Annotated in this window: 57 protein-coding genes, 2 tRNA genes, 1 pseudogene and 3 riboswitches (1 of these 63 running past the window's edge); of the genes and pseudogenes, 22 read left to right on the top strand and 38 right to left on the bottom strand. The window is 35.6% G+C overall.

Translation table 11 applies throughout. The annotated features are described in order from the left end of the window. Together abc-f and ILT06_RS29945 are read right to left on the bottom strand one after the other, a co-directional pair. Window positions 1–1,477, bottom strand: the 5' portion of a protein-coding gene (gene abc-f / locus ILT06_RS29950) for a ribosomal protection-like ABC-F family protein (RefSeq protein ID WP_149173327.1). The gene continues 404 nt to the left of window position 1, outside the view; only the first 1,477 of its 1,881 coding nucleotides appear in the window; its start codon is at window positions 1,475–1,477; the stop codon falls past the left edge of the window. A gap of 124 nt (window positions 1,478–1,601) precedes the next feature. Further along, complete coding sequence (locus ILT06_RS29945) at window positions 1,602–1,736, bottom strand: RAxF-45 family protein (protein WP_046956655.1); 135 nt, start codon at window positions 1,734–1,736, stop codon at window positions 1,602–1,604. A gap of 420 nt (window positions 1,737–2,156) precedes the next feature. Between ILT06_RS29945 and ILT06_RS29940 the strand changes: the two genes are divergently transcribed. Together ILT06_RS29940 and ILT06_RS29935 are read left to right on the top strand one after the other, a co-directional pair. Then, window positions 2,157–2,285, top strand: a complete 129-nt coding sequence (locus ILT06_RS29940; protein ID WP_064474385.1) for a hypothetical protein — start codon at window positions 2,157–2,159, stop codon at window positions 2,283–2,285. Window positions 2,286–2,419: 134 nt separating this feature from the next. Further along, the gene (locus tag ILT06_RS29935; RefSeq protein ID WP_064474386.1) at window positions 2,420–3,214 is read left to right on the top strand and encodes a DUF4931 domain-containing protein; all 795 of its coding nucleotides are present in this window, start codon (window positions 2,420–2,422) and stop codon (window positions 3,212–3,214) included. Window positions 3,215–3,225: 11 nt separating this feature from the next. Here ILT06_RS29935 and ILT06_RS29930 read toward each other — a convergent pair whose 3' ends face one another. Beyond that, complete coding sequence (locus tag ILT06_RS29930) at window positions 3,226–3,759, bottom strand: transglycosylase SLT domain-containing protein (RefSeq protein ID WP_064474425.1); 534 nt, start codon at window positions 3,757–3,759, stop codon at window positions 3,226–3,228. Window positions 3,760–4,009: 250 nt separating this feature from the next. On the opposite strand from ILT06_RS29930, the gene ILT06_RS29925 reads away from it, so the two are divergent. Further along, complete coding sequence (locus ILT06_RS29925) at window positions 4,010–5,659, top strand: DUF2334 domain-containing protein (protein WP_088048230.1); 1,650 nt, start codon at window positions 4,010–4,012, stop codon at window positions 5,657–5,659. Between the two features lie 191 nt (window positions 5,660–5,850). Here ILT06_RS29925 and ILT06_RS29920 read toward each other — a convergent pair whose 3' ends face one another. The 5 genes from ILT06_RS29920 to ILT06_RS29900 all read right to left on the bottom strand — a co-directional run bounded on the left by ILT06_RS29920 (window position 5,851) and on the right by ILT06_RS29900 (window position 10,333). Continuing rightward, on the bottom strand, window positions 5,851–6,684 hold the full coding sequence (locus ILT06_RS29920) for a TatD family hydrolase (protein WP_064474426.1): 834 nt from the start codon (window positions 6,682–6,684) through the stop codon (window positions 5,851–5,853). A 745-nt stretch (window positions 6,685–7,429) separates the two neighbouring features. Continuing rightward, on the bottom strand, window positions 7,430–7,786 hold the full coding sequence (locus ILT06_RS29915) for a YxeA family protein (protein WP_048563001.1): 357 nt from the start codon (window positions 7,784–7,786) through the stop codon (window positions 7,430–7,432). 138 nt (window positions 7,787–7,924) lie between these two features. Then, on the bottom strand, window positions 7,925–8,761 hold the full coding sequence (locus ILT06_RS29910; protein WP_064474388.1) for a YitT family protein: 837 nt from the start codon (window positions 8,759–8,761) through the stop codon (window positions 7,925–7,927). 117 nt (window positions 8,762–8,878) lie between these two features. Next, complete coding sequence (locus ILT06_RS29905) at window positions 8,879–9,208, bottom strand: PH domain-containing protein (RefSeq protein WP_064474389.1); 330 nt, start codon at window positions 9,206–9,208, stop codon at window positions 8,879–8,881. 147 nt (window positions 9,209–9,355) lie between these two features. Beyond that, entirely contained in the window at window positions 9,356–10,333 is a 978-nt protein-coding gene (locus ILT06_RS29900; RefSeq protein WP_064474390.1) for a LacI family DNA-binding transcriptional regulator, read from the bottom strand. 305 nt (window positions 10,334–10,638) lie between these two features. Between ILT06_RS29900 and ILT06_RS29895 the strand changes: the two genes are divergently transcribed. Continuing rightward, complete coding sequence (locus ILT06_RS29895) at window positions 10,639–10,734, top strand: DUF3948 family protein (RefSeq protein ID WP_001060010.1); 96 nt, start codon at window positions 10,639–10,641, stop codon at window positions 10,732–10,734. A gap of 73 nt (window positions 10,735–10,807) precedes the next feature. Here the strand turns inward: ILT06_RS29895 and ILT06_RS29890 are convergent, their stop codons facing one another. Continuing rightward, window positions 10,808–11,413: a lysophospholipid acyltransferase family protein gene (locus tag ILT06_RS29890; protein ID WP_000277789.1), complete on the bottom strand. Its 606-nt coding sequence runs from the start codon at window positions 11,411–11,413 to the stop codon at window positions 10,808–10,810. Window positions 11,414–11,749: 336 nt separating this feature from the next. On the opposite strand from ILT06_RS29890, the gene ILT06_RS29885 reads away from it, so the two are divergent. Further along, window positions 11,750–11,845, top strand: coding sequence for a DUF3948 family protein (locus ILT06_RS29885; protein WP_001060007.1), 96 nt, complete (start codon window positions 11,750–11,752; stop codon window positions 11,843–11,845). A gap of 60 nt (window positions 11,846–11,905) precedes the next feature. Here the strand turns inward: ILT06_RS29885 and ILT06_RS29880 are convergent, their stop codons facing one another. Together ILT06_RS29880 and ILT06_RS29875 are read right to left on the bottom strand one after the other, a co-directional pair. Continuing rightward, the gene (locus ILT06_RS29880; protein ID WP_000894064.1) at window positions 11,906–12,046 is read right to left on the bottom strand and encodes a YrzO family protein; all 141 of its coding nucleotides are present in this window, start codon (window positions 12,044–12,046) and stop codon (window positions 11,906–11,908) included. Window positions 12,047–12,067: 21 nt separating this feature from the next. Then, window positions 12,068–13,036, bottom strand: a complete 969-nt coding sequence (locus ILT06_RS29875; RefSeq protein ID WP_064474391.1) for a DMT family transporter — start codon at window positions 13,034–13,036, stop codon at window positions 12,068–12,070. Between the two features lie 128 nt (window positions 13,037–13,164). On the opposite strand from ILT06_RS29875, the gene ILT06_RS29870 reads away from it, so the two are divergent. Further along, window positions 13,165–14,031, top strand: a complete 867-nt coding sequence (locus tag ILT06_RS29870; RefSeq protein ID WP_064474392.1) for a LysR family transcriptional regulator — start codon at window positions 13,165–13,167, stop codon at window positions 14,029–14,031. A gap of 255 nt (window positions 14,032–14,286) precedes the next feature. Next, entirely contained in the window at window positions 14,287–14,388 is a 102-nt protein-coding gene (locus ILT06_RS29865; RefSeq protein ID WP_001060020.1) for a DUF3948 family protein, read from the top strand. A gap of 65 nt (window positions 14,389–14,453) precedes the next feature. Here the strand turns inward: ILT06_RS29865 and ILT06_RS29860 are convergent, their stop codons facing one another. Then, window positions 14,454–15,401, bottom strand: a complete 948-nt coding sequence (locus tag ILT06_RS29860; protein WP_098110820.1) for a helix-turn-helix transcriptional regulator — start codon at window positions 15,399–15,401, stop codon at window positions 14,454–14,456. A gap of 133 nt (window positions 15,402–15,534) precedes the next feature. Here ILT06_RS29860 and modA point away from each other — a divergent pair, with 133 nt between their 5' ends. The 7 genes from modA to ILT06_RS29825 all read left to right on the top strand — a co-directional run bounded on the left by modA (window position 15,535) and on the right by ILT06_RS29825 (window position 24,107). Further along, window positions 15,535–16,341 (top strand): molybdate ABC transporter substrate-binding protein, encoded by an 807-nt coding sequence (gene modA, locus ILT06_RS29855; RefSeq protein ID WP_098101576.1) that lies wholly within the window; start codon window positions 15,535–15,537, stop codon window positions 16,339–16,341. 5 nt (window positions 16,342–16,346) lie between these two features. After that, complete coding sequence (gene modB / locus ILT06_RS29850) at window positions 16,347–17,021, top strand: molybdate ABC transporter permease subunit (protein WP_046956647.1); 675 nt, start codon at window positions 16,347–16,349, stop codon at window positions 17,019–17,021. Window positions 17,022–17,321: 300 nt separating this feature from the next. Then, window positions 17,322–18,173, top strand: coding sequence for a GRP family sugar transporter (locus ILT06_RS29845; protein ID WP_000353549.1), 852 nt, complete (start codon window positions 17,322–17,324; stop codon window positions 18,171–18,173). A 212-nt stretch (window positions 18,174–18,385) separates the two neighbouring features. Further along, window positions 18,386–19,189 (top strand): pyrroline-5-carboxylate reductase, encoded by an 804-nt coding sequence (gene proC / locus ILT06_RS29840; protein ID WP_222655843.1) that lies wholly within the window; start codon window positions 18,386–18,388, stop codon window positions 19,187–19,189. 1 nt (window position 19,190) lies between these two features. Continuing rightward, the gene (locus tag ILT06_RS29835; RefSeq protein WP_064474396.1) at window positions 19,191–20,024 is read left to right on the top strand and encodes an aldo/keto reductase; all 834 of its coding nucleotides are present in this window, start codon (window positions 19,191–19,193) and stop codon (window positions 20,022–20,024) included. A 153-nt stretch (window positions 20,025–20,177) separates the two neighbouring features. Then, window positions 20,178–20,282: riboswitch (SAM riboswitch) on the top strand. Window positions 20,283–20,414: 132 nt separating this feature from the next. Then, window positions 20,415–22,055, top strand: a complete 1,641-nt coding sequence (locus ILT06_RS29830) for a peptide ABC transporter substrate-binding protein (RefSeq protein ID WP_064474397.1) — start codon at window positions 20,415–20,417, stop codon at window positions 22,053–22,055. 408 nt (window positions 22,056–22,463) lie between these two features. Further along, window positions 22,464–24,107, top strand: a complete 1,644-nt coding sequence (locus ILT06_RS29825) for a peptide ABC transporter substrate-binding protein (RefSeq protein WP_222655842.1) — start codon at window positions 22,464–22,466, stop codon at window positions 24,105–24,107. Between the two features lie 39 nt (window positions 24,108–24,146). Here the strand turns inward: ILT06_RS29825 and ILT06_RS29820 are convergent, their stop codons facing one another. Genes ILT06_RS29820 through ILT06_RS29810 form a run of 3 tightly spaced genes read right to left on the bottom strand, consistent with a single transcriptional unit; the run spans window position 24,147 to window position 25,593 of the window. Continuing rightward, the gene (locus tag ILT06_RS29820; RefSeq protein WP_064474399.1) at window positions 24,147–24,455 is read right to left on the bottom strand and encodes an ABC-2 transporter permease; all 309 of its coding nucleotides are present in this window, start codon (window positions 24,453–24,455) and stop codon (window positions 24,147–24,149) included. Window positions 24,456–24,490: 35 nt separating this feature from the next. Further along, window positions 24,491–24,682 carry a hypothetical protein gene (locus ILT06_RS29815; RefSeq protein WP_064474400.1) on the bottom strand — a complete coding sequence of 64 codons (192 nt, stop codon included), beginning with the start codon at window positions 24,680–24,682 and terminating at the stop codon, window positions 24,491–24,493. Window positions 24,683–24,693: 11 nt separating this feature from the next. After that, on the bottom strand, window positions 24,694–25,593 hold the full coding sequence (locus tag ILT06_RS29810) for a helix-turn-helix transcriptional regulator (protein WP_222655841.1): 900 nt from the start codon (window positions 25,591–25,593) through the stop codon (window positions 24,694–24,696). Between the two features lie 172 nt (window positions 25,594–25,765). Between ILT06_RS29810 and ILT06_RS29805 the strand changes: the two genes are divergently transcribed. Further along, a complete protein-coding gene (locus ILT06_RS29805; RefSeq protein ID WP_064474402.1) occupies window positions 25,766–26,233 on the top strand; it encodes a YusW family protein in 468 nt (155 codons plus the stop codon). Window positions 26,234–26,262: 29 nt separating this feature from the next. Here the strand turns inward: ILT06_RS29805 and ILT06_RS29800 are convergent, their stop codons facing one another. Genes ILT06_RS29800 through ILT06_RS29780 form a run of 5 tightly spaced genes read right to left on the bottom strand, consistent with a single transcriptional unit; the run spans window position 26,263 to window position 31,541 of the window. Next, window positions 26,263–27,852 (bottom strand): peptide ABC transporter substrate-binding protein, encoded by a 1,590-nt coding sequence (locus tag ILT06_RS29800; RefSeq protein WP_088048220.1) that lies wholly within the window; start codon window positions 27,850–27,852, stop codon window positions 26,263–26,265. A 13-nt stretch (window positions 27,853–27,865) separates the two neighbouring features. Next, window positions 27,866–28,639: an ABC transporter ATP-binding protein gene (locus tag ILT06_RS29795; RefSeq protein ID WP_064474404.1), complete on the bottom strand. Its 774-nt coding sequence runs from the start codon at window positions 28,637–28,639 to the stop codon at window positions 27,866–27,868. Next, window positions 28,636–29,646: an ABC transporter ATP-binding protein gene (locus tag ILT06_RS29790; protein WP_064474405.1), complete on the bottom strand. Its 1,011-nt coding sequence runs from the start codon at window positions 29,644–29,646 to the stop codon at window positions 28,636–28,638. Before ILT06_RS29790 ends, ILT06_RS29795 begins: the two co-directional genes overlap by 4 nt. Continuing rightward, window positions 29,603–30,607 (bottom strand): ABC transporter permease, encoded by a 1,005-nt coding sequence (locus tag ILT06_RS29785; RefSeq protein ID WP_064474406.1) that lies wholly within the window; start codon window positions 30,605–30,607, stop codon window positions 29,603–29,605. The genes ILT06_RS29790 and ILT06_RS29785 overlap by 44 nt, the downstream gene beginning before the upstream one ends. A 16-nt stretch (window positions 30,608–30,623) precedes the next feature. After that, window positions 30,624–31,541 (bottom strand): ABC transporter permease, encoded by a 918-nt coding sequence (locus ILT06_RS29780; RefSeq protein WP_222655840.1) that lies wholly within the window; start codon window positions 31,539–31,541, stop codon window positions 30,624–30,626. Between the two features lie 128 nt (window positions 31,542–31,669). After that, window positions 31,670–31,775: riboswitch (SAM riboswitch) on the bottom strand. 171 nt (window positions 31,776–31,946) lie between these two features. Between ILT06_RS29780 and ILT06_RS29775 the strand changes: the two are divergent. Next, a pseudogene (locus tag ILT06_RS29775) lies at window positions 31,947–32,156 on the top strand (DUF3951 domain-containing protein); the annotation flags it as partial. Window positions 32,157–32,178: 22 nt separating this feature from the next. Here the strand turns inward: ILT06_RS29775 and ILT06_RS29770 are convergent. From ILT06_RS29770 to ILT06_RS29745, 6 genes are all read right to left on the bottom strand, one after another. Beyond that, window positions 32,179–32,682, bottom strand: coding sequence for a hypothetical protein (locus ILT06_RS29770; RefSeq protein WP_222655839.1), 504 nt, complete (start codon window positions 32,680–32,682; stop codon window positions 32,179–32,181). Window positions 32,683–32,931: 249 nt separating this feature from the next. Beyond that, the gene (locus tag ILT06_RS29765; protein WP_088048217.1) at window positions 32,932–34,182 is read right to left on the bottom strand and encodes a multidrug effflux MFS transporter; all 1,251 of its coding nucleotides are present in this window, start codon (window positions 34,180–34,182) and stop codon (window positions 32,932–32,934) included. A gap of 127 nt (window positions 34,183–34,309) precedes the next feature. Continuing rightward, a complete protein-coding gene (locus ILT06_RS29760) occupies window positions 34,310–36,028 on the bottom strand; it encodes a DUF3981 domain-containing protein (RefSeq protein WP_088048216.1) in 1,719 nt (572 codons plus the stop codon). A 78-nt stretch (window positions 36,029–36,106) separates the two neighbouring features. Then, window positions 36,107–36,640, bottom strand: a complete 534-nt coding sequence (locus ILT06_RS29755; RefSeq protein WP_000222364.1) for an MFS transporter — start codon at window positions 36,638–36,640, stop codon at window positions 36,107–36,109. Further along, window positions 36,637–38,073 (bottom strand): FAD-binding oxidoreductase, encoded by a 1,437-nt coding sequence (locus ILT06_RS29750; protein WP_222655838.1) that lies wholly within the window; start codon window positions 38,071–38,073, stop codon window positions 36,637–36,639. Before ILT06_RS29750 ends, ILT06_RS29755 begins: the two co-directional genes overlap by 4 nt. A 112-nt stretch (window positions 38,074–38,185) precedes the next feature. Further along, complete coding sequence (locus ILT06_RS29745) at window positions 38,186–38,950, bottom strand: hypothetical protein (protein ID WP_088048214.1); 765 nt, start codon at window positions 38,948–38,950, stop codon at window positions 38,186–38,188. 145 nt (window positions 38,951–39,095) lie between these two features. Here ILT06_RS29745 and ILT06_RS29740 point away from each other — a divergent pair, with 145 nt between their 5' ends. From ILT06_RS29740 to ILT06_RS29725, 4 genes are all read left to right on the top strand, one after another. Beyond that, window positions 39,096–40,004, top strand: coding sequence for an NAD(P)-dependent alcohol dehydrogenase (locus tag ILT06_RS29740; RefSeq protein WP_222655837.1), 909 nt, complete (start codon window positions 39,096–39,098; stop codon window positions 40,002–40,004). A gap of 80 nt (window positions 40,005–40,084) precedes the next feature. Then, a riboswitch (SAM riboswitch) is annotated at window positions 40,085–40,199 on the top strand. Between the two features lie 85 nt (window positions 40,200–40,284). Then, window positions 40,285–41,097 carry a MetQ/NlpA family ABC transporter substrate-binding protein gene (locus tag ILT06_RS29735; RefSeq protein ID WP_222655836.1) on the top strand — a complete coding sequence of 271 codons (813 nt, stop codon included), beginning with the start codon at window positions 40,285–40,287 and terminating at the stop codon, window positions 41,095–41,097. A gap of 12 nt (window positions 41,098–41,109) precedes the next feature. Then, window positions 41,110–42,150 carry a methionine ABC transporter ATP-binding protein gene (locus tag ILT06_RS29730; RefSeq protein WP_222655835.1) on the top strand — a complete coding sequence of 347 codons (1,041 nt, stop codon included), beginning with the start codon at window positions 41,110–41,112 and terminating at the stop codon, window positions 42,148–42,150. Then, window positions 42,125–42,793, top strand: a complete 669-nt coding sequence (locus ILT06_RS29725) for a methionine ABC transporter permease (protein WP_000527133.1) — start codon at window positions 42,125–42,127, stop codon at window positions 42,791–42,793. Before ILT06_RS29730 ends, ILT06_RS29725 begins: the two co-directional genes overlap by 26 nt. A 37-nt stretch (window positions 42,794–42,830) precedes the next feature. Here ILT06_RS29725 and ILT06_RS29720 read toward each other — a convergent pair whose 3' ends face one another. Beyond that, window positions 42,831–43,607 carry an SDR family oxidoreductase gene (locus ILT06_RS29720; RefSeq protein ID WP_142289416.1) on the bottom strand — a complete coding sequence of 259 codons (777 nt, stop codon included), beginning with the start codon at window positions 43,605–43,607 and terminating at the stop codon, window positions 42,831–42,833. Window positions 43,608–44,040: 433 nt separating this feature from the next. On the opposite strand from ILT06_RS29720, the gene ILT06_RS29715 reads away from it, so the two are divergent. Both ILT06_RS29715 and ILT06_RS29710 read left to right on the top strand, forming a co-directional pair. Then, a complete protein-coding gene (locus ILT06_RS29715) occupies window positions 44,041–45,327 on the top strand; it encodes a DUF5068 domain-containing protein (RefSeq protein WP_088048209.1) in 1,287 nt (428 codons plus the stop codon). 157 nt (window positions 45,328–45,484) lie between these two features. Beyond that, window positions 45,485–45,991: a DoxX family membrane protein gene (locus ILT06_RS29710; protein WP_088048208.1), complete on the top strand. Its 507-nt coding sequence runs from the start codon at window positions 45,485–45,487 to the stop codon at window positions 45,989–45,991. 72 nt (window positions 45,992–46,063) lie between these two features. Here ILT06_RS29710 and ILT06_RS29705 read toward each other — a convergent pair whose 3' ends face one another. From ILT06_RS29705 to ILT06_RS29655, 11 genes are all read right to left on the bottom strand, one after another. Continuing rightward, window positions 46,064–46,630, bottom strand: a complete 567-nt coding sequence (locus ILT06_RS29705; protein ID WP_088048207.1) for a DUF4256 domain-containing protein — start codon at window positions 46,628–46,630, stop codon at window positions 46,064–46,066. Between the two features lie 118 nt (window positions 46,631–46,748). Beyond that, window positions 46,749–48,713: a S9 family peptidase gene (locus ILT06_RS29700; RefSeq protein ID WP_222655834.1), complete on the bottom strand. Its 1,965-nt coding sequence runs from the start codon at window positions 48,711–48,713 to the stop codon at window positions 46,749–46,751. A gap of 254 nt (window positions 48,714–48,967) precedes the next feature. Continuing rightward, a complete protein-coding gene (glmS, locus tag ILT06_RS29695) occupies window positions 48,968–50,770 on the bottom strand; it encodes a glutamine--fructose-6-phosphate transaminase (isomerizing) (protein ID WP_064474420.1) in 1,803 nt (600 codons plus the stop codon). A gap of 12 nt (window positions 50,771–50,782) precedes the next feature. After that, window positions 50,783–50,968 (bottom strand): hypothetical protein, encoded by a 186-nt coding sequence (locus ILT06_RS29690; protein WP_064474421.1) that lies wholly within the window; start codon window positions 50,966–50,968, stop codon window positions 50,783–50,785. A gap of 286 nt (window positions 50,969–51,254) precedes the next feature. After that, window positions 51,255–52,601 carry a phosphoglucosamine mutase gene (gene glmM, locus ILT06_RS29685; protein WP_000521485.1) on the bottom strand — a complete coding sequence of 449 codons (1,347 nt, stop codon included), beginning with the start codon at window positions 52,599–52,601 and terminating at the stop codon, window positions 51,255–51,257. After that, window positions 52,594–54,081: a CdaR family protein gene (locus ILT06_RS29680; protein WP_088048205.1), complete on the bottom strand. Its 1,488-nt coding sequence runs from the start codon at window positions 54,079–54,081 to the stop codon at window positions 52,594–52,596. The genes glmM and ILT06_RS29680 overlap by 8 nt, the downstream gene beginning before the upstream one ends. Continuing rightward, window positions 54,074–54,895: a diadenylate cyclase CdaA gene (gene cdaA, locus ILT06_RS29675; protein ID WP_064474423.1), complete on the bottom strand. Its 822-nt coding sequence runs from the start codon at window positions 54,893–54,895 to the stop codon at window positions 54,074–54,076. Before cdaA ends, ILT06_RS29680 begins: the two co-directional genes overlap by 8 nt. Before the next feature lie 249 nt (window positions 54,896–55,144). Next, window positions 55,145–56,038: an arginase gene (gene rocF, locus ILT06_RS29670; protein ID WP_000711562.1), complete on the bottom strand. Its 894-nt coding sequence runs from the start codon at window positions 56,036–56,038 to the stop codon at window positions 55,145–55,147. Between the two features lie 209 nt (window positions 56,039–56,247). Continuing rightward, on the bottom strand, window positions 56,248–57,393 hold the full coding sequence (locus tag ILT06_RS29665) for a glycerate kinase (protein ID WP_064474424.1): 1,146 nt from the start codon (window positions 57,391–57,393) through the stop codon (window positions 56,248–56,250). A gap of 116 nt (window positions 57,394–57,509) precedes the next feature. Continuing rightward, window positions 57,510–57,582: transfer RNA gene (locus ILT06_RS29660), tRNA-Ala, on the bottom strand. Between the two features lie 10 nt (window positions 57,583–57,592). Continuing rightward, window positions 57,593–57,664 (bottom strand) — tRNA-Gly (locus ILT06_RS29655). Between the last annotated feature and the right edge of the window lie 7 nt (window positions 57,665–57,671).

Here is a 57,671-nt window from a genome sequence, read left to right as displayed (position 1 = left end):
CAAGAGCTTCCTCTAAAACTTCCCTTGATTCAATGTCGAGATGGTTTGTCGGCTCATCTAAAATTAAAAAATTGATATCTTGATACATAAGTTGCGCAAGTCTTAACCTCATTTTTTCTCCACCGCTCAGTTGCGTTACTTTCTTAAACACCGCTGGACCATAAAATAAAAACTTAGCTAATATATGTCTCGCTTCTCCCTCTGTTACAGCTACATATTCCCTGAAAGCCTCTAATACACTACTCTTCATATTTCCGTACGCATGTTGTGATAAATAACCGATTTTCACACTACTACCAATTCGGATTTCTCCAACGTCTGGCTCTATTTCTTCTAATAATAACTTTAGTAGCGTTGTCTTTCCTGTACCATTACGACCAACGATCGCCGCACGCTCTTGAAAACGAACATGTAAATTCGCTTCGTTAAATAAAGGGTGGTCAGCAAACCCTTTACTCACTTCTTTCATTACAACAACATCTTTCCCACTTCTCTCTTGCCCTTCAAACTGAAGTCCCATTTGTTTTCGTTCTAAAATAGGTTTCTTTAGTTTCTCTATACGTTCCAGTGCACGTTCCATACTTCTCGCTCTCTTATGCAATCCTTCATTCGGAGGATTCGCCTGATTTGCCCATTCACGTAGTCGCTTAATTGCTTCTTTCATTTTCTTTATTTTCTTTTGCTGTTCTTGATAAGCCTGAAACTCCTGAAGCAACCGTTCTTCCTTTTCCTCAACAAACTGAGAATAGTTCGTATGATACACGTGAATCTCTCCATCTTCTAAATCAAAAATCTTCGTTACAACTTCATCAAGAAAATAGCGATCATGTGAAATGACCATAACCGTTCCATTGTATTCTTTTAAAAATTGCTCTAGCCATTCTACGGCGAATAAATCTAAATGATTAGTTGGTTCATCTAATAGAAGTAAATCTGGTTTCTGCAATAGCATGTACGCAAGGCTTACTTTTGTTTGTTCCCCACCACTTAACTCCAGAAATGATCGAGGAAATAGTTCTATCACCTGTAGACCATTTGCTACCTTCATCATATTCGCTTCTATTTCATAACCACCGAGAAACGCAAATTTTTCTTGGATTACTCCGTATCTCTCCATTAATTTTTGTAAAGCAAACGTTTCCTGTTCTTCCGCCATATTTTTTTCTAAAGTACGCATTTCTCTTTCTAATTCCTTTTCAGCTTTAAAAGCCGAACTCAATACATCATATACAGTCATACCCTCATCAAATTTCGGAATTTGTGCCACATGACCAATACGTGTACCTTTCTTCATATGAATGGCTCCTGCATCTAAACTTTCCATTCCAGTTAGAAGCTGAAAGATTGTTGTCTTCCCACTACCGTTACGACCAACTAATCCAACACGTTCACCATTCTTTATTTCAAGCGATATATTTTCAAATATGATGTTTCCACCAAAAGATTTCGTTACATTATTTACACTACAAATTGTCATTTTCCGTACTCCTTTCAATATAAAAAACCATGGGAAAGAAACATTCCCCATGGTTTTCGACATAGAAAAAGGAAGCCAAATAGCTCCCTTTTCACACGTTTATTAAAAATGGGTGAAGAGATTTCTATCGTTCAATAGCTACTATGCAGTTGTTAAAAAAGGACAGACGTATCCCGTTAACAACTACATCATGAAAAATCGCACGACAAAAATAGATATAATCTAAAAATTTGGCACGTGCAGCTAAAGAACGTTTCATCTCATTCACCTCTTTCGTACGGAATTTAATACTTACTTCTTTATTATACTTTCCCATTTCATGTTTGAATAGTCATTTTTCTGAAAATAATGAAGATAGACTAAACATTTCAATAAGTGACATCAAATCTTACAAAACTGTTATGTTCACGTAATGGAAAGCGATAGTACGGAAAGATGCCTCCCTATACAATAAAGATGTAAACAAGAGAGACAACAAAAGGAGGAAACAATCATGATGAAAGAAATTGTGAAAGCAATCTTTGAAGTATTAGTGAACGGACAAGCAGTTGTAAAAGAACTAAACGAACTATAAAAAGGAGTGAAGGAATATGATGAACATGGTAAAAATGATTTTACACGCTCTAGTTGATGCAAAAGCAGTTAGCCAAGAATTAAACCAACAATAAAAAAGGGGTAAATGAATATGAAGAAAGCCATTATTGTAATCGCAAGTTCAGCAATTGCCTTATACACAATAAAAAATAGAAAAAAGAAGCACAATAAAAATGATCTATATTATCCATACACATTATTAAAGAAAAAATAAAAGACAAGGTACCCTATCTTAATGAGGATATCTTGTCTTTTATTTTTCCCATTCCTTTTAAAGGATTTCCTTCTCCTTTTCCCGAATGTATTAAGCGGGATTTTTACACATATTTTAAAGGGGCATATATACAAATGGATACACAACAACTATACTTTTTAAACGATATCGGCAAACAAAAACCAGAAAGCATCCGGAATAGAAGCGCGGCATGTCCTTTTTGTGACAGAGAAAATTTAACGGATATTTTAGCAACTGAAGGATCAATTATTTGGCTAAAAAACAAATTTCCTACATTAAAAGATACATTTCAAACGGTGCTAATCGAAACAGATAATTGTGAAGAACATATTGCGACATATACAGAAGAACATATGAAATCGCTAATTCGTTTTTCCATTAAACATTGGTTAGATTTGCAGAAGAATGAAGAATTCACATCTGTGATTTTATATAAAAATCATGGTCCATTCTCCGGCGGAAGTTTGCATCATGCACACATGCAGATTATCGGAATGAAATATGTAGACTATCTCGGTAACGTAGAACAGGAAAACTTCCGAGGAGTCATTGTACAAAAAAACGAACGCATTGAACTCAATATTTCAGATCGCCCTATTATCGGTTTTACTGAATTTAATATCATCATTGAAGATGTTGAATGCATAGATGAACTGGCAAATTATATTCAGCAAACTGTACGTTACATACTGACAGATTTCCATAAAGGATGTAGTAGTTATAACTTATTCTTCTATCACACAAACGGAAAAATCATTTGTAAAGTTGTTCCTAGATTTGTCGTTTCACCGTTATATGTAGGATATAAAATACCACAAGTTTCCACAAAACTAGAAGAAGTGAAAATACAACTAGCGGAGTATTTCACAAAACAAAACGACGCGATTATCCACAAAAAAATAGAGTAGGTCTCAAAAACCTACTCTTTAATTACACCTTTATTTCGATAGTACACATCTTCTAACCCGACGTTATACTTCATATTATTATCCGTCCACTCCGGCCCTAAATTCCCTGGCCATCCAGATGTATTTGCTACATATTTTAGTAATGCAAAATCAGTCAAACCTTTTTGCACCCCACGCTTATATCCTTTCATTAAATGCGGCATTGCAATTTGCGCATTTATGCGCGGATCTTTCAACTCTTCATCAGTTAAATGATCTGGTGCAAGGCCACCGCCACGGTGCAATTGAAACAATCCGAATGAAGTTCCGTTATCTCCAACACTTCTTGGATTTAACCGGCTTTCATGTTCGGCAATTGTAAGAGGTATCCATTCTGGAAGATTGACTTTCTTTGCTTCCTCTATAATAATTTGTTTCATCTGTTTTGCTTCTTCTGAGTCAACATAGCTTGTCTCATTCACTAACTTGCCCATTCCTTCAGACTTTCCTTGGAAATATAAATACACCCCAAGAACAACTAAAAATCCTACAAAGAATTTCTTCACTACCACTACCTCTTTCTCCGCTGAAATTTGTCCCCTTTCAGCCTTCTTCCCTTTACAATTACCCACATTCTATCATTCTCTTACTCTTTTATCATAGCAAATAACTATATATATTATCATCATGCTTTAGACCGATTTTGTGAAAAAACAGCTGGTAAATACGTACAAAAATGTAACTTTCATAGACTACAACGTATTTTTTGTATATAATTGTAAATTGAACTCTACATATAGAATAGGAGCAGACCAAATGAAAAAGTGCATAATACTCTTGTTCAGCGTTTTACTACTTATCCCTATCCACACCTCTGCACAAACACCGTCAAAACCAAAAGTACTTGTTTTATACAGTACACAAGACGATAAAATTACAAATAATATTCAAATCCTTAATACCCAATTAGGACATTTTACAAACGATATAACTACGAAAAGTTTAAAAAGGGTTAATGAAATTACTAATTCATCTTCTTATACACATATTGTTTATATCGGTGAACAAAAAGAGGAGTTTCCTATTGAAACAAAGCAACTTCTAGAAAATTTCTCAGGTCCAGTATTAGTTTTAGGACAAAATGTTGAACAATTATCTAATCGCTTTTCTTTCATTACCCTAAAGGCTGATGATATACGAGTTAATAAAATCGAATATCCAAGTAATAAACTAAAAAACACTTTAGAAGAGGAACGATTGGTTCAATCTTTTGATACAAACGGAACTGTTCTTGCTAACGCTTTAAGCTCAAATAGCAAAAGCCCACTAATCGTTCGGCACGAAACATCTTATTACGTTGCAACGTCAAATCTCTTTAACTGGATGTCTCATTATGTCGGCGAAATGTTATTTTCTTACTTTGGTCAAAAGCCAACGACAAATAAAGTAGAGACTTATTTACGCCTTGAGGATGTTCATCCAGCCGCAGATACAAATCAATTAAAAGAAATTGCTGAATTACTAAAAGAGAAAAAGATTCCCTACATGATTACTGTTATTCCTGTATATACAGATCCAAATACAGGTAAAACACTGCATTTAAAAGATAAACCCGAACTAGTCGATCTTTTACGCTCTATGCAAGATGATGGTGCAGCAATTATTATGCATGGTTATACGCACCAATTTTATGACAGTGAAACTGGGGAAGGTTTTGAATTTTGGGACGTAAAAACAGATCAACCAATTCGTCAACCGAAGCATGAAAAACCAAAAACAAAAGATGACTTTCCTAATATCGAAGCATATAATGCATATGTAAAAAAAGGGGAAGAGTTTGAAGAAAAATATACGACTGAGCATATTGAAAAAGGCATTCAAGAACTTGTAGATGCCAAACTGTATCCTGTCGCTTTTGAAGCACCCCATTACACGATGTCTCAAAAAGGATATGAAATATTATCAAAGTACTTTTCAACTTATGTAGGACAACTACAGTTAAGTGATACAACTTGGAAATCCATGCACTCTCCAGCATACAGAAGCACACCATCCTTCTTACATGGAATGAAATTAATGCCTGAAACAGTTGGCTTTATTGAAGAAGATAAGCCACAAGCTATTGCAAAGATGAAAGCTAATGCTGTATCTGTTGCTAAATTATCCGATGGAGTTATTGGTGCATTCTATCATCCTTACTTAGGTGTGAAACCATTAAAAGAAGTATTAAAGGATCTAGAAAGCATTCCAAATATAGAATGGATTGATTTACAAAAAGAAGCAAATGAAGTGAAAATGCAAGATATTCATATTACTACTAATAAAGACGGCATTCACGTTGAAAAACCAACAAGCGTAAGTGACGTAATGGATTATGTAAAACAATATGGGTTCTTCCTTATACTTGGTTTCTTCATCATTGTCTTTCTTTTATTATTAAGACGTGCAAAAAAATTAGAATCCTAATATAAAACCAAAACGTGGCATGTTATTAATAACCCATTGATTATTTTCATAAATTATAGAAAATATTAGAAAAATTATTCATAATAAAAAGGACAAGAGTAACGCTCCTATCCTTTCAAATAAAGTGAAACTTTAATCAGTGGTGGTTTTGTCCATCCCCCACTGATTATCAGCCCTCACCAATCGGGTTTTTACGGGCAGTTGATTTCCCACCTAACTCCTCCGCATTCGTCGAATTTTGAGGTGGGAGTCTTACTGCCCGTTAATGCGGGGTAAAATTGAATCGTATTTTCATATATCGTTTTCGCAACCTTATCAACAGATATGTTTTTTATAACACTAATTTCCTTTAATACCTCTCGAATCATTATCGGATGCGTCATAACATCCTCTTGAAATTTCCACGGTCCATCTGTTTCTACCATCATATATTCAAGTGGATAATACGAAACAATTTTTCTAATTTTCTCCTTATGTAAAACATCTGGCGTAATAGAAATATAATAACCGTTCCTCATCATCCGTTTCATTGTTGTTTCACTTCCTTTAAACCAATGAAAGTGTGCACGTGAAACTTTATATTTCTCCAGTAAATCACATACAATATCAGCATCTTCATACACTGCATGCAATATAATGGGTAAATCATATTTACTAGCTAGTTCAACAAATCGTTGTAACACTGGTATATATGAATCGATAGTAATGCGCTCATCTTCTTTTCTTAAATAATACGGTAAGCCTACTTCACCAATCGCAACTATGTCTTCTACATGCTCTTCAATTAATTTATAAATTTGCTCACATTCTTCTTTATGAATCGGTTGCTCCGGATGAAAACCTATTGCTGGATGTACAAAAGGATATCGCTTTGCTAAAGATAAAGTTTCTTTACATGATTGATAATTCATAGATACCGCAATAAGCCCCTTTATCTCTTCACTATTTTCCACATCTTTAAGTAACCTGCTTTTTTCTTCATCCTTATATTGATCAACATGTATATGACTATCAATCCATTTCATCTTTATTCCCCCATAAAAAAAAACAAGAAAGGATCCCCCTTCTTGTTTTATCATCTATATTATTTAACAATTAAGTTTGTTATGATATCAAATAATCCAATACATACTACGGCAACAGTAAAGTAGCTACTGAAATCTTTAATTGGAAACTTCACTACTTCTTCTTTACGCATCCCAATTTTCTCCCTTCTTACTATATCCCTAATTATTTTATCTATTTGTATCTATTATGCAAAAAATATGACAAATTTACTATCGAATTAACTTACGTAAACCTTACAATGTTGTAAGGTTTATAAAAAGAGCCTCATCCAAATAAAGATGAGGGCTATTAAAAAGTAGTTGGTTTTTCATTCTTCATTAATATTACAAACAGAAAGTAATACAGTGAGACTTTCTAATTACACTATATGAAATTCACTATCTTTTAACCATCGAATTACATTACAGAAGACTTACATGTTTGTAAGCTATGTGTAATGTAATTCGATAGTTTCTCTTACCTATATCTCGTACAATAAAGTTAGAAAGCAAGCCAAATAAGAAGAACACTCACATAACCAAATTACATTGCTAGTAGCTACTCTTCTTATACCTTTCACTCATGCTACTACAATGTACCCCCTTCCCCTTTATATAATAAAAAGAGCCTTAGTCCATACGGACTAAGGCTTTTTCATGAACTCTAAAATACCCCTACCTAGTATTTTTATTTTCGACAAAAAATAGGCGGGGGTATAACCCGCTATCTCATCGTTAAAAGTTTACTCTTCGCATTAATAGGAATATTTACAGCTTCAATTTCTTCAATCGCCTCTCCGTAGCGTCCTTTTGCATACACCTTTAACGCTTCATCTCTCTTTAACATATGCTTAACAGTCTTCTTTATTTTTTGTTCTCTTCCACGTTCGTCAAATGCAATAAATTCATATTCATACCACTCATCACCAATATGCTGACCAATTGTATTCACGACCGTATAGTATTCTTTCGTCTTATAAAGTGGATTATATTTATCGATAACTGGTCCAAGTTTCGTAGGCAGTAACATTACTACTATCACTATCATCGCTATTATAGTAGTGATCATTTTTTTCTTCATAATCAATCTTCCTCCTCTGCAGGATATATATACATCCATTTTAAAAAGAAGGAATAAAATCTACTATTGAATCTCATTACATTACACTTACATTTTTGTAAGAATTAAAAAAGGTGAACGAATTTACTCGTTCACCTTTTAGCTCGCTTTAAAGCCACCGCCAAGTACATCACGTACATCATGAATAACAACGAAAGCATCTTCATCTACTCGACTAATAACTTGCTTTAACTTAACAAGCTCTTGTTTATTTATAACAACATATAACACTTCTTTATTTTTACCAGTATATCCGCCGCGTCCTTCTAATACAGTGACACCGCGTGTCATGTTTTTCGTAATAGTTTCACGTATTAAATCTGGTTGATTTGAGATGATTGTAACAGCTGTTTTTGTATCCATTCCTTCTACAATGAAATCAATCACTTTCGCTCCGATAAATACTGCAACAAGTGTGTACATTGCTTTTTCTTGTCCTATGATAAATACTGAACCAGCAATTACAACAATATCAATAATAAGTACGCCTTTACCAACGCTCCACCCTAAATATTGATTTGCTAACTGAGCTAAAATTGCTGATCCTCCTGATGTACCTCCAGCTTTGAACATACAGCCTAATCCGACACCGACAAATAAGCCAGCGAATAGAGCCGCTAATAACGTATCACTATTTACATGATACTCAATATGTTCCGTAACATATAAAAACAAGGATGTTTCTACAATCCCTAAAATTGTATAAACCATCGTTTTTTTATCAAAAAATTTATAACCAATAACTAGTAAAATTGCATTTATAGCAAAGTTCACAATCCCCGGCGACCAATCAAATAAATAGTACGTAACAACCGTTACACCAATAATTCCACCCTCTGATAAACGGTTTGGAATTGCAAAGTAATTAATACCAATTGCGAATAATAATGAACCAATTGTAATTAGTGTTATTTCCTTTATACGTTGATTAACCATAGTTCATACCTCCCCCCATTTGACATTGTATCACTATCTCCTAGAGGTTTAGAAGTTGTTTTTATTGCGCATTTTTACTCTTAAAGATCGGGATATTATGTTTAAACAAAGGGGTGATTAATTATTCATATTCGCTCTAACTGTACGGACAAATCGCTCCACATTCCCCTTCTGAATATACTTAGCTCGAATGGTTTCATGACTACAAGTACATTCGAAATGCGGACGAAAATCTATGCTATCTATATGCAAATATGAATAATCTTTAAATGTTGCAGGATAGTATGGAAATTTCCCATAAAAGAGAAGACGTCTAGTAGTAGCAGCAAAAATCCCATGTTGATACGATAGCGTAAAATTATCCTTCTCAAATATCCCTACGACAAAAGCCAAAACCTTTTCATCATCTTCTATATACTTTTTCATACTCAATAAAAGTTCATTCATGCATATCCCTCCAAATACTATTTTGAAAAGAATCCATGGATTATTACAGACCGGTGTAACTCCTTTATAAAGTATGAAACGCGTTTCCTGTCAAAGATATTTCAAAAAAAACAATCCGTTATGTGATTTACACATAACGGATTGAAGCTAAACGGTAGAGCGTTCCACAAGTTCATATGGAATTTCCACCTTTTCTTGTTTAGAACTTTCATCACGTATTTGCCTGTAAAACATTTCAAAGGCCTTTTTACCTATTTCCTTTAAATTTTGATCAATGGTTGTAAGTTGTAACACTTGCGAAATAGGTTGATTATCAAAGCCAATAATCGCTAAATCCTCAGGAACTTGAATACCTAATTTTTCAGCTTCTGTCATAACCCCAATCGCTACTTCATCTCCTGCTACTATTAATGCTTCAGGAAGATGCTGCATCCCCTTTAATTTATGAGCCACTTTCACACCATCTTCTAATGTAAAACATTCTGTGAAAATCCATTCTTCCTTCACTTCTTCATCTATAGATTGCAATTGCTGTTTATAAACATCAAAACGTTTTTGACTACTCGGACCTAATTTCCTTCCCGTACAATAACCAATTTTTTTATAACTTTTCTCAATCAAATAATCCATTCCTAATTGAAAAGCTGCCGAATGATTCGTATATACACTTGAGATATTTGAAATATCATTATCTTCACAAGCAACGATTGTCCCATAGGAAGCATACGGCTCTATCGTTTCCCAATCATTCGCACGAGAACAAATAATAAGGCCATCCAATTGTTTTGTTTTTAACATATGTAAACTTTTCATTTCTTCTTTTTTATTATAATTCGTTTGGCAAAGTAGCACTCTGTAATTATGGGCTAACGCCACCTCCATCATCCCGCCCACCATCGCATCAAAACATGGATGATTAATATACGGTAAAATTACACCAACAATATTCGTTTTCCCTTTTGATAAATGAACGGCATTTGCGTTTTGTGAGTAATTCAACTTCTCAACTATCTCCATAACCGCTTTCCTTTTTTCTTCACTTACATACGGATGATCATTCAATACTCTCGAAACAGTCGTAACTGAAACTCCCGCCATTTTTGCAATATCTTTAATATTAGCCATACACTCACCTCTACTTTTAACTTAATGAATTCCATGAACATATGTCAAACCTTCTCATTATTACATCTCCATTCGTTTTTCTTACAAAAGTGTAATTTTCCTGTAAGCTAATTCGATAGTTACTCTCCGCTTTTTTTCATACAATTAAGTCAGAAACAGGGCAACAATTATTCGAAAAGGAGCGGATTCATATGATGAACAAAATAAAATCAAACAATTTTTCAAATACAATGGGCATGGTATTTTCCGTTCTAATCGATGCTAAAGCTGTTGCTTCCACATTAAACAAGTAAGGAGAATTCATTATGAACAATATCACTTTTAACAAATTAGATTTTTTAGGACTAGCTAGCGGATCAGTTCTTCTTACTGCTTTTATTTACGCCGCTACGCTTGTATAACTTTTGTGTCCCCTTTCCCCTTTATTATAAATAGTAATAGAAAAGACGACCGTCTATGCCCGGTCGTCTTTTCTTATTTTTGATTTGATTGCAAAGTTTCCTTTAGCTCCTCAAACTTCTCATTTAATTGATCTGTCATCATTTTCATAGCTGTTTTTCGATCGATTTGTTCTTCAGCATCAATTTGAATTGGGTCGCCAAAAATTAATTGTGCCTTTTTCCCTTTTATTAATTCTTTTACACTTGATGGACCAACATAAGCTGCCGGTACTAACGGGACATTAGAACGCAGTGCAATCGTAACAGCCCCAGCTTTTAATGACACGTCTTCTGTTGATCTCGTACCACTCGGGAAGATCCCTACTACTTTCCCTTCTTTTAATAGGCGTGACGGAATTTTAAGTGTACTCGGTCCTGGATTCGCACGATCTACAGGGAATGCATTTACATTTTTAAAGAACCAATTTTTGAATTTCCCTTCAAATAATTCTTTTTTGGCCATGTAATGAATTTGGGTCGGATACATCCCTGTAGCTAACATTAATACATCCATAAAACTTGTATGTGTACACGCAACAACATACGGGCCGCCTTCTGGTAACTTTTCTCTTCCTTGCACTTCTACTTTCCCAGCTGTTTTAAATATATATTTCAACAAAAATGTAATTGGTTTATACATTTGTTTCGTTCCTTTCTGAACATCCGAATTATAATCATTCTCTTACAACGATTATAACACTAAGTTTTAGGAGTTGGTAATAAATTTAAGTATTAATTGTTACATTTCAATTCTTACAAAAGTGTAATTTTCTTGTAAGCTAATTCGATAGTTACTTCCCAAAATATTTCATACAATTAAGTCAGAAAGAAACAACAACTATTCGAAAAGGAGCGGATCAATATGATGAACAAAATGAAAACGAACAATTTCTTAAATACAATGGGCATGGTATTTTCCGCTCTAATCGACGCAAAAGCTGTTGCTTCTACATTAAACAAGTAAGGAGAATGCATCATGAATAACATCACTTTTAACAAATTAGATTTTTTAGGATTAGCTAGCGGCTCTCTTCTTCTTACTGCTTTTATTTACGCTGCTACGCTTGTATAACTTTGTGTCCCCTTTCCCCTTTATATAGAAAAAGACGACCGTCTATGCCCGGTCGTCTTTTTACATTTTTCTTTCTTTTAATTCTTTTAAAAGCTGTATCAGCTCAGCTTGTTGTTTTATCTTTTTACGACCATTTCGGTTAATTGCTGCAAGCTCGCAGGCAACTCCGACGGCGAAGAAAAACAATAAACTTTCTAACATGTGAAATCCTCCAATTGCCTATTAAACAGCTTGACGTAATTGCTCTTCTTGTAAAATTCGCTTGTTTATATTTTCTTCTTTTCTCTGACAAACGTTATTGCGAATAAGTGATGCAATAACAAGTAAAGTCCCTATAATATCAAACATTGTTATTCGATATCCTTGCATCATCATAATAACTAAAGTCGTGATTGGTACAAAATTAATAAATAAAATCCCATTAATGGACGATAAAATTTTCACACCATAGTTCCAAGCAAGTAACGCTACGATACCTGGTAATGTCATCATAAACAATAAATCATATTTCACGATAGAAATCGTTCCCATACTCGGAACCGATACGTATCCAAACGATGTAATGATGACAGTTATAATCGCTGTGACAGTCGTACCAAATACACACGTCAACGTAGAATAACGTAATGTTGACCAATCGCTACATGTTTGACCACCCATCGTATAAATAACCCAACCTACAACACCAACAAATATAAAGGCCAGCGAAAACATGTTATCTTTCAATGTTAAAAAGAAACTCATATCACCTTTCGTAATAACGAATACAGCTCCTACAAAAGCAATCATCATGCTCGTTATCATATACTTTTTCGGTTTTACATGCTTATATCCCCATAGAATACAAATAGAAATCATCGGCATCAGTGCTTCCATAATAGAAGCAACCATCACGCCTGATTTCCCCATTAACATTTGACCTAAAAATATAAGTACATTATATACAGTAAACGCCATCGTTCCGAAAAAGACGAGTAACTTTCCTCTTCCCTCTAAACGAAATGCCTGCTTTCCTTCTTTCATTAACAACAATACAATCAGTACGATCGCCACCGCTCCATAGCGAATAAGCGAAAAATAAAATGGATCTATGTATTCTAGCGCATGATCAGCAACCGGAAACATCGCCCCCCATGACATACTTGCAATTAAACATGCTAAAGCCCCTACTATCATTTGACCTTTTCTCAACACAATTCCCCCACTTCTTTCTATTTGCACAAAGAGAATTGTAAAAGAAAAAATATATCACGTAAAATGATTCAAAATGATGTTAACTATCATTTATAATGATAGTTAACATCAAGGAGGATCATACTATGGAATTAAGAGACTTACAAATCTTCCAAAGCGTTGCCGACCGCGGTAGTGTAAGCGGTGCAGCAAAGGAATTAAACTACGTACAATCAAATGTAACTGCTCGTATTAAACAACTGGAAAACGAGCTAAAAACACCGCTCTTTTATCGTCATAAACGAGGCATGACTTTAACAGCTGAAGGAAGAAAAATGCTCGTTTATGTTAATAAAATTTTGCAAGATGTTGACGAGCTAAAACAAGTATTTTTAGATAGTGAAACTCCCTCTGGCATATTAAAAATCGGTACAGTCGAAACAGTAAGTACATTACCTACCATTTTATCTTCTTACTATAAACGCTATCCGAATGTCGATTTATCATTACAAGCGGGTCTAACAGAAGCATTGATTAGAGAAGTACTTGATCATCAATTAGATGGCGCCTTTATATCAGGGCCTATTAAACATCCACTAATTGAACAATACGATGTTAGTACAGAAAAATTAATGCTTGTAACACAAAATAAAGCTTTTCATATAGAAGAATTTACAACAACGCCCCTACTCGTTTTTAACCACGGATGTGGATACCGTTCCAAACTAGAACGATGGCTTAAAGATGAAGGTTTGCTCCCAAAAAGAATTATGGAATTTAATATATTAGAGACAATATTAAACAGTGTTGCACTCGGCCTTGGAATTACACTCGTACCACAGTCTGCTGTCCATCATCTTTCTAAAGCAGGTAAGGTACATTGTCATGCAATTCCTGAAAAATACGGTAGTATTTCAACGGTTTTCATACGCCGTAAAGATAGCTACATGACAAATTCAATGCGCAGCTTTTTAAAAACAATTGAAGAGCATCATCATATCAATATGCTTTAACGGACATTCTTACATGAATGTCTTTTTTTCTTACAAAAATGTAAGTCTCCCGTAAGCTAATTCGATAGTTGCAGGCAATCATATTTCCTATAATTAAGACATAAAGCAGGGCAACAACAATTCGAAAAGGAGCGGATACGCATGATGAACAAAATGAAATTAAACAAATTTTTAAATACAATGGGCATGGTGCTATCCGCACTTGTCGATGCAAAAGCCGTTGCAACTACATTAAACAAATAAGGAGAGATTATAATGAACAACATTACTTTCAACAAATCAGACTTTATCGGACTTGCAAGTGGAGCTACTCTTCTTACGGCCTTCATTTATACACTTGCTCAAAGTCTTGTTTAATACTTTGTTTCCCCAAACCCCTTTATATATAGAAAAAGCTGCTTGTCTTATAGACAAGCAGCTTTTTAGTTTATTTCATATATAATTTGACCTGTTTTCGTCATATCGTATCCGCCAATCGCTTTTAATTCATTACGAAATTCTTCCGATTGCAGAATATCTTTCACAACTTCGATCAGCTCTTCATTTTCTTTATTCTTCAAAATCACTAAATCATACTGTTCTTTCATGATTGGAATAAAGTCTACGTTTACAATCTGTGAAAACTTTTCTGACCCTACTCCTACGTCAGCTTTTCCATTTGCGACTTGCGTGGCAACACCAAGATGATTCGACTCTTCCCATTCATATCCACTAATACGCTCTTTATTTAATTTTTGAATGTGCAATTGTTCATCCACTAACACCCTAATGCCAGAACCTTTTTCTCGATTTACAAATCGTATAGATGATTGAGATAAATCAGCCCATGTTTTTATATTTTTTGGATTTCCCTTTTGCACATAAAACCCAACGTTCCTTGCTAATAAATTAATCATCGTACATGGTTGTCCAACTAAAATACGTTTTACATACGGAACATTATATGTACCCGTTTCGCCATCAAACAAATGCAGACTAACGATACTTCCTTCTCCTTGATACATCTTTACTAAACTCGTTAAACTACCTTGATATGCCCTTAATACATTTGAACTTGGCAAGCGATTTTCTATACGTTTTGCCAACATATCTAACGTTAGTTCTTGTCCGCTAATAATACATGTATCCAAGCCCCTACTATCTTCACTCTTTACAGGAGTTCCCTTTATTTTCCCTGTTTTCATTTGCTTTATATATTGTTCTAAATCCGTTGCATCAATGCGCATCTGTCTACCGATTCTATAAGAAGGCAGTTCCCCTTTTTTAATTAGATCGTATACAGTTAATTTTGATACTTTTAATCGCTTCGCTACTTCTTCCGTTGTGTAGGAATGATGATCCATAGACGATTCCTCACTTTCTTTCTTCATTGTAACAAAGAAAAGAATATTTCTCCTATATTAAAAAACAACTATATCGTTCAAATTATATTCAATTATAACTAGTTATATCTAGTTATAATTAGTTATAATTAAATATGTCAAAACGAAAGGGGATTTTTTTATGAACAAGTTTACATTACGATCCATCGGAGCACTTATACTTTCTTTTCTTCTTATATTTAGTGCTGCATGTACAAGCGGCGAAAAGAAAGAAAAATCAACTGCTAAAGAAGAAAAAGCAGTAGAACTTACTATATCAGCTGCTGCAAGCTTACAAGATGCACTAAAAGAAATTGAAACAAAATATAAAGAAAAAGAACCTAATATTAAACTTTCTTTTAACTTCGGTGCTTCTGGTGCACTTCAACAACAAATTGAACAAGGCGCGCCTGCTGATTTATTCTTCTCAGCAGCCGAAGATAAATTCCAAACCCTTGTTAAAAAAGGATTTATTAATGAAAAAGAAGGGAAAAATCTTCTTGGAAATGAACTCGTTCTAGTTGTCCCAAAAGATAGTTCTCTTGCAAAAATTCAAGATTTAAAAGATGAAAAAATTAAGAAAATCGCACTTGGTACACCTGAATCAGTACCTGCGGGAAAATACGCAAAGGCTTCTCTCACACATGAAAATCTATGGAATGACATTCAAAATAAAATCGTATTTACAAAAGATGTTCGCCAAGTGTTAACATATGTAGAAACAGGTAATGTCGATGCTGGTATTGTATACAAAACCGATGCTCTTATTTCAAACAAAGTAAAGATTGGCGAGACAGCAGCAGCGACTTCGCATGAGCCAATCCACTATCCTTTAGGTGTTATAAAGGAATCTAAGCATAAGAAAGAGGCGACTTCATTTTATGAGTATTTGCAGTCAAAAGATGCACAATCTATCTTTAAGAAATATGGATTTACAGTCCTATCATAATTGCCATGAGCTTTGATGCCATTTTGTCACCGATCTTTCTATCTTTACGAGTAGCTGCATGCGCCACCATTATCGTTACAATTTTAGGAACGATAATCGGACGAGCGCTAGCACGCTCCTCATGGAGATATAAAGTAATATTAGAAACTATTTTCTTATTACCAATGGTACTTCCGCCAACCGTAATCGGCTTTTTTCTCATTATCATTTTTGGAAATAATAGTCCCATTGGAACGTGGGTAGAATCAATATTTCAGCAGTCTATTATGTTCACATCTACTGCTGCGATCATTGCTTCTACAGTTGTTGCATTTCCGCTTATGTACCAATCAGCAAAAACAGGATTTTCTATCGCGAATGTACAAATTGAAGAAAGTGCTCGTGACCTTGGTGCAAGTGAATATCAAGTTTTTCTACACGTCACACTTCCGCTTGCATTTCCGGCCTTACTAAGCGGAATGATTTTAAGCTTTGTTCGTGCACTAGGGGAATTTGGTGCTACGCTCATGTTTGCTGGAAATATTCCTGGTAAAACACAGACAATCCCAACTGCAATTTATATGGCGATTGATGCAAGTAATATGCAACTCGCTTGGACACTAGTAGTTATCACTATTAGTATGTCACTCCTATTTCTGCTATGTATTCAGCTTATTAATAAAAGAATTACTAACCCTTAAAGCAGCTTTTGTCGAAGCTGCTTCATTATTTCTTAGGAAATAAAATATACCAATGGGAAATAACTGAATTTTATATTTTATTAAAATATACATTTTATTTGAATTCACTTTCTAAAATAGGCAATTTCCTGTTATTATATGGAGGTGTTTCAAAAAATGAAGAAATGAAAACGCATTTATATCGTGAATTCTTCATCCTGTTTTAGCGATCGGTAATCTTCTACTCTATTAGTGGGGCATTACCGATCGTTAGAACGATATGTAATTATATTGGTATAGGAAATCGAAGGGAGTCTTGTAATGGACATTTTATTAGCGCTTCTTCCTGCAATTGCATGGGGAAACATCTTATTAGTAAGCGTAAAAATGGGTGGTGGTGCATATAGCCAAACGGTAGGTATGACAATCGGTGCTCTATTCTTCGCAACAATTATGTATGTATTTACTCAACCAGCTTTAACAATGACAGTCTTGATTGTTGGTTTTATTTCAGGTTTATTCTGGGCTTTAGGACAAGTAAACCAATTAAAAACAGTTGAAAAACTAGGTGTTTCAACTACCGTAACAATTTCTACTGGTATGCAACTTGTTGCAACTTCTATCTTTGGAGTTATCGCTTTCCGTGAGTGGACTACTACAACAACGATTGTTCTGGGAACGATTGCAATCCTATTAATCGTAGTTGGTGTTGTATTCACATCACTAGATGACAAAGAAAATGCACAGCCACCAGGACAATTGAAAAAAGGACTTCTTACTTTAATTGTTTCTACTTTCGGTTACCTTGTATATGTAATTATTATTCGTTGGTATAATATCGATGGTTGGTCTGCTATTTTACCACAAGCAGTTGGTATGTTTGTCGGTGCGGTTGTATTGACATCTAAACATAAACCATTTAACAAATATGCAATCCGTAATGCTTTATCTGGTTTACTATGGGGAACTGGAAACTTATTCTTACTTCTTTCATTACCACGTGTCGGAGTAGCAACAAGCTTCCCATTATCTCAAACTGGAATCGTTATCTCAACATTCGGTGCGATTGTCTTCTTAGGTGAAAAGAAAACAAAACGTCAATTGATCTTTATTGCACTAGGTAGTGTTTTAATTATCGGCGGCGCTGTATTGTTAGGTATGACAAAAGCATAAACTTATAATCTATTAATCCCTGAAGCAATTATGCTTCAGGGATTTTTTATTACAACTATTTTTTAAGTATAATAATTTTTATAACCTTATTTGTATTAACCCTCCTCCCTCCATTTTCATCCTTTTCACGATAATTCTTTTCTTTTTACAAAATCCTCTTAAAAATGGTATCGTTTTTTATAACATATCTTCACTAGAAAGGAATAAAGGATATGCTAACTAAACATCGAATTCTATTTATTGGTGCTGGTCGTATGGCAGAAGCTATATTTTCCGGATTACTTAAAACAAGCAAAGAATACATCGAAGAAATTATCGTTTCTAACCGCAGCAACGTAGAAAAGCTAGAACAATTACGAGCGCGATATAATGTGTCTATCACAACAGATTGGAAGCAGCATGTTACATCTGTTGATACGATTGTTTTAGCAATGCCACCTTCTGCACATGAAGAATTATTAGCAGAATTATCTCCGTTACTATCGAATCAACTTGTCGTAACGGTAGCTGCTGGCATTGGCCCATCTTATTTAGAAGAAAAACTTCCCGGGGAAACACCTGTCGCTTGGATTATGCCAAATACAGCTGCTGAAATTGGAAAGTCTATCTCCTTATATACAATGGGACGATCAGTAAACGAGATGCATCAAGAAACCCTGCAACTGCTTTTAAGAGGCATTGGCACTTCGCAACTTTGCACTGAAGAAGAAGTTCATCAGCTTACTGCAGTTACTGGAAGTGCACCAGCTTTCCTTTATTACTTTGCTGAAAGCTTAATTGAAGCAACAAAAAGTTATGGAGTCGATGAAGCAACCGCAAAACACCTTGTCATTCAAATGATTTCCGGCTCTGCTTCTATGCTTGAACAAACGCAAGATCCAGCTAACCTCCGCGAACAAGTGACAACACCAGGTGGTTCCACAGCTGAGGGTCTCAAAGCTTTATATGAATATAATTTTTCAGAGGCAATTCAAAAAGCAGTAGAAGCAACAAACAAAAAAGCTAGGGGGAAATAATATGAATTTAACAAGTTTAAAAGACTATACAACATTACATAACGGTGTAAAAATGCCTTGGTTCGGTTTAGGTGTTTTTAAAGTAGAAGATGGTTCAGAAGTAATTGAATCTGTAAAAGCAGCAATTAAAAATGGCTATCGCAGCATTGATACTGCAGCAATTTATCAAAACGAAGAAGGCGTTGGACAAGCGATTCGTGAATCAGGTGTTTCACGTGAAGAATTATTTGTTACATCAAAAGTATGGAATAGCGATCAAGGATATGAAACAACACTTCAAGCATTTGAAACTACATTAGAGAAATTAGGTCTAGAATATTTAGATTTATATTTAGTACATTGGCCTGTAAAAGGGAAATATACTGAATCATGGAAAGCGTTAGAAAAACTTTATAAAGATGGCCGTGTTCGTGCTATCGGTGTGAGTAATTTCCACATTCACCACTTACAAGACGTATTTGAAATCGCTGAGATTAAGCCAATGGTCAACCAAGTGGAATACCACCCACGTTTAGCACAAGAAGAGCTACACGCTTTCTGTAAAGAACATAACATCCAGCTTGAAGCTTGGTCACCATTAATGCAGGGACAACTACTGGATAACTCAACATTAAAAGACATTGCGACAAAATATAATAAATCAACTGCACAAATTATTTTACGCTGGGATTTACAAAATGAAGTTGTAACAATCCCTAAATCTATTAAAGAACATCGCATTATTGAAAATGCAAATATATTCGATTTTGAATTAAGTGCTGATGACATGAAAGCAATTCAAGCTCTAAATGAAGAGCGTCGCGTTGGTCCAGATCCAGATAACTTTAACTTCTAGTAGAAAAACCACTGCCATATGCAGTGGTTTTTCCTACTTAAGAAAACTGAAAATTTAAACTATATTTCAATTGGTTGACACTTCATTATCCAAGGTGTAAGATTTTGAATTATCAAAGAAACACAAAAATTAATAAAATTTATTCGTTTACTCATTGTATCAAGAGAGGTGGAGGGACTGGCCCTTTGAAACCTCGGCAACAGGTTCATTTTGAACACTGTGCCACTTCCTGCAAGCTTTGTGCTTGAAAGATAGAATGAGGGACTTCGTTTATATACGGGTGCATAACTTGTACGTAAAAATCCCTCTTTCTCAATATGAAAAGAGGGATTTTTTATTTTTCATTTCCCTCATCATCATCCAAACTTAATTATTTAGGAGGAAAATCAAATGAAAAAGAAGTTTGTACCCGGTATTGCATCAGTTGTAGGAGTAAGTATTTTATTAACTGGTTGCGGTAGTTATAAAAACGAAGCAAGCGAAGCAAATGCAAAAGACGAGGCACCTAGTAAACAGGTTTTAAACTTATCTTCACCTACTGAAATACGAACAATGGATACAGCCCGTGCTACAGATACTGATTCTGGTCAAGTAATGAGAAACGTATTTGAAGGTTTGTATAATCTTGGTGAAGGCAACAAACCTGTCCCTGGCGTTGCAAAATCTCATGAAGTAAGTGGCGATAAAACGAAATACACATTCCATTTACGAGATTCAAAATGGTCAAACGGCACTCCTGTCACAGCGAAAGATTTTGTCTTTGCTTGGCAAAGAGCTGTCGATCCAGCAACAGCCTCTGAATATGCATTTCTATTCTTTGATATTAAAAACGCAACAAAAATTAACAACAAAGAACTTCCAGCCGATCAACTTGGTGTAAAAGCAATTGATGACCATACGTTTGAGGTAGAATTAGAACGTCCTGTTCCGTACTTTATTAGCTTAACAGCGTTCCCAACATTTCTACCAATTAACGAGGAATTCTTTAAATCACAAGGTGATAAGTACGCTTTAGAAGACAATACAATCTTGTACAACGGAGCTTTTACACTAAGCGATTGGAAGCATGAGCAAAGCTTTAAATTTAAGAAAAACCCTACCTATTGGGATAAAGATACTGTCAAACTGGAAGAAATCAATTTTAACGTCGTAAAAGAAAAATCTACAGAAGTAAATTTATTCGAGTCAAAACAATTAGATCGTATCAAACTAACATCTGACTTCGTTGATAAATATAAAAAGGATGCTAACTTTAAAGAACGGCCAAACGTAGGGGTACAGTTTCTACGTATGAATCAACAAAACAAAGTACTTCAAAACGTTTCTGCACGCCAAGCAATCGATCAAACAATTGATCGAAAATCCTTTGTAAATACGTTATTAAATGACGGCTCTACCCCAACCTCTAGTCTCGTGCCGAAAAACTTTGCAAAAGGACCTGACGGAACAGACTTCCGTGCTGCAAACGGCGATTTAACAAAGGTTGATACAAAATCTGCTCAAGAATTATGGAAAAAAGCAAAACAAGAACTTGGGTCTGAAAAAATAACGTTAGAACTATTAACAAGTGACGGTGACCTTGAAAAGAAAACTGGTGAATTCTTAAAAGGACAACTAGAAAAGAATTTAGATGGATTAACAGTAAATATAAAGCCGCAACCACGTAAACAACAAGTTTCACTTTTATTAAAAGGTGACTACGAAATTGGAATTGACGGCTGGAGCCCTGACTTTGCGGATCCAATTACATTCCTTGAGCTATTTACAACGAATAACCCTTACAACTTAGATCATTACTCTAATAAGGAGTTTGATGAAACAATAGCAAAAGTGAAAACGACTTTAGCCGGTGATGAAAAAGCTCGCTGGGAAGCATTACTAGCATCCGAGAAAATATTATTTAAAGACTCTGTTATCGCTCCTCTTTACCAAAAAGGCGAATCTTATTTAGAACGTTCTTATGTGAAAGGAATTGTGCAAGTAGACTTTGCAGGTCAATTAAACTTCAAATGGGCAAAAATTGAAAAATAAAGCGCAACTTTAATCAGTGGGTTTTTCTTCATCCTCCACTGATTATTAGTCCACACCAATTATTTTTTTAGCAAAACATATGAAAAGCAGATTCCCTAATACGAGGAAATCTGCTTTTTTAATATATTATTCTAAGAAATTAACAATCTATTTTTATTATTGACATATAGTTATTTTCAGTGTTAATATTCTAAATAATCAAAGAAACGAAATATTTCACCATCAAAATATAACGTCTACTACGTTGAAACATATAACGATAGATTATAGTTCAACATGTATATACATATAGAACACCTGATTACCTACATACACATATCTATAATAGGTTTTCTCTTCTTCTATAGCTACACTTCAAAACTTGGAAATTACGACGTTACGAACAACACTTTTAGGGAGGAACGAACAATGAAGAAAAAAGTTGTACCTGTTGTTGCATCTGTTTTAGGGGCAAGTCTATTACTAACTGCTTGCGGGGGAAATAAAGATCATGCAAGCGGAGCGAAAGCAAATGATAAAGCACCTGATAAGCAGGCAATTAACTTATCATTCGCTTCAGAAATTCCAACAATGGATGTTGCAAAAGCAACGGATGGGGAATCCATGAGCGTAATGCGCAATGTTTTTGAAGGTTTATATGCAATGGGAGAAGATAACAAACCAATTCCTGGTGTTGCTGAGTCGGTTGACCTTAGTCCTGATAAAACAAAATATACATTCCACCTGCGTGATTCAAAATGGTCAAACGGTACTCCAGTTACAGCAAAGGACTTTGTCTTCGCTTGGCAACGTGCCGTAAATCCTGATACAGCAGCTGAATATGCATTCTTATTCTTCGATATACAGAATGCGAAACAAATAAGCCAGAAACAATTACCAATTGATCAACTAGGGGTCAAAGCTCTTGATGATAAAACGTTAGAAGTACAACTAGACCGTCCTGTTCCCTACTTCTTAAGCTTAACGACATTCTCAACATTCTTACCAATTAATGAAGATTACTTAAAATCTCAGGGCGATAAATATGGTTTAGAAACAAATCATTTAATTTACAACGGTGCTTTCACATTAGATAACTGGAAACACGAGCAAAGCTTCCAATTGAAGAAGAACCCTAACTATTGGGATGCCAAAACTGTAAAATTAGAAGAAATCAACTTCAATGTCGTTAAAGATAAGTCTACAGAAGTTAACTTATACGATTCAGGACAAATCGATCGTGTTGCTTTAACTGCAGAGTTTGTTGATAAATATAAGGGCGATCCAAACTTCAAGGACCGCGCTGAAGTTGGTATTCAATTCTTACGACTCAATCAAAAAAATGAAACATTAAAAAATCAACATGCACGGCTTGCTATTAACGGAGCAATGAATAAAAAAGCATACGTAGAAACAATTTTAAATAATGGTGCTGTTCCAGCTGAAGGAATGGTTCCTGCGAAATTCGCGAAAAGTCCAGAAGGCACTGACTTCCGTAAAGAAAATGGAAACCTAGTCAAAGATGATGTGAAAACAGCAAAAGAAAACTGGAAAAAAGCGAAACAAGAACTTGGTACTGACAAAGTAACAATCGAACTATTAACAAGTGATAATGCTTTAGCTAAAAAGACTGGTGAATATTTAAAAGGTGAACTAGAAAAGAATCTAGATGGATTAACAGTGACGTTAAAACCACAACCACGTAAACAACAGCTGAAACTACTATTAAGTGGTGACTATGAAATCGGTATTGATGGCTGGGGCCCTGACTTCGCTGATCCAATTACATTCTTAGATTTATTTACAACAGATAGCGCTTATAACTTCGATAAATACTCTAACAAAGAGTACGATGCGCTCATTCATAAAGTGAAAACAGATTTAGCTGGCGATGAAAAGGCTCGCTTTGAAGCAATGAAGCAAGCTGAAAAAATCCTATTACAAGACGGTGCTGTCGCTCCTTTATACCAACAAGGTCGTTCTTACCTACAACGCGGATTTATTAAAGGGCTTGTAACAACTGACTTCGGCGGTGAATTTAACTACAAGTGGACAGAAGTTGCAAAATATTAAAATAAAAAAGGTATCCAATCGCAGGATACCTTTTTTATTTTATACTTCTTTAACTACATGACTTCTTCTCTTTACTATTCCTTTTATAGATACAGTAATTACTGCTACCAATTGTGTAACTAATATAATGACTAATAATGAAATAATATTTTTTTCTAAACTAACTCCCCCAAATATTATTGTATAATAGCCATTCGCTGCATATGTTGCGGGAAATAATTCGCCGATTGTTTCATATGTTTTAGAAAGCATCTCGTGTGGTACAATTACACCCGAACTTACAAGTTGTAACGATAGTGAAATTATATTAAAGATCATACCTGCATTTCCGAAAACAATTATGAACATTTGTGTTAATGAAAGAAAGGCGAAGAAGACTATTTTTAATAATCCTCTTCCCCTTCTTTTTGCATTGAACCAAAACTCATCATAAATATAAACACAAACATCAAATATGTTCTCCACGTCAAAGAGGGTATATGCCCTGACCAAAGATAGCTAATGAAATAGTTAATTCCCATAATACAAGACGATACTACTAAACTAATACTTATTAGTTTTACATATTTGAGCATATCTTTTCTCCTTACTTTTCTATCTCTTCAAATTGCAGATTTACCGGCTCTTCTAGGAGTGTTTCATAAAAGTTTTCAGCCAAATCTGTTGAAGGAATTTTTTCAGCCACTTCATCAAATCGAATACTATCTAGCCACACACAACCTTCTCCTGCTAATAAGACACCAAATGCAATACCAAGCGCTCCTTCTTTTATATCTAATACAACCGAATACGATTGCCAGTTATTCGTATTTTTAATTGGGCGATTTTGCATGTTATCCATAGCGAGTGGTTCTGTATCTTTTCCGTCTACTCGCATCCACAATCCTGCCCAATCTCTTACGTTCTCACTCTTAACAAATGCTGTTAAACGTAATCTTTTACCTACATATCTATCGGCTCGGAACATTTGCATTAATGTTGAAAATCCTCCGTGCGTAACATTCTCTTTTGCTTTTATGTATGCAGATACTTTTCCTTGATGGGCAACTTCATAATCTAAACCCATCTCATATTCAGCAGGATGACTTCCACTTAAGATCCATCCTTTCGGTATACCTTTTTGCATTGAAACACCCTCTCTTTCTATATAAAATGACTGAAAGTACTTTCGATATTTCTTTGGTGGCAATTGAAACATTCTTTTAAAAGCTCTTGTAAATGCCTCTTGTGAGGAAAAACCGTATTGCACTGCAATATCAATAACAGCTCTCTCCGTTGACACTAAAACTTGCGCAGCATGAGTTAACCTTCTCTTTCGAATATAATCCGTTACACTCATCCCAACATATCTTTGAAAGATGCGATGAAAATGGTACATCGATACTGCACTGTGAGACGCCACTCTTTCTGTTGTAAGCTCCTCATGTAAGTGATCCTCTATATATTCAATTGCTTGTTTTATCATCTCTTTATATTCTCCATGCATTTTAGTACCCCCTCACAACCTTAATTTACCATATACATACAAATCATTTTTGATTTAAATTGCGAATTAAACTTTGTGGCTACAAGTTAATAATTTATTTTCAACACATACATAATTACATGATTTTGGGAAAAACTTGTATAGAACGAATTTACATAAGGAGGAAATTATAATGAGAATTTTACTATCAGTTTTATTAGCGCTTATGCTAGTACCTGTATTAACAGGATGTAAAGCTCCTGCGAAAGAAGATACAACTTCTAATAAGAAAACTACTGAAGAAGCAAAAAATGAAGCTCCTGCTGATTTAAAACTTAACTTCAATGAATTTAGTTTAGATGCAGACTATCAAGATACGAAGAAAGACTACGAGGCTGATTATAAAAATGCAGCAGCAGATAAAAAAATGGAAGCAAAACTTGAAGACCACAAATCAAATGCAAAGTTTACAGGTGACGAGGCTATTACAAAATTAAGCCCACTTCTACAAGAATTAAAATTTGATAAAGATACTCCTGACCAAGAAGTAATCGATCAAGTAGTAAATGTGTTCAAACTTGATAAAGACTATCAAAAGTTTGATTTAGAAGTTGTCTTCTCTGATGGAACGAAAAAAGAATATAAAAGAGAAATAAAATAAAGAAGTAGGCGGTTGCCTACTTCTTTATTTTATTTTTTAGCATATCGTAAGCTCGGTTGAGATCCTACATAGTATTCTAATCCAGATACAGATGATTTTTGTAAATAAGAATCTGTTGGGAATACAAGTGGGATTAAAGGATATTCTGTAAACATAATATCCTCTGCTTGATGTAATAAGTCAAAGCGTTTATTTTCATCTTGTTCTAATTTTGCTTGATTAATTAAATTATCGAAGTCTTTATTAAACCATTTTGCATAGTTATTTGGACCATCACCTGCATAAATTTCTAATTGTGCAGCTGGATCTAATGTAGATCCTCCCCATCCCATATATGCAATTTGGAAGTCACTTTGTTTGTACATATCAATATAACTTTTCCACTCTTTACCTTCTATTTTTACATCTACACCAAGATTTTTCTTAAACATTTCTTGAAGTGTTTCAGCTATTTTCTTCTTATCTGAATATTTCACTGTTACTTCTGGAAGTGTAGTCCATCCTTCTTCCTTCATTCCTTCTTCTAATAGAGTCTTAGCTACTGCAGGATCATATTTAAAATAGTCACCTTTCTCTTTACGGAAGTCGCGATCACTTTCTGTTTTTGCTCCCTCTGGCACAAAGCCATATGCTTCTTTTGCATTATTCTTTAATATTTTCTCTACGATAAACTTGCGATCTACAGCTATTGCAAAAGCTTTACGAATTTTCGCATTTGTAAATGGCGGCTTTTCTGAATTAAATGAGTAAATATGAGTTGAGTAGTCTTGCATTTTTTTAAACTCTTTATTATTCTGTTCCTTTTCAACTAAATCTGTTGGTATGTGAGATAGTAAATCTAATTCTCCAGATTTATATAATTGATACGCTGTTTTACCTTCAGGGATAATACGGAATTCAATCTCTTTTGATGCTACTTTTTTATCATGAAACTCTTTATTTTTTTCTAAAATAATCGTTTGATTATGCTTCCATTCTTTCAATGTGAAAGGACCATTTGTAATTAATTCTTTTGGATCTACTTTTAGTTTACCTTTTTCATCAATAGATTTTTTATTAAGTGGAATATATAACGACTGGGATAATGTCCGTTTAATAGATGTCACTGGATGTTCAAATTGTAGCTTTAGAGTTACATCATCTACAGCTTGAATTCCTACTGCATCTTCTGCACCTTTCCCTGTATTAAATGCTTCTCCACCCTTAATGAAATATAGTTCTGTTGCATTCATAGAACCCGTTTTAGGATTTAATATTCTCTTCCAAGCAAATTCAAAATCTTTTGCTGTTAACGGGGAGCCATCAGACCATTTTAATCCTTTTTTCAAATAGAATGTATACTCTTTTCCATCCGCTCCAGCTTCCTCTTTCTCTACTAAATCCTTTTCAAACTTCCCGTCAGTTGTCTGTCTATACAAAGTTGCAAATAAGTGCTCAATTACATAATTAGAGTTATTATCTGTTGAAATCGCTGAATCTAGCGTGTAAGGGTCACTACCAAGATTCGTTACAAAACGGTCTCCTTTACTAGCACTTGCTTTTGAAGTATCTTTCTTGCCACAAGCGACAGAAGTAATTGCTAATACGGTCATAATGACAAATAATAAAAACTTCTTCATCTTACATTCTCCTTTAACCTGAAATTTTTGGTGTTGATGCTAATAATGTTTTTGTATAAGAATGTTGTGGATTACGGAACACTTCATCCGTATTTCCAAATTCAACAAGTTCTCCTTTATATAAGACAGCCACTTTTTCACATAAGTAGTGAACCATCGGTAAATCATGTGCGATAAATAAATATGTATAGCCTTGTTCCTTTTGAATCTTTTGCAACAAGTGCACAATTTGGATTTGAAGTGAAACATCTAATGCTGAAATTGGTTCATCCAGGATTAATACTTCTGGATCACATAATAACGCCCTTGCAATAGCGATCCGTTGACGTTGTCCCCCGCTAAATTCGTGTGGGTATCGATCAATATATCGTCTATCTAATCCAACACGTTCTAGCGCATCACCTGCTACCTCATCTTTCAATCCTTTATCACCTAAACCGAATGAAATATATCCTTCTGTTACGCTATCGCGTACTTTCCAGCGCGGATTTAATGCAGCTGTTGAATCTTGAAAAATGAATTGTACTTTCTGCAAGAAATCTCGCTTATGAGCTGACTTCAACTTGTGAACAACTTGATCGTTATAATCAATTTCACCAGACGTTGGGCTCTCGATCCCAGCTATGAGCTTACCAAGTGTTGTTTTCCCTGAACCACTTTCTCCAATAATGCCAAGCGTTGTTCCTTTCGGGATAGAAAGTGATATATCTTTTAACGCCGCTATTTCTTTCTTCTTACTTCCATACGTTTTCGTTACTTGCTTTACAGTAATTAAATCTGTCGTCATGAGGCATTCACCTTCTCTTTTGATTTCGCTTGGCCATGCTCTAAAACATGTTGCCAACAATGTGAACTGTGTTCCTCAGAATATGATGTTCTATCAGGGAAACGATGAATGCATTCTTGTATTGCTACTGGGCATCTATTTACAAATGGGCACCCAAAGCTATTTAGCGTTTCAATTGATGGTGTTGTTCCCTCAATGGACCTAAGTACCTTTTCGGAATCATCCATATTTGGAATAGCTTGCAATAAACTTTTCGTATATGGGTGCTTAGGTGAACCTATCACTTCTTGTATCGTCCCTTTTTCAACAACACGTCCCCCGTACATCACAACTACTCGATCTGCTACTTCACGTACAAGTGCCAAATCGTGGGTAATTAATAAAATACTCGTATTTTGTTTTTCTTTTCGCTCTTTTAATAACCCCATAATTTGCTTTTGAATCGTTACATCTAATGCAGTTGTAGGCTCATCTGCAATAACGAGCTTTGGGTGACACGCAAACGCAATTGCTAAACAAATACGTTGCCTCATACCTCCGCTTAATTGATGTGGGTACTGTTCAAAACGTTTCTCTGCTTCATGTATCCCTAAATCATTTAATAAGTTAATCGCAATTTCTTTTGCTTCTCTTTTCGATTTTTTCTCATGTTGCAAGATCACCTCTGTAATTTGCCTTCCTACTTTCATCGTCGGATTTAAAGAGGACAGAGGGTCTTGAAAGATAAACGAAATATCTTTCCCTCGAATTTGATTCCATTCTGATTGTTGTAAATTCGTTAATCCTTGAGATTGGAAAGAAATGCTTCCATCATCGATGTGAATAGATTCTTGATTTAGTCCGACAATGGATTGTGCTGTAACACTTTTTCCTGAACCACTTTCTCCTACAAGTGCAACGATTTCACCTTCGTTAATAGAAAAGGAAACATGCTTCACAATTGCTTGCTTACTATTCTCTTTTTCAACGGCCAATGTTACGTTTTCTAAAGATAAGAGCTGTCCCATGTTTTTTCTCCTTTCGATTCCTTTTTACGATTTTTGGATCAATTGCATCTTGCAAACCATCACCAATTGCATTAAATGCGAACATGATGAGCGCAATCATCAGCGATGGGAAGAAAAGTTGCCACCATTCCCCACTTAATAGTGTCCCGAGCGCATCGTTCGTCATCGTCCCCCAGCTTGCTGCTGGTGATTGTACCCCGAGTCCGATAAAACTTAAAAATGATTCTGAGAAAATAGCTGCGGGAATTGTAAATGATAAATTTACGATAATAATGCCTGTTAAGTTCGGAATGATATGTCCGTATATAATCTTCATATGCGATGTACCTAATCGCTCTGCTGCAATAACAAATTCTCTTTGCTTTAAAGATAAGACTTGTGCCCTAACGAGACGTGCCATACCAATCCACCCTGTTAATGCAAGAGCAATGATAATTGTAAAAAGTCCTGGTTTCATAATGATTAATAGTAAAATAACAATTAATAAATATGGAATACCGTATAATACTTCAATCCCTCGTACAATCCACTCATCAATTAACGTTCCAAGGCGATTACGCCCTCTCACATATCCACTAAATCCCCCAATCAGTACACCAAGTCCTATATCAAGAACGGCTGCTATTAATCCAACTACTAATGAAATTTTCCCACCAGCCCAAGTACGTGCCCAAATATCCCGACCTAAATCATCTGTTCCGAACCAATGCTCACTACTAGGAGGTAAATTTGTCGCCTCTTTTACTTGTTCACTCGCGGTAAAAGGGGTTAAACTTTCACCGATAAGAGAGAAAATAATAATGAGTAATAATGTCACCGCTCCTAGAACTGCGATCGGATTTGATACAAACTTACGAAACACTTCTTTTTTTCGACTAATCGTTTGCTGCTCTTTATTTATCGTTAATTCTTTTTTCTCTTCATTCGTTAATAACTGTTTATTGATTTCATAAGCTCCCATTTAAATGCCCCCCTCCTTACGTAATAGAACGAATACGCGGATCAACAATACGGTGAATAATATCTGTAATGAAAATACAAGAAATTAATAATGCACTATAGAAAATTGTTGTTCCCATAATTACTGGATAATCTCGGTTAAAAATACTATCTACAAAATATTTTCCGAGACCGGGAATCGCAAAGATCTTTTCAATAATGAAAGTTCCCGTTAAAAGCCCAGCCATTAACGGTCCAACAAACGTTAATACTGGAACAATCGTATTTCGAAGGGCATGCCTAATAATAATCTTCTTAATTGGTATACCTTTCGCTCTCGCTAGCTTAATATAATCACTCTGCAAAACTTCAATCATATTAGAGCGAATAAATCTTGTAATAACCGCGATTGGCCCTAATGCTAATGCGAATGACGGTAATACCGTATGTTCAAATGTGCCCCAAGACGCTACTGGTAAAAGTTCAAATTGTATAGCAAATACTTGTATAAATAATGGTGCTAAAATAAAACTTGGAATAGATATGCCAAGAATCGCAAGTAAACTCACACCATAATCAATTACTCTCCCGTGATAGAGAGCAGCAAATGTACCTGCTGCAATTCCGACTAATAGTGAAATAACAAGTGCTTGTAAACCAATAATCGCCGATGGACCAAATCCTGTTGTAATAATTTCTGATACGCCTTGCCCCGTCGATTGAACAGATTCACCAAAATCAAAATGAACTACACCGTCTAAATAAGCAACATATTGATTCCATAGCGGTTCATCAAGGTGATACTTTGCTCTCATGTTCTGCACAACTTCCGCCGGAAAGATCTTTGCATCCGATGAAAATGGATCCCCCGGAATAATGTGCATAATCAAAAATGTTACGGTTGTAATAATCCATAGTGTAAACACCATAACTGATAGTTTTTTAACAACATACACTCCAATAACCCCCTAAACTCATAAATTTACTTTGTTTTATTAACGTATCTTTCCCATTACTTCTTCTTAAAACACAAAAAGCCTTGATCTTAAAAAATAAGATCAAGGCTTAATAAACGAAGGCCCATCACTTATCTTTCAAGACTTGCTTGCTGGAATTAGCACGGTGTTCCTGTTACAGAACCCGCTGCTGAGGTGTCATAGGGCCAGTCCCTCTACCTCTCTGGATAAGTAAATTGCTATATTATTATTTGGTTCAAATTGTATATTTTGAATTATAATTCTGAAAAAATGAAAAGTCAATCAAATTGGATATATTTAGAAAAATCAGTTTTCTACGATATTAGTTATTGAAATTACAATCTTTCGCTTATAATAAAAAAAGTGTATTAAAGGAGTTATAAAATGGATCCCTTACTTCTTGCTACTATAGGATTACCATTAAAAATCGTAATACTTGTCATCATCGGCTTCTATAATCTCTTTATTAAAAAGAAACGTATCACTTCTTTTTATACTCCATTCGATAATATTACCGGACAAACAATCTCTGAATTTCACGAAGAACAGAAGGTATTAGTATGCGAGGATGAAGACGGAGATGGTAAGAAAAAAATAACCTTGCGCGTACGCAAGGTTATTTTTTCGTTTCTGCTTGAAAACGTTTATAGTATGTTGATGCTGTTGCAAAGTTAATTTCTATATCACGAATCAATGATGAGTCTTCTTCTTTAGCTAACTTCTGTAATTTTTTCATTGCTTGTTCCGATTCATTCAAGAAACCAACATATACCTCATGCTCTTGCTCTTTCGACTTCGGTACACGAATTTCTTTACGCATATGATCAATATCTTCTAACATGCCTGTTGTTACCGTTTGTACGTCTTCCTTATATTTAGCATTCGTTATTTCCTTACCGCCCTTTTCTTTTGCCACTTCAAACAACTGTAACGCTTTATTAATTTCTTTGTTCATCTTCACATCGTACTTTTCATGTACTTCGCGATATGTTTTCATCTCTTCTGTTTGCCCAGTAGATTGCTCTACCTTTTCTTTCGGTTCTTTCGCTTCTTTATTCCCATTACATCCTGCTAGAAGGAGCATACTTCCCATTACAGCAATACCCAAAACCTTCTTCATCTCTTCTTCTCCTTTTATCTACAGCTACTACTCATTATAGTTTCTTTTATCTCCACTTGTTATTATACCGAGAACATCCTACTTTTTACACTTAAGACGCTACCTTAATATACATGCCTACATTTTTGTCACAGTATCGTCACTTTATGCAAATAACTTTTGCATCACCTTACAAAGCTGTATGAGTTATTTCAAAGAAATGAAAAAAGAGCTGATTCAAATATTTTTGAATCAGCTCTTTTTTATAATTTAAGCTTCTAAATTTTGTCTTTGTTGCAATTCAAACTGCTTTTCACTTCTTCTGGCCATAAATAGATAACATAATACAGCACCAATTTCACAAAGAGCTATCACAACCCCCATCGGTAATGCGGTATTGCTTCCGCCAATACCTACTAATGGTGCAACAAGTGCTCCTGAAATGAACTGTAATAAACCTAATAAAGCCGATGCCGTTCCTGCAGCTTGTTTCTGATTTCTCATCGCTAACGAGAACCCAGTTGTTGAGACAACCCCAACACTTGATACAACAAGGAATAATGAACATAAAACACCAATTAAACCTATTCCTAGTACGATTGTCAGTAATAAAGATAGGCCACCAACAGCTGCGATAATAATACCAGCAACAAATAGTGTCTTCTCATTCACTTTCCCTGCTAAACGACCCGTTACCTGACTAGCAATAATAATACCGATACCGTTAATCGCAAAGAATAAACTAAATTGCTGTGGTGATGCTCCGTATATGTTCTGCAACACAAATGGTGAGCCCGAAATGTAAGCAAACATTGCCGCCGTTACTAGCCCTTGTGACAATGCATATCCCATAAACAGACGATCCTTTAACAGTTTTCCGTACGTCGCCAACGTCCCTGACAATCCACCTGTTTCTCTCTCTTCAGGAGGTAATGTTTCACGTAATACGAAAGTAGCTGATATTAACATGAATACACTAATTGCTCCAAGAACGATGAAGACACCGCGCCATGTTGTGAACTGTAGTAATTGTCCCCCAATAATCGGTGCCAAAATAGGCGCTGCTCCGTTTACTAACATGAGCAATGAGAAAAACTTTGTCATTTCAGAACCTGAATACATGTCACGTACCATTGCACGTGATATAACAATCCCGGCCGATCCTGAAGCCCCTTGTAAGAAGCGCAATAACACTAAACTCCAAATAGATGGTGCAATAGCACAAAGTAAAGAAGAAGCAACATAAATAAAAAGAGCGATAATAAGAGGTTTGCGCCTTCCGTAAATGTCACTAATCGAACCAACAAATAATTGTCCTACTGAAAGCCCAAGCAAACAAGCTGTCAATGTAAGCTGTGCAAGAGATGCGCCTGTTTGTAAATCATCCGTTAATTTTGGTAAAGAAGGCAAATACATATCAATAGATAATGGCCCAATCGCCGTAAGTGTCCCTAATACAAGAATCATCCATAACCTATTTGTCTTTACAGGTTTATATATTTCGTGATTAACTCCATTCACTTCTTCCGTTCACCCTTTCCGATAAATACTAAATCGTAACAATTATAGTTACAACATAAACATACGTCAAGTATAGTGCCTTTTCCTGTTTCATACCGTAAAAAAAAGCGATAGAATTTCTATCGCTTTACTTTTTTAAATTGCTATTTGTAAATTTAGATACGGAAGACATTGCCTCTCCTGTATCTAAATATGTGATTTGAATTGGATCTCCCACTTCTGTAAACATAGCATATGGGAATTTCTTCACCGGTATCATAAATACTTTTTGTTCATTCTCTAACAGTACATACACAATTGTATTTTCACCTGATTTTTCTTTATATACACGTTGTACAACGCCTTCTTTTTGTGCTTCTTTACCATTTGAAGTCGGTCTAAATGAATCTCCACTTCCACTCAGTGCATTTTTATAATTCTCAAGCGCTTCTTTTTGCGTCGAACCTGTTGCAAATATTTTCGCATTAGAAGCATAGATAACTGTATGAGCACGTACCAATCCCCCGTCATCAATAACAGGTACAATCCAAGAAGGTTTACCGTATACGTTATAAATAACCGGCATCGTTCCATGCCATTTCTCTCTCTTAAAGGAATTATCCACTACTTCCGAAGCAGCTGAACCATCCATAATCCCCTTCACTTCTTTTCCGTTATAGTAATACAACTTACCTGTACGCGCATCGATAAGCGAGTAACCTAACGCAGAATCTACTCCCTCTTTCGGAGAGGTGAAATCAGTAAAGTAATATAACGTTCCATCCTTACCGAAGATTGGTGTAACTCCTTCTTTCGTTCCCCACTCAGTCGGAATCTTCATATCCGTTTGCGAGAATTTCGTATTCCAAAATCCGTGAATATATTTACCGAAGTACGTATTTAATGTAGATGCGGTCTCGTGATTTAATACACCATCAACAAATTTAGGCGCTTTACCTTTATCATATCTTTTCACTTCACCTGTTTGTGCATCTACTACTACAACGCCCTCTACCTCAAATCCAGATCTTCCTGAAATAAATTCACCATATGTCATTGTATAATACGGTTTCCCTTTATCATCAACTTCGAATTTAGGTTTCCCTTTAAAAATCAAATCCGGTTCTGCTTTTCGAACGACACGTTCTAATTTATTACCAAAAAACATGCTCGGCACATATTTCATTTTATAACCAAGATGCAGTTTCGCTTCCGCATCAGGATTCGTACCTGACATCGTTACGTACCCTGGAATTGTCTCAGCTTTACGTGCTTTAAAAAAGCCTGAAACTTCAATCGGTGCTACATATAAAGCCTCACCATTTACCATTTGTGGCGTTAATTCCCCTAGCTCAAAATAAGCTACTTTCGGAATATCCCCAAATACTTTTTTCATTTTATTCTCCGCTGTCTTTGGCGGCACTGTAAATGGTTGATCATTTTCAGTAAACGGCTCTGAAATATCTTTCTCGATCTTCACAACAGAATCATATTTTTTTTGCGTGATTACTAGATCGTGCAAATAACCAAAATAGCCGTAACTTGCGAGTAAAACAAACATTAGAAGTCCCTTTAACGTACCTTCTAATTTCCCTATTTGATTTTGTGAAAATAAAACAAGCCCAATTAAAACTGCTACCGCAACGGCATAATGAGTAAGAATCGAATCTGCTCGATCATCGATTAGCCAAAGATATTCGTAGATTGCAATACCTATCCAAAATAATACAGGAATAACTAAAATGGATGATTTCTTACCCTTTACAACCTTCTCATCCCCCTTCTTATCCACTGCTCGAAGTTTACTACCGCTTCTTGTCCATGGAATCAAAAACAAAGTGAGAATAGCTAAAATTAAAAATTTCATCAAAGGCAATGTCCCCTTTTCTTTTATTTTCCCTTTTAGTATAACAAATAAAGGGTATTCAGGTAAAAATGGGGATGATTATATTTTTTTACTACTTAATACAATCCCACTCACTACATATAAGATAGATGCAATATAAAAAATGGTACCAATCGTAAAGAAATCTACTAAATATCCCGTTGCAATAATTGCTACTGCTCCTCCAATCGATGTCCACACATGATATTTTCCAATCTCATAACCAGCATTTTCTTGCACAACCTTTCGTGCTAACGACGTCTTCTCAGTATTACGCTGCACAGCACCTAAAACTCCCATTACAATTTGAAGAATATAAACATGCCAGACTTCCGTGGCAATCGGGAAACAAAGCATTAATATTGCCATGGACCAAGCATATATAATTAATAATTTTTGATCGCCTACTCGATCAGACATCTTTCCTACTAATGGATATACAAGTGCTGAAGTTAAAGCAAATAAGCCATACGCCCAGCCAAACTGCGAGAAGCTATTCCCAACATTCCGAAGCAATAGAATGTAAAAGGGAAATACCATACTTCCCGCCATCATAATTATGCTTTGTGACGCTACAAATCTTCTATATGTCATTTCGTATACTCCCTATAAAATAAATTCACAAATCTCTCTTTTGGATCCGCTTCTTTTTTCTTCTGAAGAAATTCTTCGATACGAGGATATGCCCTCTTTAACTGCGCCTTCGTTGGATACGAATAGTAAGGTAAATAATAACTACCATTATGTTTTAAAGTAACATCAATCATTTTCTGAATGACATCTTCTGTTTTCTTTATTTCACCCTCTGAGCGTCCCTGGTTAATTAAAAGAACCAGCGCAAACATATCATCTTTCGCATAGGATAAAACTGCATTTTCATTCTTTTCCACATAACGAATCGTAATATTGAGCAAATTAAACTCTTCTTCATTTAATACGTTACGTAAATCATCTATGTATTCCGTGAAGAAATCTATAGGCACAAAGTATTCTTGTAACACTTCTGTTCGATTCGGATTTTCATATTCCATAAAGGCACTATCTGACCTCATAACATTATTTCGCGTCTCATACGTTCCATCTGTACGTTCAAAATAACTTCTTTGTATATCCCAAAATGTATTCTTTCCCCAATCGCTATAACGAGATAATCCGAGTAAAAATTTCGGTGCAGCTATAATAGTTTCCTCTTTTAATTCACTGTACTCTTCCCTCATATTTTGATTTTTCGCCAATGTATAATCTGTCACATACATTTCTTTTAAAAATGAATTGGGGGCAACAGAAATACGGGCTAAGTGCATACGAACATTTTCATCTCTTTTCACTTTATCTTTGAAATAAGATGTGTATTCTTTATAATCTATCATTCTCGTATGCATTTCATATAATTCATCATCAGTTAACTTTAATGTCACATCTAAAATGACACCGAATAACCCGTAACCACCTATGACATATGGAAATAACTCTGCATTTTCTTCTCTACTTACATTACGCACCGTACCATCTACCATTAACAATCTAAACGACTCTACTGTATCAATCAATGCTTCATGACGAATATCACGCCCATGTACATTTACACTTAATGAACCACCAACAGTAAAAATGTTTTGAGATTGCATTACTTGAACCGCAAGGCCATATGGATTGATTTTCTTTTGAATGTCATTCCATGTGACGCCACTTTGCACCCTAATCCTCTTCTTCTCCGGATCAAATTCTAATATTTTATTATACCCCTTCATATCAAGCATCGTGCCGTTCGGATAATACGTCTGTCCTCCTTGGCTATGTTGCATACCTGCAATGGAAATTTTCTCTCCAGAAGTATTTGCATCTTTCACTATCTGTTTTAATGAACGTTCATCCTCAGCATTTTCAACACGTTTAATTTTCGTTGGAAGCAACTTTCCTACATCGCTCATAATGGGGTGATTTAGTTGCTCCTTGTATGTATATATAGAAGTCGCAAGTAATACCGTATATGCTACAACGACAACTACTATCTTTCTTTTTTTCAAATGGCACTCTCCTCTTCTATAATTCTTCCTCTTCATATTGTACCTATTTTCCTAAGAAGAAAGTATAAAAAAGAGAGGGCACCTTATTTTAGGTCCCCCCTCATCAAAACTGTTACTTTGCTGCCGGCAATTGTATTGGGTCAAACTTTTCGTACGACGTATATTTTGCGTTCGTAATAATGTGTGCTTTATCCTTGCCGTTACTACTCATAATCATGTCTATCTTTGCTGATTCATATTTAAAATCTTTTGTAATGATATATTCTGCATCCACTTCTTCTATCTTCGCATTTTGTGCTTGTAACATTTTCTTCTGCGTTTCATCCATGCTAGTTAACATACTTTCTGTTTCTTGCCCTTTTAATGTAAATTTCAGTTTATATTTATCTCCGCTTTTCTCCATCTTCATTTTATCTAAAACTACTGCTGGTACTTCTAAATTATCTATAATATCTTGAGTCGCCTTCATTCCACCAGCGTTTAACTGCTCCTCTGGTACGGTTATAACTTCTCCTGTATTAGGGTTTTTCACCTCACCAGCAACTTTGCCGTCCACAGTATACACTACAACATCTGTACCAGAAATATTCATTTCAGAACGAGAATTCTTTGTCTTTGGCTCTAATTGCATCTTAGCCTTTAATATATCCATCTCTGTTCCTTCAGCCTTTATCGCTACATCATATGTCATCGTTACATGTTCTTCATTTTTAAAAGCGTCATTTGTTTTCTTGAAAACATCCTTCGCTGCTAATTCTTTTTCTTTTTGCATGGCTTCTTTTTTCGGTTCATCAGTCTTTGTTGTTTTCTCATTACTACACCCTACCCCTAGACTGATTGCAAGCACTAAACTTGAAATAAAAATAGTTTTTTTCATAATGTCGCCCCCTTTCCAAAAATGATATCACCTCTTTTCCTATGAAATCTATATAATTTTTAATCTTTATTCGCTATATAGCGACATGTTTAATGAAGATTTTAAATATGATGTAAATAACAACAACTCATTTCAGGAGGTTATTATGAAGGCAATCATTTGCACACGGTATGGACCACCTAACGTTCTTCAGCTTCAAAATATAGAGAAACCTACACCTAAAAAGAACGAAGTATTAATTAAAATTCACGCAACAAGTGTAACGACTGGAGATTGTAGAATACGTGGATTTAATAGCCCCCTCTTATTTTGGATTCCTATGCGGATCATATTAGGTTTCAGAAAACCAAGAAAACCTATACTCGGCGTAGAGTTATCCGGTGAAATCGAAGAAATAGGAACAGATGTAACTCAATTTAAAATAGGAGATCCAATTTTTGCATTAACAGAACTAAACCTTGGTGGTTATGCCGAGTACACATGCGTACATGAAAGTGCATTAATAACATTAAAACCTACCAATGTGACGTATGAAGAAGCGGCCGTTATTCCTTTTGGTGGAACTTCAGCATTACATTTCCTGAGAAAGGGCCGTATAAAAAAAGGGCAACAAGTGCTCATATATGGTGCCTCCGGATCAGTAGGAACAGCTGCTGTACAACTTGCTAAATATTTCGGCGCGACCGTTACGGCTGTTTGTAGTAATTCAAATTTTGAACTCGTCCAATCTTTAGGAGCTGATAAAGTAATTGATTATACGAAAGAAGATTTTACTAAGCGGGGCGAGCGCTACGATATTATATTTGATGCAGTTGGGAAATATAAAAAATCCCTTTGTACAAATACATTAACACCCAATGGAAAATATGTATCTGTTAATGGAATGATGGCAAAGGTAAGTAAAGACGATATGATTCTATTAAAAAAACTAGTCGAAACGGAAAAACTAAAACCCGTTATTGATAGAACTTATCGATTAGAAGAAATTGCTGAAGCTCATATGTATGTGGAAAAGGGACATAAAAAAGGGAATGTTTCGATTGCCTTAAAATAAAATATATTCAGAAAATAACATTGACAATTCTTTTTGTAAGATTTACTATTAGTACCATATTAAAAAACTACATACACATACTCTTATCAAGAGTGGCGGAGGGACTGGCCCGATGATGCCCGGCAACCGAGCTTATGACGTATAAGCTAAGGTGCTAATTCCTGCAAAACGAGTTTTCGTTTTGGCAGATAAGAGAGGAACCTATTTTGTCTATTCGGCACCTCTCTTATTTTTGAGAGGTGCTTTTTATTTTGGAACGTATATGAAGGGGGAATTATAGATGAAAAAAATATTATTAAGCATTGTAAGTGGAGCGGTATTATTGTTAGGTGCATGTGGCGCTAATTCTGATAAAGAGGTAAAAGCATTAGATGAGAAAAAGATTACTGTCGGCGTAACAGGCGGACCGCATGAACAAATTTTTGAAAAGGTAAAAGAAGTGGCAGCGAAAGACGGTCTCGAAATTGATGTAAAAGTATTTAATGATTATGTAGCACCAAACGTATCCCTAGATGAAAAAAGTCTTGATGTAAATAGCTATCAAACGAAATCTTATTTAGACGTATTTAAAGCTGAACGTAATATGAAATTAACTGAAGTATTTTCAACAGTAACATTCCCTATGGGCGTATACTCTAAAGACATAAAAGATGTAAAAGATTTAAAAGAGGGCGACGCAATCGCTGTACCAAATGATCCAACGAATGAACTTCGAGCTTTAAAACTATTTGAAAAAGCAGGAGTTTTAAAAGTGGATCCAAAGGCTACAGAAAAAGCGACTGCGAAAGATGTAATTGAAAACCCAAAGAAATTAAAGATCGTTGAATTAGAGGCATCTCAATTACCGACACAACTAAGTGAAGTGAAAGCAGCTGCAATTAATACAAACTTTGCATTAGGTGCAAAATTAAGCCCTGCGAAAGATTCTATTTTCCGTGAAGGAAAAGATTCACCATATGTAAACTGGGTCGTTGTTCGTACTGAAAATAAAGATGATGCTGTTGTAAATAAATTAAAGAAAGCTTATCAATCTAAAGAAGTAAAAGAATTTATCGAGAAAAAATTTGATGGTTCTGTTTTTCCGTCTTGGTAGGAGCTGACGATAATGATTGAATTAAAAAATATATCCAAAATATTTACAACAAAAAAAGGGAATGTAGAAGCTCTTAAACCTACTTCCCTTCAAGTAAAAAAGGGTGAAGTATTTGGAATCATTGGATATAGTGGTGCTGGTAAAAGTACATTAATTCGATGTGTAAATTTATTAGAAAAACCAACGACAGGAAATATCATTGTAAACGACAAAGACTTAACAACTTTATCAGCAAAAGAAATCGCAAAAGCGAGACAAAAAATCGGAATGATTTTTCAAGGGTTCAACTTACTTAAAACCGTGACAGTTTATGAAAATATCGCATTACCTTTACGCCTTGCTGGCATTCCAAAAGTAGAAATTGAAAAAAGAGTAGAAAAGTATTTACGTATTGTCGATCTTTTCAATCGAAAAGATGCCTACCCGAGTGAACTTTCTGGCGGCCAGAAACAACGTGTAGCAATCGCTCGTGCACTATCACATGAACCGGAAGTGTTATTAAGCGACGAAGCAACGAGTGCTTTAGACCCAGAAACAACTGAATCTATTCTTGATTTGTTATTAAAGATTAATGAAGAAATTGGGATCACAATTTTATTAATTACACATGAAATGAATGTTATCCAGCGTATATGTGACCGAGTTGCTGTTATGGAACATGGAACAGTAGTCGAAAGCGGGACTGTGAAGGATATCTTCACAAACCCACAACATGCAACAACGAAGAAATTCGTAAACAGCGCCTTTGCAGCTAAAATTCCAGAAGAAGTACAAAAAGAACTTCAAAGAACCGGGGAAATCGTAACACTTTCATTTATAGGAACTTCTTCTGGCGAACCAGCGTTAGCTATCGCTACAAAACGTTTTCAAGTGTATCCAAATATTCTATCCGGTAATATTACACAGTTAAAACATGAAGCATATGGGAAACTAGTCATTCATATGCAAGGGGAAAAAAATGAAGTAGACCGCGCTTTAGCATTCTTACAAGAGCAAGGGATCATTGTAGAAGGAGGTAGAACAGGCTATGGGAAACAAGTCCTTTTTGGATGAATGGGGTAAAGTCATATGGGAAGCAACCATTCAAACATTTCAAATGACATCTATTTCACTATTCATCTCTATCCTTATTGCATTACCACTTGGCGTCACACTTGTTTTAACAAGACCTGGTGGACAGCACGAAAATAAAATCATTTATCCTATTCTTAATACCATTATTAATATCATTCGCTCTCTTCCATTTATCATTCTATTATTCTTCATTTTACCTTTTACAAAGTTTCTAATGGGAACATCCATTGGTGTGCAAGGTGTTATCGTACCACTTGTCGTATTCACAGCTCCTTATATTGCACGATTAATGGAGACAGCTTTACTAGAAGTAGATCGTGGTGTTATTGAAGCTTACCAAGCGATGGGCATCTCTACTATAAAAATCATTTGGCACGTTATGGTGAAAGAAGCTCGTCCCTCCCTTATACTTGGATTAACAATCGCAACAATCGGCTTAATTGGTGCAACAGCAATGGCTGGACTTGTAGGTGCTGGCGGTCTTGGTGATTTAGCATATCGATTCGGACATTTACGCTACGAACCTGAAGTAATGTATGCAACCGTCTTTATTTTAATTATCCTCGTTCAAGGACTACAGTCTTTAGGAAATGGTGTTGCACGAAGATTGAAGAAAGATTAAAAAATAAGGTATCTCACCAGGGTGAGATACCTTATTTTTATCTTTTAAATCCACCTTCAGAATGAATGACTTGTCCAGTAATCCATTCTGCTTCTTCACTTACTAAAAATGTAATGAGTCTTGCTGCATCCCTTGGCTCACCAATTCTACCAAAAGGAAACATCGGCTTTAATCCTTGCTTTATCTCTTCAGTCATCCATCCTGTACTAGTTGGACCTGGGTTAATTGCATTCACTGTTATTCCTAAATGAGCTACCTCAGCTGACAACGTACTAGTAAGAGCATCAATAGCTCCCTTCGTTGTTGCATACGCTAGTTCTCCTGCCATAGGTCCTTTAAATTGTCCCGATGTCATATTAACAATTCTACCACCAGATTTCTTATCAAACCCTTGGGCAAATTGACTACTTAACAATGTAGTCGCACGGACATTTACCATGTAGTGCTTATCTAGTTCTTCAGCAGTCAAATTAGAGAAGTCATTATTTGTAGAATACGCTGCATTATTAATTAATATATGAGGGTAGCCTAGTTGTTTAGTAACTTTATTTATAAGCTCTTTCGGTGCATCATTCTGAGTTAAATCTAACTCCATACTCAATACTTTAACACCGCTTTCTAGTAACTCTTCTTTTAATTGTGTTTGTTCACTTTGATCAACGCCCCAAGGCATCTCTTGATCGTACGCTGTCCAATACGTAAAAAATATATCGTATCCTGCTCCAGCTAATTCTTTACAAACTGCTGCGCCTATACCATCTAGACGACTTACACCTGTAACAACTGCTATTTTATTTTTTAATTGATTCATCATATACTCCTCCAATTTTAAAGGACGCATACTTTATATAAGAGATATGAATTTCCCTACACATTATCCTTACAAAAGGGATATACAAGCCAAATATGCAGTCCTTGAATGATTTACAGATAACTAAATAAACCCTCACTTATGAGAGAAAAATTTATCTATCTAGTTTCTAATCATTACAAGCTCATCCACATATTAAGTCCTTGTCCCCTTTCCATATATCTCTATTTCTATCATACCAATATGATGTAATATTTCAAATGATAAAAAAATAAAAATCAATATTCCATGCCGACCTTCTGCTAATTTTAGTATATTAAAATAATTAAATAATTAAAACAATCAGAAAAACACTGGTAAATAATGTCTTTATTTTTTATAATAAAACGTGGGGCTAATGTGAGAGTCTAGTTTTACACAAATAGGGGGAAGAAACATGTCAAAAAAATTACTTTCTTTATTTTCTACAGTAATCGTAGCAGCGTTTGTAATAACTGGCTGTGGTCAAAGCGATACGACAAATAAAGAACAAAAAGAGAATGTAACAAAAGAAAGCAAAACAGAAAAAACGGATACAACGAAAGAAAATAAACCTGAAGAAAAAAAATCCGAAGATAAAAAGCCTGAAAATACAGCTACTAGCTCAAGCGATTACTCTAAGCTGATTTCCTATATGGAAAAAGAAACAGGTGGTAAAACAAAAGTTCTTTTTGAAAATAAGGAACCACAAATGTATAAAGCTGAGGATGTTTCAGTATCAATGAACAGTTATACATTAGTTGAATTAAATGGATTCCATACAAATTTCGACATTCCGTTTAATCGTCAAACAGAGGGCGGAGTTATTCTTGTGAACTACAGCGTAAAAAATAGTTCAGCTAAAGATATTTACTATATGCCAGCATTGGACATATCATTTACTGGTGCACAGAAAACATATAGTAACTATAAAGACTTAATTCCAAAAGAAGACCAGCTCCCAACTAAGCTTGCTCCAACGAATGATTACTTAGTAAAAGCAGGAGAAACTATTTCTGGTTATATCGCTTATCCATTCGGAAAAGATGATCTAGCGAAAATTTCAAGTCTCTCAACAGTCTCCGTCACAGTCCCAACTGCACAAGCTAATAAAGGAAAATTTGATGCTCCAATCGGAAGCCCTGGAAACTTTTCATTAAGTTTAAACAAGCAAGGCGCTGAAAAAGTTGCAACAGATAATACTTTCTACCAAGATAAAGCTACAGCTAATAACATGGGCGATAAAAAAATGTTAAAAGAGAAATCAAGTATTAATAACAGCCAAGAATTAGGCGCTGTTAATGTTACATTAGACGGATACCAATTCACTCAATTCACACCAAATTCCGTCGAAGCTCCACGCTTTGCAAATTTTAAAAACGGTCTTGTTCTATTAACAGTGAAATTCAAGCTTGATAACAAAGATGCTCAAGACGTTTCACTATCTCCTATAAGCTCTACATTGAGAGTGAATGATGGTACACAATATACGATTAATGAAGGTATGCTACTAAATTACGACTATAACGCTTCAGTCAAAACAGGAACATCTGGAGAGTTACTGCAAGTGTATATTTTAGATCAAGAGCAGTATGAAAAGATTTGGAAAGACAAAAGCTTTGAGATTGAGTTAGGACCTATGAGAAATAAAGAAGCAAAAGATATTTCACAAGGTAAAAAAGCTAAATTTACATTACCTAAATAAATTACTAAGTATATATTAGAAAAGGCATATAACATATGATTGTTATATGCCTTCTTTATTTTATAAAAACACCATTTTTGTTCACACTTTATCCATTGTGAATCTTTTCACATTGGATATATAATAAACATGTAAATAAAATATTGGAGGGATTTCAATGGTTATCAATTTTTTAAGAACTGATAAACGTGCTGCTTTCATATTATTATTTTTACGTTTTTACATAGGATATGCATGGCTCGCTGCTGGGATAGGTAAAGTTTTTGGACAATCTTTTGATGCAAGTGGTTTTCTAAAGGGAGCTATCGCTCAAGCGTCAGGTGATCACCCTGCCGTACAAAGTTGGTGGGCAGATTTCCTTCAACACTTTGTTCTTCCAAACGCAGACCTATTTAGCTTTTTAGTTCAATGGGGAGAAATTTTAGTAGGTCTAGGTTTAATTTTAGGCGGATTAACAAAAACTGCTGCATTCTTTGGAGTTATAATGAATCTTTCCTTTTTACTAAGTGGAACTGTTAGTGTAAACCCAAATCTACTTATTCTGACTATGTTCATTTTAGTTGCAGGTCATAACGCTGGACGCATTGGATTAGATGGCTATGTTTTCCCTAAACTTTTCCGTAAAAACAACCATGAAACATATAAATTAAGTAAAACTGCGTAGTAACAGTTTACTTTTAAAATATAAGTAAGAAAAAGAGCCTACGTATAGGCTCTTTTCTTACTTACTTCAAATTTAAACTTTTAACGAACCGCGAAATCCTCTAGCAGCATAGTATGAATCTGCTCCATTGTGGTACACAAAAACGTGTCCAAAACGATAATCGCAAAATAGAGCACCACCGAGTTCTCGAATATCTGAAGGCGTTTGTACCCAGCTTGATGATTTCATATCGAAATCCCCAAGCTGTTGCAACTCTCGATATTGTTCTTCTGTTAATAATTCAATGCCCATAGCAGCTGCCACGTCAATAACGTTATTTTCTGGTTTATGTTTTTTTCTTGCCTCTAACGCTTCCAGATCATAACAAAAACTTCTGCGACCTTTAGGACTCTCCTTTGAACAATCATAGAAAGTATACTCATCCTTCTCTTCATCATAACCAACAACATCCGGCTCACCGCCAGTTACTTCCATTTCATGAATTGACCATAATTTTTCATTATTAGTAGCTAGCTTTGCTTCAACTTTAGCCCATTCAAGACCTTCATGGCGGTTCATGTTTTTCTCAAAACGTGCTTGTAATACTTTTAGTAGTTCTTCACGTTGTTCTACAGATAATGCATTTGTATTCTCTGTCATATTAGTCCTCCGAATTACGTTTCCTTATAATCATTTAAATCTTTTCAATAATGGTTTGCATACAGTTTACAACACTCTGATACAATTGCACAACGAAAAATCCCTGTGCGGATATCCATTATATAGTACGAAAACCTTTCATGCTTTCTCCAAGAATATAGTGTGAAAACCACATCAAGTTCTGCCTCATAATAGCTACTCTCATTCCTGGCTGATCCGAGCTATATGCCATTCCTTTAAATATAATTAGTTCTGTATCAACTTCCATATCTCTTAATCCTTCATATAGCTCATATGCATTTGTAATTGGAATTCTTGCATCCATTTCCCCATGTTGAATTAACGTAGGCGTACAGGCTGATTTAATATATGTCATTGGTGATGTTTTCTTATATATCTCTGGATCATTCCATGGAGTATTTCCTAAATACATGCTAATAAAGTAAGGGATATCTGTATTTACATAATGGGTACCCCAGTTCGTAATTCCGCCCCCAACTGAAATAGCTTTAAATCTACTGCTGCATGTAGAACAAAAAGCTGATATATATCCTCCGTTACTCCATCCCATAACTCCTACTCTATCTTTATCTACAATCCCTTTTTCAACTAGTGCATCCACTCCAGATATAATATCATCATAATCAGCAAATCCTTGTTTTCTATAGTTTGCTTTTAAAAATTCATTACCATAACCAGAACTTCCTCTATAGTTTGGTTCTAAAACGATAAAGCCTTTTTCAACAAACTGTTCAATCGGATATTTCTCATTGAAGCAGTCTGAAAATATCGGAAAGGACGCCCAATTCGGACCACCATGGATTACTACTAATAAGGGATATTTTTTATTTGCCTCAAACTCTACTGGGGTTGATAAAACACCTTCTATTTCAAGACCATCACTACTTCTCCATGAGATGATTTCCCTGTTACTTTTAAGCCTGCCTTCGAAAAAGCTATTTTCATTCGTTATTTTTTTATCATCCAAATAGATTTCAAAGGTTTCATTTGTTATAGCCTTAGTATATGTTATATGATTTCCATCCCTTGTTATAGAGGCATCCATTATAAATCCTTCTACTGTTTCGCTTAACATTTCCACAGTGCCATCCTCACATAGCAATCCAATACGGTAATTCGTTTTATCCTGCCACCTAATTAAAATCCCTTTAGCCGTCCACTGTAATGGCATAACCGTACTATCAAAATTTGTTAAAGGTTGAATTACCTCTCCCGTATTCATATCATATATCTCTAATGTACTATCTTGTATATGATTCCTATAGTAATCCTTCTCTCTTATGCTTGCTGCGTAACATATTTTATCGCCCTCGGGAGAAAAGCAGACGCTTGCTCCTAACAACTTATCCATATTCATCTTTTGTAGTTCTCCAGCTTCAACATCTAATATGTAGAGCTCACCATTCATATAATCGTTTAGGCTTGGTGTAGCCATACATACAACCTTTTTCCCATCATTTGAAATATCAAAGTTATGTATATAAAAATCCTTACCATCCGTTAATTGATAAACATTTTTAATCTCGCGTTCCTCTTTATCACTTTGTATCGCTTTTTCTATCTCAATGTAGTATAAACAATTATTCCGATGTTCCTTACCTACATGGTGGAAATCTCCATATCGTTCCTTACGTTTCTTGATTTCCTCACATTCTTTTGACTGTGCAATATAATAAAAACCTTTACCAGTAGGCTCCCATTTGAATGTATTAACTCCTTCCTTCTCATCCGTCATTTGAACCTCACTACCACCGTCTATTGACTTAACAAAGATCTGATTTGTATTAGCCCCGTCACGGCCTGGGCTAAGGTATGCAATAGTCTTAGAATCTGGAGACCATAATGGATGTGTACTATCTATATCCCCATTTGTTAGTGGATAACTCTGCCCTTTATCTTTCTCATATATCCATACATGATTTCTATACGTATTGTCGTCCCAGTTAGCTGTCTTTTTTACAAATGCTACGTTTTTTCCATCATCACTTATGTTTGCACTTAATAAGGCCGGTAATGAAATAATCTCTTCTATACTTAAATATGTTTTTGCTTTCACTTTCATATAATAAGGTCCCCCTTGTAATGTCCATGCATCTATCGTCTCTTCTCTTCATAATAAAGAAAATTGTTCACACATACTTAAAATGATAACTAAAAATTCAGATAAATAAAAATAAATCCGATAAAGTAAAACTTTAATTTTTGGGGTTCTGTCTACTTACCAATTTCAGATGTTCTTTTTCAACACAAAAATACCCCTTTAGATAACATATCTAAAGGGGTACCGATTCATATATTTATTAACCTACCAATCTCCTACTCAACAGTAACAGACTTAGCTAAGTTACGTGGCTTATCAACGTCACACTCGCGGTGAAGTGCTGCATAGTATGAGATAAGTTGGAATGGAATAACTGCTACTAGCGGTGCTAGTGCTTCGTGTACAGCTGGTAATACGAAGCTGTCACCTTCCATTTCTAAGCCTTTCATTGAGATGATACATGGGTTAGCTCCGCGTGCTACTACTTCTTTCACGTTACCACGAATTCCAAGGTTTACGTGCTCTTGTGTAGCAAGTGCGATAACTGGTGTACCATTTTCAATTAAAGCGATTGTACCATGTTTTAATTCTCCTCCAGCAAATCCTTCTGCTTGGATGTAAGAGATTTCTTTTAGCTTTAACGCACCTTCTAATCCTACGTAGAAGTCTACGCTACGTCCGATGAAGAAACAGTTACGAGTTGTTGCTAAAAATTGTTTTGCTAATGCATCCATTTCTTCTTTTTGATCACAAAGTTCTATCATTGCATTTGCTACAAGTCCTAATTCGTGTGTTAAATCGAAATCAAGAACTTCGCCTTTCGCTTTAGCAATGTCCGCAGCTAAAATTGAAAGTACTGCAAGCTGTGCTGTGTAAGCTTTCGTTGATGCAACTGCGATTTCTGGTCCCGCGTATAACGGAAGTGTATAATCAGCTTCACGAGAAAGCGTAGAACCAGGTACGTTTGTAATCGTTAATGCTTTATGACCCATTTCATTCGTTTGTACAAGTACTGCACGGCTATCAGCTGTTTCACCACTTTGTGAAATGTAAATGAAGAATGGTCTCTCTGTTAATAATGGCATGTTATAAGAGAATTCACTTGCTACATGCACTTCAACTGGCATTTTTGCAAACTTCTCGATAAATTGTTTTCCAACAAGACCTGCATGATAACTCGTTCCACATGCAATGATGTAAACACGATCGCTATCTAAAATCGCATTGCGGATGTCTTGATCTAATTCAATCTCGCCATTTTCATCTTGATACTTTTGAATTATATTACGGATTACAAGTGGTTGCTCATCGATTTCTTTAAGCATGAAATGAGGGTATGTTCCTTTTTCAATATCACTTGCGTCTAATTCCGCTGTAAACGGTGCACGTTCAATCGTTTCACCTTGTAAGTTTTTAATTGTAATACTTTCTTTCGTTACGATTACGATTTCTTTATCCATTAACTCAATAAATTGATCTGTAACTTGTAACATCGCCATAGCGTCGCTCGCCACAACATTAAAGTTGTCACCAACACCTACTAATAGCGGGCTTTTGTTTTTAGCAACATAAATCATGTTTGGATTTTCAGCATCAAGTAATCCGATCGCATAAGAGCCATGTAAAAGAGATAGCGTATTACGGAACGCTTCTTCTACACTTAATCCTGTGCTCACTTGTTGTTCCATAAGCTGTACGATAATCTCTGTATCAGTTTCACTTACGAACGTTACATCTTGTAAATATTCTTTTTTCACTAATTCATAGTTTTCAATTACACCGTTATGAACTAGTGTAAAACGTTTTGATGTACTTTGATGCGGATGCGCGTTTACTTTGCTTGGAACACCATGTGTAGCCCAGCGTGTGTGACCGATTCCCACGCTTGCCGCTACGTTCTCATCTACGATTTCGCGAAGTTTTGCAATACGGCCTTTTTCTTTGTATACAACAACACCGTTCTCTGTTTGTACTGCAATACCTGCTGAATCATATCCACGATATTCTAGCTTTTCTAAACCTTTTAATAAAATTTCCTTTGCATCTTGTTCTCCAATAAATCCTACGATTCCACACATGTTTAGTCGCCGTTACAAATGCTTACATTGCTCTGCGAACATGTAACGACATAGTCCGATACCATTTTTATTTATACTAAAAAACGGATTACATATTGCTAGCCCTGTAAGCTTGTAACGGCTTTCACCTTCCTCTCGATTGGGTTTAAGTCCGTATATACTTATACAGCTAGTTTTCATCCGTTCCCTTTCTCTCATCACACTTTCACCTTTGTCCACTAAGTCACCTTAATGATTTAAGTAAAAGCTTGCGGTTATGATGAACAACCGGGAGTCATCCGCCGAAATCTCGATAAACTCCACCTCGTCAACTACACTACTTGTAGTTCTGGCGCTTTTATAATTTACAATATTTCCTTTGAGAAAAAGAACAAGACCATCTTATAACAAACATGGATAAACCGTCAATGAAATTTTTTTCATCGTCTATAAAACATATGAAAAAGGAGCACTTCTTGTGCTCCTTTTCAATAAATTCATCAAATTATTCAGCGCCAACTTCAGCTTTCACAACTTCTACAATACGATGTACATATGCGTCACACACTTCTTGTGTTGGTGCTTCTGCCATTACACGAATAAGTGGCTCTGTTCCAGATGGACGAACAAGAATACGGCCATCACCGTTCATTTCTTCCTCTACAACACGAATAATTTCTTTAATTTTTTCATTTTCTAATGCTAGTTTTTTATCTGTTACACGAACGTTTACTAGTAATTGTGGGAATTTTGTCATCTCACCTGCAAGCTCAGATAATGGTTTTTTCGTCATTTTCATGATGTTTACCAGTTGAAGTGCACTTAACATTCCATCACCAGTTGTAATGTAATCAAGTAAGATAATATGACCCGATTGTTCTCCACCTAAGTTGTAACCACCACGCTTCATCTCTTCCATTACGTAACGGTCACCAACTGCTGTTTTATCACTTGTGATATTGTTAGCTTCAAGTGCTTTGTAGAAACCTAAGTTACTCATAACAGTTGAAACGACTGTATTATGCTTTAGTTGACCAGTTTCTTTCATGTACTTCGCACAAATAAACATAATTTGATCGCCATCAACGATGTTTCCTTTTTCATCTACAGCGATTAAACGGTCACCATCACCATCAAAGGCAAGACCGATATCAGCGCCTTTGTCTTTTACTAATTTTGCTAATACTTCTGGATGCGTAGAACCTACTCCATCGTTAATGTTCATACCGTTTGGTGAAGTTCCCATTGTTGAAATATCAGCCTCTAAATCCGCAAATAAGTATGGAGCTAAAGAAGACGTAGCACCATGCGCACAATCTAAAGCGATATGTAAACCAGAGAAATCTTCCTCTACAGTTTGTTTAATATATTGTAAATATTTTTGTCCGCCTTCAAAATAATCACTCACTTGTCCAAGATTCGTACCTGTTGGACGTGGTAGTTCATCAACTTCTTTGTCTAATAAAGCTTCAATTTCTGCTTCTTGCTCATCTGTTAATTTAAAACCGTCTGAACCGAAGAATTTGATTCCGTTATCCTGTACTGGATTATGAGATGCAGAAATCATAACACCTGCTTGTGCATCTAACGCTTTTGTTAAATAAGCAACGCCTGGTGTAGAAATAACGCCAAGGCGCATTACTTCTGCTCCAGTTGATAATAGACCCGCTACTAAAGCTCCTTCTAACATATGTCCTGATATACGTGTATCACGGCCAATAATTACTTTTGGACGATCTGTATCTTTTGTTAATACATAACCACCAAAACGTCCAATTTTGAACGCTAATTCAGGTGTTAACTCCTGGTTCGCAACCCCGCGTACTCCATCTGTACCAAAATATTTACCCATTATGATTCGCTCCTTTTTCTGGCTCTTTTTGATTATCTACTGTTGGCTCTTGACTAGTTTCTTTTGTTGGCTCTTGACTAGTTTCTTTTTCTTTATTTTGTTCCTGTTCCGTGTCAGGCTTAGGTTCAGGTTCAGGATTTTTTGGTTTTTCAGTTTGATTATCTTGGTTATTATTTGAATCCGGTTTTTCACCGTTCCCCTGTACTTCTTTATCTGGATTTTCTTTCTTCACAATTGTGACTTTAGCACTTTTTTGCTTTGGCTCTATTGAAATATTACCAGGACCGCTCACTTGAATAGAAACATCCTTCGTCCCCGGAGATACATTTTGCAAATTAATGGCTGCTGTTATTTGAGCAGCTGTTATTTTATCTACTATACTTGTTTCTCCTGAAATATCAACGCTTATCTTCCCATCTTGCGGCGAAAGTAGCTGGGCCGTAACATCTTTAGAAAGTCCATTTTTTTGAATTGATATACCATCAATCGTTCTTGTTTTCGTTTGTTTTGTTTTTTGTACTCCTACCGAAACCTTCACTTGATTCGGTTTTGCACTTGTTACACCCTTTGGCAATAAAACAGAGGTATCGAATGTTGTAGACTCTGTCAATTGACTAAGATCTACTTCGACCCCCTCTATCGATTGTATATTATCCAAGATATCCTTTGGACCTGCTATCGTTACTTCTCTCGGCTCAATGCTAATATTTGTAACGGCCAATCCTTCTGGTAAACTCCCCTTTTTCGTATACGTTACAGGAACAGTTTTTTCAGTATTATTGGCCGTAGCTTGCGTCGCCACATTCAATGTTACACTAATTTTAGATGGACTCGTTCTTACATTTAAACGTTTTCCTTCTTTATTGTATAATGTAACTTCGACTGTTTTTGTAACAGTTTTATTAACACCTTTTAAATCAATATACGCCTTAGCAGATGAAATACTTTCAATTTCTTCTTTCGTCCCAACTACCTCAACAGTATCAGGTTTAATGTTTGATTTTTCGAGAGTAGAACCCGCTGGCATTTGATCCTCATTTGATAATTTTAAGTCTACATGAACGTATTTTCTCGCTTTTTCATGTAGAGTAATTTTAATTGTTGATGGCTGAACTGTTCCTTTCACATCATCTGGAAGCCCGTTCGTTTTCAAAGAAACTTCATAAGTTCCTTTTTCGCTATCTCTCAAATCAACTGGTATATCAAATTGTTTTTTTGCTTTTGCTGTAGCAACTGCTGCTTTTGGGCCCTCTAACTTCACCTTAACGCCCTCTGACGGAATACCACTTACAATATATTTTTCTTCATCATACTTAAGGTTAATGGCATAATTAGTTAAGGTTTCTTTCGCATCATTTGCGAAAGGTATTATCCCCGATGTCGTATTTTTTTCAGTTAAAGTCGCTGACATAAAAAGCATACACGCCAATAGTAATGAGATCCCTTTTAGAAACCAATGATTCTCCATTAACTTATCCATGACGCTTTCTCCTCCAATTCCATAAAGACGAAGAAGTCGTTTTTTCGTTCGCACTAAATTCAGCTAACAACATATCTTTCAGTTGTTCTGTCTTCAAATCACGATGCAACTTACCATTTTTCGTTAAAGAAATTTGGCCAGTTTCTTCCGACACAACTACTGTAATACTATCAGTGACTTCACTAACTCCCATTGCAGCGCGATGCCTAGTTCCTAACTCCTTAGAAATAAACGGACTTTCCGATAACGGAAGATAACACGCTGCTGCTTTAATGGTACTTCCTTGCATAATAACCGCTCCATCGTGAAGAGGTGTATTAGGAATGAAAATATTAATAAGTAATTCCGATGATACGTGTGCATTTAGCGGAATACCCGTTTCCACATAATCACCCATACCGGTCTCTTTTGACAAAGTAATTAATGCACCAATTCTACGTTTCCCCATATATTCCGTTGCTTTCGCTATCGCTGTTGCAACGATTTCAGGTTCATCATCCTCATGAGTTCCAACACGCGAAAATAAACTCCCGCGTCCTAGCTGCTCAAGTGCTCTTCGCAATTCTGGCTGGAAAATAATAATAACGGCTAAAAATCCCCACGTTAATACTTGCTCAGTTAGCCAATAAAGCGTATGCAATTCAAGGAAAATACTGATCATCCGAACGACAATAATAACTGTAATCCCTTTTAAAAGTTGAACAGCTTTCGTCCCTCGAATTATGAGAATTAGCTTATATATAATAAACCATACAACGGCAATATCTAATACCGTACTAAGATATTTCAAAATGGTCGTATCTTCAAAAGGCATGCTAACCCTTCCTCCTACTTACGAGCAATTCTATCCATATATTGAAATATTGTTTTATGCTCTATCTGTATGTATTTCCAACAACTAGTTAATTATACCATACATGAAACAAACGACAATTACAAACAACCCTCCTTTAGTCTAAATTGGTAAGATGTCAAACATTATTATCGTACAGTATAATATAAATCATTATTATACGCTTATTTTCAAATAAAAAAAGCAACTTCTCAGTTGCTTTTCTTACATTTATTTTAGTTTTTCACCGAATAAAGAACCCATTAAAGCAACTGCTGTTGTTGCCGTTCTGTTTCGCTCATCTAAAATTGTGTTTACTTCAACAAACTCAGCAGATGTAACAATATCAGCTTCCGCTAACATTTCCATTGCTAAATGGCTTTCACGATAAGATAGGCCACCAATTACAGGCGTGCCAACTCCTGGTGCATCATGAGGATCAAGACCATCTAAATCTAATGATAAATGTACACCATCAGTATGAGATAAATAAGCGATTGTTTCTTCCATAACAGCCGTCATACCCATACGATCAATCTCGTGCATCGAGAATACTTTAATACCTTCATTGCGAATAAAGTCTTTTTCTCCTTCATCTAATGCACGTGCACCGATAATTACAACATTCTCTTTTTTCACCTTTGGATATGCCCCGTATAAATCTACAAGCGTTTGATGTCCATACCCTAGACTTGCTGCAAGTGACATGCCATGAATATTTCCAGATGGTGAAGTTTCTTCTGTATTTAAGTCACCATGTGCATCGTACCAAATAACACCTAAATTTTTATAATGTTTCGCAACACCAGCTAATGTACCAATTGCGATACTATGGTCACCACCTAATACAAGTGGAAAACGTCCCTCTTCTATAATATGATCCACCTTACTTGCTAATTCGTTACATACAGTTGCAACCTGTGTAAGGTTTCTTAAGTTTGTATTTACATCTACTTCTTTTTCTCTCTCTATACGTATATCTCCTATATCTTTAACGTCATATCCAATTTCTTCAATTCTTTCAATTACGCCTGCATAACGGATTGCACTCGGCCCCATATCTACCCCACGACGCATCTGTCCTAAATCCATTGGAACTCCAATAACTGAGATTTCTTTTTTCATAGATAGTATCCCCCTTTTATGCCTTCACTAAATATTTTAAATCTTTTATATAGTCTGACTCAACTCGACATTTTTCTGTATGGATATACAAATTATTCACTTGTATTCGCCTTAAAAACCCAATTTCAAGACTATTCTATGTATAAAGTTAACTTAATGAAACAACTACCATCATTATTATTAAATAATAATAAAAAACACTCCTACATTTAGAAGTGTTTTTCTGATGCTATTTTCCATACTGCGGCAATATTCTTTGCTGTCATTTCGATATTCTCTTCCGCTACTTTATATGCCTCTTCTAATGTCATAGGACTCGCTGTAATACTAAATACTGCATCGATTCCTTTTTCATGAACAGCTGGATAATTCGGAGATACAGATCCTCCAATAGCAATGACAGGAATACGAAAATGCTTTGCACGCTCCGCAACACCTACAGGGGCCTTTCCATATGCTGTTTGTTCATCTATTCTCCCTTCGCCAGTTATAATTAAATCTGCACCTTCTATATGCTTATCAAAATTTGTATAGTCTAATACAATTTCAATTCCTCTCCGCAAGTTTCCCTTTAACACTGCAATAACAGCTGCTCCCATTCCTCCTGCGGCTCCTGCGCCAGGTATTTTAGATACGTCGCAAGATAAGTATTGTTTAAGGATATTCGCATAATGCTTTAAATTCTCATCCAGCTCTTTCATCATCTCTGCATTCGCACCCTTTTGCCTCCCAAATACGAAAGATGCTCCCCTTATTCCAACTAACGGATTATCTACATCACATGCTGCTTCTATCTTTATATGCAGTAAGCGTGAATCCATGCATGAAAAATCAATAGCGACAATCGAATGTAATGTTCCTCCAGATGGCTCTATTACTTCCCCTTTTCCATTTATAAACCTGACCCCTAAAGCTGACAGCATACCTGCTCCACCATCATTTGTAGCACTTCCGCCAAGTCCTAAAATAATGTGCTCAGCTCCTTCGTCTAGCGCATGTAGTATAAGCTCTCCGGTTCCTTTAGTCGTTGTAATAAGTGGGTTTCGCTTTTTAACCGGAACATGTTGTAATCCTGATGCTGCTGCCATTTCAATAAACGCTGTCTTTTTATCTTTAGACATACCGTAAAAGGATTGTATACGTTCTCTAAGCGGCCCTGTCACATGAAGAGGTATCATTCTTCCATCAGTAGCATCCACAAGTGAATCAACCGTTCCTTCACCTCCATCTCCAATTGGTATTTTTACGTACTCTGCTTTAGGAAAAATTGCTTCAAATCCTCTTTCAATAGCTTCACATACTTTTATAGCTTTTAAGCTTTCTTTATATGAATCAGATGCAATAACAACTTTCACAATTATCCCCATCCTTTATTTTCGCGTTTTCTCCATTTTAAATGACAAATATGAAAGTTGTCTTTTTAAACACACAAAAAAAGCTTACATCATATGATGTAAGCTTTTCTATTAGATGGAGCCTAGCGGGATCGAACCGCTGACCTCCTGCGTGCAAGGCAGGCGCTCTCCCAGCTGAGCTAAGGCCCCTTAGTAATGAAGCGGAAGACGGGATTCGAACCCGCGACCCCAACCTTGGCAAGGTTGTATTCTACCACTGAACTACTTCCGCGAAAATG

Source organism: Bacillus sp. 17RED48, from assembly GCF_019837545.1.
In the GTDB taxonomy this organism is placed as follows: Bacteria; Bacillota; Bacilli; order Bacillales; family Bacillaceae_G; genus Bacillus_A; species Bacillus_A wiedmannii.
This window is presented reverse-complemented; position numbering and strand designations above follow the sequence as displayed.

Excerpts from the sequence above, each read along its gene's own strand:
- ILT06_RS29940 (WP_064474385.1), top strand. The coding sequence starts at position 2,157 with ATGAATATGAAGAAAGCCATTATTGTAATCGCAAGTTCAGCAATTGCC.
- ILT06_RS29900 (WP_064474390.1), bottom strand. The coding sequence starts at position 10,333 with ATGGCTAATATTAAAGATATTGCAAAAATGGCGGGAGTTTCAGTTACG.
- ILT06_RS29690 (WP_064474421.1), bottom strand. The coding sequence starts at position 50,968 with ATGAGAGAAAGGGAACGGATGAAAACTAGCTGTATAAGTATATACGGA.
- proC (WP_222655843.1), top strand. The coding sequence starts at position 18,386 with ATGCTAACTAAACATCGAATTCTATTTATTGGTGCTGGTCGTATGGCA.
- glmS (WP_064474420.1), bottom strand. The coding sequence starts at position 50,770 with ATGTGTGGAATCGTAGGATTTATTGGAGAACAAGATGCAAAGGAAATT.
- ILT06_RS29870 (WP_064474392.1), top strand. The coding sequence starts at position 13,165 with ATGGAATTAAGAGACTTACAAATCTTCCAAAGCGTTGCCGACCGCGGT.
- ILT06_RS29710 (WP_088048208.1), top strand. The coding sequence starts at position 45,485 with ATGGTTATCAATTTTTTAAGAACTGATAAACGTGCTGCTTTCATATTA.
- ILT06_RS29795 (WP_064474404.1), bottom strand. The coding sequence starts at position 28,639 with ATGACGACAGATTTAATTACTGTAAAGCAAGTAACGAAAACGTATGGA.
- modB (WP_046956647.1), top strand. The coding sequence starts at position 16,347 with ATGAGCTTTGATGCCATTTTGTCACCGATCTTTCTATCTTTACGAGTA.
- ILT06_RS29735 (WP_222655836.1), top strand. The coding sequence starts at position 40,285 with ATGAAAAAAATATTATTAAGCATTGTAAGTGGAGCGGTATTATTGTTA.
- ILT06_RS29915 (WP_048563001.1), bottom strand. The coding sequence starts at position 7,786 with ATGAAGAAAAAAATGATCACTACTATAATAGCGATGATAGTGATAGTA.
- ILT06_RS29760 (WP_088048216.1), bottom strand. The coding sequence starts at position 36,028 with ATGAAATTTTTAATTTTAGCTATTCTCACTTTGTTTTTGATTCCATGG.
- ILT06_RS29785 (WP_064474406.1), bottom strand. The coding sequence starts at position 30,607 with ATGGGAGCTTATGAAATCAATAAACAGTTATTAACGAATGAAGAGAAA.
- ILT06_RS29905 (WP_064474389.1), bottom strand. The coding sequence starts at position 9,208 with ATGAATGAACTTTTATTGAGTATGAAAAAGTATATAGAAGATGATGAA.
- ILT06_RS29720 (WP_142289416.1), bottom strand. The coding sequence starts at position 43,607 with ATGATGAATCAATTAAAAAATAAAATAGCAGTTGTTACAGGTGTAAGT.
- ILT06_RS29820 (WP_064474399.1), bottom strand. The coding sequence starts at position 24,455 with ATGTTCATAATTGTTTTCGGAAATGCAGGTATGATCTTTAATATAATT.
- ILT06_RS29770 (WP_222655839.1), bottom strand. The coding sequence starts at position 32,682 with ATGAAGAAGGTTTTGGGTATTGCTGTAATGGGAAGTATGCTCCTTCTA.
- ILT06_RS29945 (WP_046956655.1), bottom strand. The coding sequence starts at position 1,736 with ATGAAACGTTCTTTAGCTGCACGTGCCAAATTTTTAGATTATATCTAT.
- ILT06_RS29835 (WP_064474396.1), top strand. The coding sequence starts at position 19,191 with ATGAATTTAACAAGTTTAAAAGACTATACAACATTACATAACGGTGTA.
- ILT06_RS29925 (WP_088048230.1), top strand. The coding sequence starts at position 4,010 with ATGAAAAAGTGCATAATACTCTTGTTCAGCGTTTTACTACTTATCCCT.
- ILT06_RS29890 (WP_000277789.1), bottom strand. The coding sequence starts at position 11,413 with ATGTATAAACCAATTACATTTTTGTTGAAATATATATTTAAAACAGCT.
- ILT06_RS29745 (WP_088048214.1), bottom strand. The coding sequence starts at position 38,950 with ATGAAAAAAACTATTTTTATTTCAAGTTTAGTGCTTGCAATCAGTCTA.
- ILT06_RS29800 (WP_088048220.1), bottom strand. The coding sequence starts at position 27,852 with ATGAAGAAGTTTTTATTATTTGTCATTATGACCGTATTAGCAATTACT.
- ILT06_RS29825 (WP_222655842.1), top strand. The coding sequence starts at position 22,464 with ATGAAGAAAAAAGTTGTACCTGTTGTTGCATCTGTTTTAGGGGCAAGT.
- rocF (WP_000711562.1), bottom strand. The coding sequence starts at position 56,038 with ATGAAAAAAGAAATCTCAGTTATTGGAGTTCCAATGGATTTAGGACAG.
- ILT06_RS29910 (WP_064474388.1), bottom strand. The coding sequence starts at position 8,761 with ATGGTTAATCAACGTATAAAGGAAATAACACTAATTACAATTGGTTCA.
- ILT06_RS29880 (WP_000894064.1), bottom strand. The coding sequence starts at position 12,046 with ATGTTAGAAAGTTTATTGTTTTTCTTCGCCGTCGGAGTTGCCTGCGAG.
- ILT06_RS29885 (WP_001060007.1), top strand. The coding sequence starts at position 11,750 with ATGAATAACATCACTTTTAACAAATTAGATTTTTTAGGATTAGCTAGC.
- ILT06_RS29845 (WP_000353549.1), top strand. The coding sequence starts at position 17,322 with ATGGACATTTTATTAGCGCTTCTTCCTGCAATTGCATGGGGAAACATC.
- ILT06_RS29725 (WP_000527133.1), top strand. The coding sequence starts at position 42,125 with ATGGGAAACAAGTCCTTTTTGGATGAATGGGGTAAAGTCATATGGGAA.
- ILT06_RS29860 (WP_098110820.1), bottom strand. The coding sequence starts at position 15,401 with ATGAAGAAAGAAAGTGAGGAATCGTCTATGGATCATCATTCCTACACA.
- ILT06_RS29715 (WP_088048209.1), top strand. The coding sequence starts at position 44,041 with ATGTCAAAAAAATTACTTTCTTTATTTTCTACAGTAATCGTAGCAGCG.
- ILT06_RS29805 (WP_064474402.1), top strand. The coding sequence starts at position 25,766 with ATGAGAATTTTACTATCAGTTTTATTAGCGCTTATGCTAGTACCTGTA.
- ILT06_RS29895 (WP_001060010.1), top strand. The coding sequence starts at position 10,639 with ATGAACAATATCACTTTTAACAAATTAGATTTTTTAGGACTAGCTAGC.
- ILT06_RS29730 (WP_222655835.1), top strand. The coding sequence starts at position 41,110 with ATGATTGAATTAAAAAATATATCCAAAATATTTACAACAAAAAAAGGG.
- ILT06_RS29815 (WP_064474400.1), bottom strand. The coding sequence starts at position 24,682 with ATGCTCAAATATGTAAAACTAATAAGTATTAGTTTAGTAGTATCGTCT.
- ILT06_RS29865 (WP_001060020.1), top strand. The coding sequence starts at position 14,287 with ATGAACAACATTACTTTCAACAAATCAGACTTTATCGGACTTGCAAGT.
- cdaA (WP_064474423.1), bottom strand. The coding sequence starts at position 54,895 with ATGCCTTTTGAAGATACGACCATTTTGAAATATCTTAGTACGGTATTA.
- ILT06_RS29920 (WP_064474426.1), bottom strand. The coding sequence starts at position 6,684 with ATGAAATGGATTGATAGTCATATACATGTTGATCAATATAAGGATGAA.
- modA (WP_098101576.1), top strand. The coding sequence starts at position 15,535 with ATGAACAAGTTTACATTACGATCCATCGGAGCACTTATACTTTCTTTT.
- ILT06_RS29740 (WP_222655837.1), top strand. The coding sequence starts at position 39,096 with ATGAAGGCAATCATTTGCACACGGTATGGACCACCTAACGTTCTTCAG.
- ILT06_RS29755 (WP_000222364.1), bottom strand. The coding sequence starts at position 36,640 with ATGACATATAGAAGATTTGTAGCGTCACAAAGCATAATTATGATGGCG.
- ILT06_RS29830 (WP_064474397.1), top strand. The coding sequence starts at position 20,415 with ATGAAAAAGAAGTTTGTACCCGGTATTGCATCAGTTGTAGGAGTAAGT.
- ILT06_RS29705 (WP_088048207.1), bottom strand. The coding sequence starts at position 46,630 with ATGACAGAGAATACAAATGCATTATCTGTAGAACAACGTGAAGAACTA.
- ILT06_RS29700 (WP_222655834.1), bottom strand. The coding sequence starts at position 48,713 with ATGAAAGTGAAAGCAAAAACATATTTAAGTATAGAAGAGATTATTTCA.
- ILT06_RS29810 (WP_222655841.1), bottom strand. The coding sequence starts at position 25,593 with ATGCATGGAGAATATAAAGAGATGATAAAACAAGCAATTGAATATATA.
- ILT06_RS29680 (WP_088048205.1), bottom strand. The coding sequence starts at position 54,081 with ATGGATAAGTTAATGGAGAATCATTGGTTTCTAAAAGGGATCTCATTA.
- ILT06_RS29935 (WP_064474386.1), top strand. The coding sequence starts at position 2,420 with ATGGATACACAACAACTATACTTTTTAAACGATATCGGCAAACAAAAA.
- ILT06_RS29790 (WP_064474405.1), bottom strand. The coding sequence starts at position 29,646 with ATGGGACAGCTCTTATCTTTAGAAAACGTAACATTGGCCGTTGAAAAA.
- glmM (WP_000521485.1), bottom strand. The coding sequence starts at position 52,601 with ATGGGTAAATATTTTGGTACAGATGGAGTACGCGGGGTTGCGAACCAG.